This window comes from Lactobacillus gallinarum DSM 10532 = JCM 2011 (genome assembly GCF_001434975.1).
Taxonomy (GTDB): domain Bacteria; phylum Bacillota; class Bacilli; order Lactobacillales; family Lactobacillaceae; genus Lactobacillus; species Lactobacillus gallinarum.
Genome location: NZ_AZEL01000003.1, coordinates 1 through 48,424, shown reverse-complemented (window position 1 = coordinate 48,424; position 48,424 = coordinate 1). Strand labels below are relative to the sequence as shown.

42 protein-coding genes and 4 pseudogenes are annotated in these 48,424 nt (G+C 36.2%); 36 read left to right on the top strand and 10 right to left on the bottom strand.

Features of this window, described 5'->3' with window-relative positions; translation table 11 throughout:
- The 6 genes and pseudogenes from tnpC to FC37_RS00560 all read right to left on the bottom strand — a co-directional run.
- Positions 1-710 (bottom strand): annotated as a pseudogene (tnpC, locus tag FC37_RS00575) (IS66 family transposase); the annotation flags it as partial.
- 6 nt (positions 711-716) lie between these two features.
- A pseudogene (tnpB, locus tag FC37_RS10630) lies at positions 717-896 on the bottom strand (IS66 family insertion sequence element accessory protein TnpB); the annotation flags it as partial.
- Positions 836-1,063 (bottom strand): hypothetical protein, encoded by a 228-nt coding sequence (locus tag FC37_RS10625; RefSeq protein ID WP_236697248.1) that lies wholly within the window; start codon positions 1,061-1,063, stop codon positions 836-838. The gene FC37_RS10625 and the pseudogene tnpB, both read right to left, overlap by 61 nt.
- Complete coding sequence (locus FC37_RS10450) at positions 1,060-1,236, bottom strand: hypothetical protein (RefSeq protein ID WP_164477378.1); 177 nt, start codon at positions 1,234-1,236, stop codon at positions 1,060-1,062. Before FC37_RS10450 ends, FC37_RS10625 begins: the two co-directional genes overlap by 4 nt.
- Before the next feature lie 103 nt (positions 1,237-1,339).
- Entirely contained in the window at positions 1,340-2,515 is a 1,176-nt protein-coding gene (locus FC37_RS00565) for an SAM-dependent methyltransferase (RefSeq protein WP_056945438.1), read from the bottom strand.
- A gap of 103 nt (positions 2,516-2,618) precedes the next feature.
- Complete coding sequence (locus FC37_RS00560) at positions 2,619-3,233, bottom strand: lysophospholipid acyltransferase family protein (RefSeq protein ID WP_025005927.1); 615 nt, start codon at positions 3,231-3,233, stop codon at positions 2,619-2,621.
- Between the two features lie 64 nt (positions 3,234-3,297).
- Between FC37_RS00560 and FC37_RS00555 the strand changes: the two genes are divergently transcribed.
- The 26 genes from FC37_RS00555 to FC37_RS00430 all read left to right on the top strand — a co-directional run bounded on the left by FC37_RS00555 (position 3,298) and on the right by FC37_RS00430 (position 34,508).
- On the top strand, positions 3,298-4,329 hold the full coding sequence (locus FC37_RS00555) for a GIY-YIG nuclease family protein (protein WP_025005928.1): 1,032 nt from the start codon (positions 3,298-3,300) through the stop codon (positions 4,327-4,329).
- A 162-nt stretch (positions 4,330-4,491) separates the two neighbouring features.
- The gene (rpsB, locus tag FC37_RS00550) at positions 4,492-5,265 is read left to right on the top strand and encodes a 30S ribosomal protein S2 (RefSeq protein ID WP_056945437.1); all 774 of its coding nucleotides are present in this window, start codon (positions 4,492-4,494) and stop codon (positions 5,263-5,265) included.
- A 33-nt stretch (positions 5,266-5,298) separates the two neighbouring features.
- A complete protein-coding gene (gene tsf / locus FC37_RS00545; RefSeq protein ID WP_056945436.1) occupies positions 5,299-6,324 on the top strand; it encodes a translation elongation factor Ts in 1,026 nt (341 codons plus the stop codon).
- A 139-nt stretch (positions 6,325-6,463) separates the two neighbouring features.
- Complete coding sequence (gene pyrH, locus FC37_RS00540) at positions 6,464-7,189, top strand: UMP kinase (RefSeq protein WP_025005930.1); 726 nt, start codon at positions 6,464-6,466, stop codon at positions 7,187-7,189.
- Entirely contained in the window at positions 7,189-7,746 is a 558-nt protein-coding gene (frr, locus tag FC37_RS00535; protein ID WP_025005931.1) for a ribosome recycling factor, read from the top strand. The genes pyrH and frr overlap by 1 nt, the downstream gene beginning before the upstream one ends.
- 2 nt (positions 7,747-7,748) lie before the next feature.
- Positions 7,749-8,483 carry an isoprenyl transferase gene (locus FC37_RS00530; RefSeq protein WP_025005932.1) on the top strand — a complete coding sequence of 245 codons (735 nt, stop codon included), beginning with the start codon at positions 7,749-7,751 and terminating at the stop codon, positions 8,481-8,483.
- Positions 8,484-8,485: 2 nt separating this feature from the next.
- Positions 8,486-9,301: a phosphatidate cytidylyltransferase gene (locus FC37_RS00525; protein ID WP_056945435.1), complete on the top strand. Its 816-nt coding sequence runs from the start codon at positions 8,486-8,488 to the stop codon at positions 9,299-9,301.
- Positions 9,302-9,311: 10 nt separating this feature from the next.
- Positions 9,312-10,568 carry an RIP metalloprotease RseP gene (gene rseP, locus FC37_RS00520; RefSeq protein ID WP_025005933.1) on the top strand — a complete coding sequence of 419 codons (1,257 nt, stop codon included), beginning with the start codon at positions 9,312-9,314 and terminating at the stop codon, positions 10,566-10,568.
- Between the two features lie 40 nt (positions 10,569-10,608).
- A complete protein-coding gene (locus FC37_RS00515; protein ID WP_025005934.1) occupies positions 10,609-12,306 on the top strand; it encodes a proline--tRNA ligase in 1,698 nt (565 codons plus the stop codon).
- A gap of 5 nt (positions 12,307-12,311) precedes the next feature.
- Complete coding sequence (locus FC37_RS00510; RefSeq protein WP_025005935.1) at positions 12,312-16,622, top strand: PolC-type DNA polymerase III; 4,311 nt, start codon at positions 12,312-12,314, stop codon at positions 16,620-16,622.
- Positions 16,623-16,731: 109 nt separating this feature from the next.
- A complete protein-coding gene (rimP, locus tag FC37_RS00505; protein WP_025005936.1) occupies positions 16,732-17,208 on the top strand; it encodes a ribosome maturation factor RimP in 477 nt (158 codons plus the stop codon).
- Positions 17,209-17,227: 19 nt separating this feature from the next.
- The gene (gene nusA / locus FC37_RS00500) at positions 17,228-18,397 is read left to right on the top strand and encodes a transcription termination factor NusA (RefSeq protein ID WP_025005937.1); all 1,170 of its coding nucleotides are present in this window, start codon (positions 17,228-17,230) and stop codon (positions 18,395-18,397) included.
- A gap of 8 nt (positions 18,398-18,405) precedes the next feature.
- Positions 18,406-18,702, top strand: a complete 297-nt coding sequence (gene rnpM, locus FC37_RS00495) for an RNase P modulator RnpM (protein ID WP_025005938.1) — start codon at positions 18,406-18,408, stop codon at positions 18,700-18,702.
- Positions 18,703-18,704: 2 nt separating this feature from the next.
- Positions 18,705-19,016: a L7Ae/L30e/S12e/Gadd45 family ribosomal protein gene (locus tag FC37_RS00490; RefSeq protein ID WP_025005939.1), complete on the top strand. Its 312-nt coding sequence runs from the start codon at positions 18,705-18,707 to the stop codon at positions 19,014-19,016.
- A gap of 4 nt (positions 19,017-19,020) precedes the next feature.
- Positions 19,021-21,624 carry a translation initiation factor IF-2 gene (gene infB / locus FC37_RS00485; protein ID WP_025005940.1) on the top strand — a complete coding sequence of 868 codons (2,604 nt, stop codon included), beginning with the start codon at positions 19,021-19,023 and terminating at the stop codon, positions 21,622-21,624.
- A gap of 19 nt (positions 21,625-21,643) precedes the next feature.
- Positions 21,644-22,009, top strand: coding sequence for a ribosome-binding factor A (locus FC37_RS00480; protein ID WP_025005941.1), 366 nt, complete (start codon positions 21,644-21,646; stop codon positions 22,007-22,009).
- Positions 22,010-22,059: 50 nt separating this feature from the next.
- Complete coding sequence (gene truB, locus FC37_RS00475; protein ID WP_025005942.1) at positions 22,060-22,953, top strand: tRNA pseudouridine(55) synthase TruB; 894 nt, start codon at positions 22,060-22,062, stop codon at positions 22,951-22,953.
- 5 nt (positions 22,954-22,958) lie between these two features.
- Entirely contained in the window at positions 22,959-23,921 is a 963-nt protein-coding gene (gene ribF, locus FC37_RS00470; RefSeq protein ID WP_035434398.1) for a riboflavin biosynthesis protein RibF, read from the top strand.
- A 166-nt stretch (positions 23,922-24,087) separates the two neighbouring features.
- Positions 24,088-25,137 carry a heat-inducible transcriptional repressor HrcA gene (gene hrcA, locus FC37_RS00465; RefSeq protein ID WP_025005944.1) on the top strand — a complete coding sequence of 350 codons (1,050 nt, stop codon included), beginning with the start codon at positions 24,088-24,090 and terminating at the stop codon, positions 25,135-25,137.
- Positions 25,138-25,152: 15 nt separating this feature from the next.
- On the top strand, positions 25,153-25,734 hold the full coding sequence (grpE, locus tag FC37_RS00460) for a nucleotide exchange factor GrpE (protein ID WP_025005945.1): 582 nt from the start codon (positions 25,153-25,155) through the stop codon (positions 25,732-25,734).
- A 16-nt stretch (positions 25,735-25,750) separates the two neighbouring features.
- The gene (gene dnaK, locus FC37_RS00455; protein WP_056945434.1) at positions 25,751-27,610 is read left to right on the top strand and encodes a molecular chaperone DnaK; all 1,860 of its coding nucleotides are present in this window, start codon (positions 25,751-25,753) and stop codon (positions 27,608-27,610) included.
- 81 nt (positions 27,611-27,691) lie between these two features.
- Positions 27,692-28,846, top strand: a complete 1,155-nt coding sequence (gene dnaJ, locus FC37_RS00450) for a molecular chaperone DnaJ (protein ID WP_025005946.1) — start codon at positions 27,692-27,694, stop codon at positions 28,844-28,846.
- Between the two features lie 106 nt (positions 28,847-28,952).
- On the top strand, positions 28,953-30,791 hold the full coding sequence (lepA, locus tag FC37_RS00445) for a translation elongation factor 4 (RefSeq protein ID WP_025005947.1): 1,839 nt from the start codon (positions 28,953-28,955) through the stop codon (positions 30,789-30,791).
- 2 nt (positions 30,792-30,793) lie between these two features.
- The gene (locus FC37_RS00440; RefSeq protein WP_025005948.1) at positions 30,794-31,483 is read left to right on the top strand and encodes a class A sortase; all 690 of its coding nucleotides are present in this window, start codon (positions 30,794-30,796) and stop codon (positions 31,481-31,483) included.
- A 119-nt stretch (positions 31,484-31,602) separates the two neighbouring features.
- Positions 31,603-33,876: a single-stranded-DNA-specific exonuclease RecJ gene (gene recJ / locus FC37_RS00435; RefSeq protein WP_025005949.1), complete on the top strand. Its 2,274-nt coding sequence runs from the start codon at positions 31,603-31,605 to the stop codon at positions 33,874-33,876.
- A 104-nt stretch (positions 33,877-33,980) separates the two neighbouring features.
- Positions 33,981-34,508, top strand: a complete 528-nt coding sequence (locus FC37_RS00430; RefSeq protein ID WP_025005950.1) for an adenine phosphoribosyltransferase — start codon at positions 33,981-33,983, stop codon at positions 34,506-34,508.
- A 99-nt stretch (positions 34,509-34,607) separates the two neighbouring features.
- Here FC37_RS00430 and cysK read toward each other — a convergent pair whose 3' ends face one another.
- From cysK to cls, 3 genes are all read right to left on the bottom strand, one after another.
- A complete protein-coding gene (gene cysK / locus FC37_RS00425; RefSeq protein WP_025005951.1) occupies positions 34,608-35,537 on the bottom strand; it encodes a cysteine synthase A in 930 nt (309 codons plus the stop codon).
- A gap of 14 nt (positions 35,538-35,551) precedes the next feature.
- A complete protein-coding gene (locus tag FC37_RS00420) occupies positions 35,552-36,343 on the bottom strand; it encodes a homoserine O-acetyltransferase/O-succinyltransferase family protein (protein WP_025005952.1) in 792 nt (263 codons plus the stop codon).
- Positions 36,344-36,472: 129 nt separating this feature from the next.
- Entirely contained in the window at positions 36,473-37,963 is a 1,491-nt protein-coding gene (cls, locus tag FC37_RS00415; RefSeq protein ID WP_082603673.1) for a cardiolipin synthase, read from the bottom strand.
- A gap of 150 nt (positions 37,964-38,113) precedes the next feature.
- Here cls and FC37_RS00410 point away from each other — a divergent pair, with 150 nt between their 5' ends.
- Entirely contained in the window at positions 38,114-38,614 is a 501-nt protein-coding gene (locus tag FC37_RS00410; protein ID WP_025005953.1) for an SLAP domain-containing protein, read from the top strand.
- 64 nt (positions 38,615-38,678) lie between these two features.
- On the opposite strand, the gene FC37_RS00405 is transcribed toward FC37_RS00410, so the two are convergent.
- A complete protein-coding gene (locus tag FC37_RS00405; protein WP_025005954.1) occupies positions 38,679-40,952 on the bottom strand; it encodes an HAD-IC family P-type ATPase in 2,274 nt (757 codons plus the stop codon).
- Positions 40,953-41,077: 125 nt separating this feature from the next.
- On the opposite strand from FC37_RS00405, the gene FC37_RS00400 reads away from it, so the two are divergent.
- The 9 genes and pseudogenes from FC37_RS00400 to FC37_RS00365 all read left to right on the top strand — a co-directional run bounded on the left by FC37_RS00400 (position 41,078) and on the right by FC37_RS00365 (position 48,374).
- Entirely contained in the window at positions 41,078-41,932 is an 855-nt protein-coding gene (locus FC37_RS00400) for a LysR family transcriptional regulator (protein WP_025005955.1), read from the top strand.
- A 68-nt stretch (positions 41,933-42,000) separates the two neighbouring features.
- Positions 42,001-43,160, top strand: a pseudogene (locus tag FC37_RS00395) (arginine deiminase).
- A gap of 11 nt (positions 43,161-43,171) precedes the next feature.
- Positions 43,172-44,196, top strand: a pseudogene (gene argF / locus FC37_RS00390) (ornithine carbamoyltransferase).
- Between the two features lie 17 nt (positions 44,197-44,213).
- A complete protein-coding gene (arcC, locus tag FC37_RS00385; RefSeq protein WP_025005956.1) occupies positions 44,214-45,146 on the top strand; it encodes a carbamate kinase in 933 nt (310 codons plus the stop codon).
- A 16-nt stretch (positions 45,147-45,162) separates the two neighbouring features.
- Complete coding sequence (gene citX, locus FC37_RS00380) at positions 45,163-45,699, top strand: citrate lyase holo-[acyl-carrier protein] synthase (protein ID WP_025005957.1); 537 nt, start codon at positions 45,163-45,165, stop codon at positions 45,697-45,699.
- Positions 45,700-45,826: 127 nt separating this feature from the next.
- Complete coding sequence (locus FC37_RS00375) at positions 45,827-46,993, top strand: GNAT family N-acetyltransferase (RefSeq protein WP_056945433.1); 1,167 nt, start codon at positions 45,827-45,829, stop codon at positions 46,991-46,993.
- Between the two features lie 18 nt (positions 46,994-47,011).
- Positions 47,012-47,173: a hypothetical protein gene (locus FC37_RS10445; RefSeq protein WP_087176048.1), complete on the top strand. Its 162-nt coding sequence runs from the start codon at positions 47,012-47,014 to the stop codon at positions 47,171-47,173.
- A gap of 2 nt (positions 47,174-47,175) precedes the next feature.
- Positions 47,176-47,781, top strand: coding sequence for a LysR family transcriptional regulator substrate-binding protein (locus tag FC37_RS00370; RefSeq protein WP_025005958.1), 606 nt, complete (start codon positions 47,176-47,178; stop codon positions 47,779-47,781).
- Between the two features lie 68 nt (positions 47,782-47,849).
- Positions 47,850-48,374: a hypothetical protein gene (locus FC37_RS00365; protein ID WP_056945432.1), complete on the top strand. Its 525-nt coding sequence runs from the start codon at positions 47,850-47,852 to the stop codon at positions 48,372-48,374.
- Positions 48,375-48,424 lie beyond the last annotated feature (50 nt).

The window sequence follows — 48,424 nt, the reverse complement described above, 5'->3', positions numbered from 1 at the left end:
TTAAGTTTTTCTTGTCTTAGCTGGTAACGCTCTTGTTTGCTTAAATTCTCCCAGGTCCGCTCTAAGTAAAACATGCGATTGCAGTAGTTAACTCCTTTTTGGGCAAGGGACTTTCCAAAAGCTGTTTGTGGTACGGCTTCATGAAACTTTCTACTAACATGGGCCCAGCAACCAACTAGAGTTGCTTTAGGTAATTGCTCATAAGCTTGTCACATATCACAGTGCAGATAACCAGGATAGTCTCCTAAAAAGTTTAGAGCGACTTTTCCACTACGGGAAGGATCATGATGATACAGCGTAATTTTGTATGGATCATGTTTACCTGAAAGAAAGACCCAATAGTAAGTCTTAACGGTCTCACTTTCTAAGACAGTATAGTAAGTTTCATCGGCATGTAAGATTGGACTAGTTAACAGCTTTTGTTTTAATAACTCGAACATCGGCTTAAAGTAGTATTCATTACTCTTTAAGCCCCAATAGTTTAACATCTGTCTTGAAACTTCCAGTCCCATCTTTTTCCAGTCACTTTCTTGGCGATAGTCGGGTAATTTCATTTCATACTTTTGATAAAGTGAATGAGCGATGAGTGAAGCTGAACCTAGACCATGGTTTAGGGGAGCTTTAGGTACTGCAGCTTTAATGATCTTGTCGCTAAGATTTCTTCGACTGCAGTACTTACATTTGTAAGCGTGTTGGATATGATCTAGCCTTTAGTGTTAGTAGAATTCGCGCGCTTTCGTGTTCTTTATTTTTGGACTAATTGCAAAGCCTTTCATTAACCAATCAACCTGCTTAGCAGAGAGAGCTTGAACTTCATTTTGATTCCTGGGCCAGTTCATTTTTCCATTTTCATATCTTTTATAGAGTAGCCAGAAACCTTGACCGCCCCAATAGAGGGCTTTGAAGCGATCCTTGCTTCCACCACAGAAAAGAAAAACTTTACCACTAAAAGGATCAGTTCAAACTGTTCTTTAATTAAGATTGCTAGGCCATCAATGCCTTTACGTAGGCCAGTCTTACCACAAACGATATAAACTTGCCCCAAGTCACTAAGCCTAATCATGGTAAGACTTTCTCAAGTAATTTATTCATTAACTCAGGATCCAAATTACTATAAAAGTTCAATTCTAAGTCATTCTTCTTTAAACTAAGCAACAGATTATTACGTGGTGGCCGCGTCTTCTTTGGTCTGACTGGATGATTTAGAGCCACAATTGGCCGTTGTTTTTCGAGCATAATTCTAACCTCCAATATTTTTGATGAGTTTAGAATAGCTGAAAAAAGACGACTAAGAAAGATACTCGGTTATCTGACGCTTACAGCAGATTTATTTAATGCATTATTTAAGCATGTAACCTCTAGTCATTGGCAAGTTCTTACCAGAAGGGCCCTTGGTAAGCAAGTATTGGATGACATCGATATTGCCTGATTCAAATGAAGCAGCACAAGCATTCAAGTACATGTTCCACATACGAGTGAAACGTTCGCCCATTTTATCTTCAACTTGATCACGAACAGCATTGAAGTTCTTGTCCCAAATTTCAAGAGTTCTTTGGTAGTGACGACGAAGAGCTTCCATATCAGTGATTTGCAAGCCACTGTCAACGATGTCGCCGACAATTTCTTGCAAACCTGGAATGTAACCACCTGGGAAGATGTATTTGTTGATCCAAGCGTTAGTAGCACCGCCTTGTTGACGAGTAATACCGTGGATTAAAGCGACACCATCTTTGTTTAAGTACTTGTATACATCTTGGAAGTATCTAGGCAAGTTTTCTGAACCAACGTGTTCAAACATACCAACTGAAGTTACGTAATCCCAGGTTTGATCACCAAGTTCACGGTAGTCTTCAAGTCTAACTTCAGCTACATCTTGCAAGTTTTCATCGTAGATACGCTTTTGTACTAATTTGTATTGTTCTTCACTCAATGTAACACCGGTAACCTTAAGACCATATTCCTTAGCAGCAGTGAGCATCAATGTACCCCAGCCACAACCGATGTCGAGTAAAGTCTTGCCTTTTTGTGGTTTTAATTTGTTTAAAATGTGGTGAACTTTAGCAATTTGAGCTTGTTCAAGATCATTTTCATTACCATCTTCAAAGTAAGCACAAGAGTAAGTCATAGTAGGATCAAGCCATAACTTGTAGAAGTCGTTACCGATATCGTAGTGGCTTTGTACGTCTTCTTCACTTTGCTTTTCAGTGTGCTTTTGCTTTGGTAAAAATTTGCGGAACTTTGAGGAACGCATGAAGCTGTCGGCACTTTCGTAAGCACCAAAAATTAATTTTTGAATATCCCCGTGGATTTCAATTTTCTTATCCATGTATCCTTCACCAAGTGCGAGTGAAGCATTTCTAGTAATGTCGCCCATAGGGATCTTTTCGTTAAAAACAATTTCGATTTCAGGAGTACCATTACCGTAGACTTCGCTTTTACCGTCCCAGTAGGTTACTTTAACGGGAAAAGGGAAGGACTTGCTAAGCATCATTTTGTAAAATGTTTTTTCTAACAATTGCTTTTTCCTCCAATATTTAAAACCTAAAAGTATTTTAACACTTCTTTCTTTTTATTTGCTAATGGGATGAGAGCAAAATAAAAAACAGCTAATAGCTGTTTTATTTGGCAATATAATGGAAATTAGGGTCTAATTCTTTGTCCAAGCTATTCCAGGCATCTTCAAGTTGCTTGAATAAAATTTGTTCATTTTCATGAGTTAATTTAGTTTTACGATCAATTGTAATTGGATCACCAAAGCTAACTTCTAGGGGTTTGCGCTTAAGCAGTCCTTTAAAGGTTAATGGACCTTGATAAACGACGGGTACCATTGGCTTTTTGGACATTTTAGAAATTAAAAGTACTCCACCTTTTAATTCAGCTGAATGACGGGTTCCTGAAGGAAAAATAATCAATGAGAGTTTTCCTTTTCTAAGACCTTTAACTGGAATTTTTAAAGCCGATGGTCCAGGATTTTTTCGATCAACTGGAAAAGCATGAGCATGATTAAGAATAAAACGTAAAACCGGATTTTTGAATAGTTCGATTTTAGCCATGAACATAAATTCCATTGGACTAGCACCTAAGGCAAACAAGATAGGTTCCCACCAGGTTCGGTGTGGTGCTACTAAGATATAGTTACCTTTAGGTAAACGATTCTTGTGATGAATATGTAAGTGTCCATTTAGTACCCATACGATAAAGCGGGCAATCGGACGAATTATTTTATAAAACATCTTTTTGTTCCTCCAATTGTTGTAATATTATAAAAATAGATAGACAAGAAAGGCAAATATTTTTATGGTAGAACTTAAAGATAATGAACGAATTGATTATATGTACAGTGATGATTTGCGGATTATCCAAGATAAAACTGCCTTTAGCTTTTCTATGGATACATTGCTTTTGGCTTATTGGGCTAAGAATCAAATTCGTGATCGCGATAAAGTAGCAGATTTATGTGCGGGAAATTGTGCTGCAACGATTTATATGGCTTACTTCAATCGTGCGCACTATGATGCAATTGAGATTCAAGACGAAATATATTCGCAAGCTAAGCGTTCTATTGAACTTAATCAAATGGAAAATCGTATAGCAGTGTATAAGGATAATGTACTGAATGCCGCAAAATTTTTGCGTAAGGATAGCTACGACGTAGTAACAGTTAACCCACCTTACTTTAAGGCCCCTGAAGGGCATGAGGTAAACCCAGATAGAAAAAAAGCAATTGCTCGTCATGAATTGTTAATTAATTTAGAGCAAATTATTGAAGTTGCCAGTGGCTTATTAAAAATGAAGGGGAAGATGTTTATGGTGCATCGACCTGAGCGATTAGGCGAGATTTGTTACTACTGCATGAAGCATGATTTGAGTGTAAAATTAGTGCAACCATTTGTGTCTCACCGCGGAGATGATGCAAATTTAATTATCGTTGAAGCCGTAAAGCACACTGGGACAGATGGAACTGAACTTAGGGATGCAATCGAAGTTCATGACAAAAATGATGAATTTAAGCCATTAATTCAAAGAATAGTTCGAGAGACCCCTGAAGATAAAGCTAAACATGACGCCCGAGGTAAATACTATTTTTACGTTTTGCTTTGTAATGATGGTAGTTTTTATGGTGGCTTTACTAATGATTTAGATCATCGCCTAAAAATGCATAATTCTGGCAAAGGCGCTAAATACACCAAATCTAGGCGACCAGTTCGTATGATTTACCATGAGCAATTTGACGATAAAAGATTAGCTTTAAAAAGAGAGTATTGGTTTAAGCACCATTCACGCGCTTGGAAAGAAAAATTTTTAAGAGAGCATAATATTAATTTTTAGCTTGAAAAATAAAATTATTTTTTGTAAAATAGGCGAGTATGCTGTGTTAGCATATAATTTTTAAAACACATCAAGAGCGATCATCATCGTGGTGCCCTAGGTAGTGGTTTGATGATGAAATGAACGCTTGAGAGGATATAAAACCATAGGAGGAATATAAATATGGCAGACGTTGTTACAATGAAGCAATTGCTTGAAGCTGGTGTCCACTTCGGTCACCAAACTAGAAGATGGAACCCAAAGATGGCTCCTTACATTTTCACTCAAAGAAATGGTATCTACATCATTGACTTGCAAAAGACTATCAAGATGTTAGATGATGCGTACAACTTTATGAAGGCTGTTGCCGAAGACGGTGGCGTATTCTTATTTGTAGGTACTAAGAAGCAAGCTCAAGACTCAATTGCTGAAGAAGCAACTCGTGCAGGTCAATACTACGTAAACCAACGTTGGTTAGGTGGTACTTTGACTAACTGGACTACTATCCAAAGCCGTGTTAAGAGATTAAAGCAATTAAAGGAAATGTCACAAGACGGTACCTTTGATGTTCTTCCAAAGAAGGAAGTTGCACTTTTAACTAAGGAAATGGACAAGCTTGAAAGATTCTTAGGTGGTATCGAAGATATGCCAAGAATCCCAGATGTATTGTTCGTAGTAGACCCTAAGAAGGAAAAGATCGCTGTTCACGAAGCAAACATTTTGGGTATCCCAGTTGTAGCTATGGTGGACACTAACACTGATCCAGATCCAATTGACGTAGTTATCCCATCAAACGATGACGCTATTCGTGCTATCCGCTTAATCGCTGGTGCTATGGCTGACGCTATCGTTGAAGGTAAGCAAGGTCAAGATGACGAATCTGTTGAGGTTGACTTTAAGGAAAATGCTGATGGTTCAGAAGAAATCGTTAGCGCTGAAGAAAATCCAGAAGACTAGTTTTTACTGTTAGTTCCGTAGGAGGATCTATTAATGGCACAAATTACTGCAAAATTAGTTAAAGAATTACGTGAACGTACTGGTGCTGGCGTTATGGACGCTAAGAAGGCATTGGTAGAAGTTGAAGGTGACATGGACAAGGCTATCCAATATCTTCGTGATAAGGGTATGGCTAAGGCTGCTAAGAAGGCTGACCGTGTTGCAGCTGAAGGCTTGACTGGTGTTTACGTTAATGGTAATGTAGCAGCTATTACCGAAGTTAACTCAGAAACTGACTTTGTTTCTTCAAATGATAAGTTTGTTAACTTAGTAAAGGACGCAACTAAGACCATTGCTGAAGGTCAACCTGCTGATATGGAAGCAGCTAAGGAATTAAAGATGGACGATGGTTCAACTTTAGATCAAGCATTCGTTAATGCAACTGCTACCATTGGTGAAAAGATTGTTTTACGTCGCTTCGCTTTGGAAAAGAAGAATGATGATCAAGAATTTGGTGCTTACCAACACAATGGTGGCCAAATCGGTGTTATTACCGTTTTAGAGGGTGCCGATGCAGCTACTGCTAAGCACTTGGCAATGCACATTGCAGCTATGAAGCCAAAGGTTATCTCACCTGACGAATTAGATGATCAATTTATTACTGATCAATTAGCTGTAATGAACCACAAGATTGATCAAGACAATGAAAGTCGTGCATTGGTACACAAGAAGCCATTGCCACACCTTGTTTATGGTTCAGAAAAGCAATTAACTGATGATGTTTTAGCTAAGGCTAAGGAAGACATTAAGGCTGAACTTAAAGAAGAAGGCAAGCCAGAAAAGATCTGGGACAGAATTATCCCTGGTAAGATGCAACGCTTTATCGATGATAACACTCAAGTAGATAAGCAATTTGCAGTCTTATCACAAGACTACATCATGGATGATAGCAAGACTGTTGGCGAATTCTTGAAGGATAAAGGCGCTAAGTTAGTTGCTTTCCAACGTTTCGAAGTTGGTGAAGGTATCGAAAAGAAGCAAGAAGACTTTGCTGCTGAAGTTCGCGAACAAATGAAGTAATTTAAAAATTACATTATGATAGAAAGGAGGAGTACATTAAGTGCTTCTCCTTTTTATTTTTTATTATGATTGTTTTTACTATCAAGACATTGTTGAGTTAGATATGGTAGAATAATTAAAGCTATTAGAGGAGGTCACTATGAGTCAAGTTAAATATAAACGTATCATTTTAAAAATATCAGGTGAAGCTTTAGCAGGTGATAAGGGAAATGGAATTAATCCAACTGTAATTGGTCATTTAGCTAAAGAAATTAAATCTGTTCATGATTTAGGTGTTGAAATCGGCATCGTATGTGGTGGCGGTAATATGTGGCGCGGTGAAACCGGTGCTAAGTTAGGCATGGAACGTGCACAAGCCGATTACATGGGTATGCTTGCTACCATTATGAATGGATTAGCATTACAAGATGGTCTTGAAAAAGTTGGTGTTCCTACTAGAATGCAAACTTCAATTGAAATGAGACAAATTGCTGAGCCTTATATTAGAAGAAGAGCACTCCGTCATCTTGAAAAGGGTCGCGTAGTTATTTTTGGTGGTGGTACAGGTAACCCATACTTCTCAACTGATACTACTGCTGCTCTTCGTGCTGCTGAAATTGGCGCTGATGTAATTTTGATGGCCAAGAATGGTGTAGATGGTGTTTACTCAGCTGATCCTAAGACTGATCCAACAGCTACTAAGTTTACTGAATTAACTCAACTTGATTTGATTTCAAAAGACTTGAAGGTTATGGATAGAACCGCAAGTTCACTTTCAATGGATACTGAAATTCCATTAATTGTATTTAACGTTAATACTCCAGGCAACATTAAGAAGGTTGTTATGGGTGAAAATATTGGTACTGTTATTAGAGGTGACAAATAATGAATAACGAAACTATTAAAAAAGCACAAGATAACATGGATAAATCTATTAAGGTTTATCAAAAGAGATTAGCTTCAATTCGTGCCGGTGTAGCCAATGCTGCTCTTCTTGACAATGTTCAAGTTGAATATTATGGTGCACCTACTCCATTGACTCAAATGTCAAGTATTACTATTCCAGAACCACGTGTTTTGCTTATTACTCCATACGATCAAAATAGTTTGGATGATATTGAACATGCTCTTTTAGCTTCTAATTTAGGCTTAACTCCAGCCAATGATGGTAAGGTTATTAGATTAGTTATTCCTCAACTTACTGGTGAAAGAAGAGAAGAAATCGCCAAAGAAGTTGGAAAATACGCTGAGGATGCTAAGATCGCCGTTAGAAATGTTCGTCGCGAAGCTATGGACGCTTTGAAGAAAGAACAAAAAGACGGCAATATTACTGAAGATGAACAACGCAATTTAGAAAAGCAAGTTCAAAAGGTAACTGATGATTCTACTAAAAAGATCGATCAACTTGCTGATGAAAAGCGTAAGGAAATTACTCAAGGTTAAGCATGAGCAAGACAGATAATGAATTAAATCATTTAGCCATTATCATGGATGGTAATGGACGCTGGGCTAAGAAAAGGCACAAGCCTCGTTTTGTAGGACATCGTGAAGGCATGGATAATGTTGAGCGAATTACCCTAGCAGCTAATAAGTTAGGAATTAAAGTGCTAACTTTATATGCTTTTTCTACTGAAAACTGGGCTAGACCTAAAGAAGAAGTAGCTTATTTAATGAATCTTCCCGTGCGCTTTTTCGACAAATACATGCCTACTTTGATGGAAAATAACGTTAAAGTAAACATTATGGGTTACTTAGACGAATTGCCAGAAAAGACTTATAAAATAGTACAACGAGCAATGTCAGAAACTGCTCATAATACTGGCTTAATTCTTAATTTTGCTTTTAATTATGGCTCTAGAAGAGAAATAACGACTGCAATGAAAGAATTAGGTGGTATGATCGAAGCTGGTGCACTAAAAAGTGAAGACATTACCGAGAAAATGATCTCCCAGCACTTGATGACCAAAAATTTTGGCAAGTATCAAGATCCTGACCTGTTAATTAGGACATCAGGAGAACAAAGAATATCTAATTTCTTATTGTGGCAATTAGCTTATTCAGAGTTGGCTTTTAGTGATAAAAATTGGCCAGATTTTGATGAAGATGATTTAAGAAAATTTGTAAATGATTTTAAGCACCGTAATCGGCGCTTTGGTAAGGTAGACGAATCGGATAGTTAAATATGAAACAACGTGTAATTACGGCAGTTATTGCCTTGATTTTATTTATTCCAATTGTGCTTGCAGGTGGCCTTTGGATGGATTGGTTGACTGTATTATTTGCTGCAGTCGGCATTAGCGAGATCTTTTTAATGAAAAAACAGATTTTGGTCTCATTTGATTTCTTGCTAGCATTGCTTGCAACTTTGACATGGACAGTGCCGGATGCATTTTTTAAGGCATTCCCACCTAATATAACCAAATTCGGAGTATTCTTTGGAATTGTTATGCTGTTCTTAACCTGGACAGTACTTTCTAAAAATAAGACTACTTTCGATGATGTTGGTGTTTACATCTTGGCATCACTTTATATAGGGATTGGCTTCCACTACATGGCAGCCATTAGAGCTTACCCGCAAAATGGTTTAGCTTTATTGGGTTACGTGTTTGTAGTTGTTTGGTCAACTGATATTGGTGCTTACATGATCGGTCGTAAGATTGGTAAACATAAGTTATGGCCAGTAATTAGCCCTAATAAAACTTGGGAAGGATCAATTGGTGCCGTTATTTGTGCATTGATTTGTAGTGCAATTTACCTAGCAATTTTGAGTCACTTTAACATTGTTTTTGGAGTTTCCGAATTAACTATGGTAATTTTGGCATTCTTCCTTTCAATCGTAGGTCAAATGGGTGACCTAGTTGAGTCAGCATATAAGCGTTTCTACGGTGTTAAAGACTCTGGTAAAATTTTACCAGGACATGGTGGTATTTTAGACCGATTTGATAGTATGTTATTTGTTTTACCTGTAGTAGCTGCTATCTTAGGTATTGTTCACTAGGAGAATTTTATTGAAAGGTATACTAATCTTTTTAATCGTTTTTGGCTTATTAGTTTTTGTCCATGAATTTGGACATTTTATTGTAGCCAAAAAATCAGGTATACTTGTGCGAGAATTCTCAATTGGTATGGGACCTAAGTTATTTCAGATTAGAAGAAATCCTACTACTTATACTATCAGGTGGCTACCACTTGGTGGTTATGTTCGATTAGCAGGATCTGATGATGAAAGCAAATTAGATCCGGGCATGACTGTAATTTTGCAGTTAAATGATCAGGATGAAGTGGTTAGAATAGATGCTTCTGAATCTGACATGCCAATAGAGGGTATTCCCGTTCAAGTTACTAAGGCAGATTTAGTAGATAATTTAGTAATTGAAGGCTATGAGAATGGCGATGAAAATAAACCGGTAACTTACCATGTTAATCATGATGCAACTATCATTGAAAAAAATGGTACCGAATTAATCATTGCACCTCGTGATACTCAATTTAATGAAGCAAAGGTCTGGCAAAAGTTAGCAACTAATTTTGCTGGTCCTTTTATGAATATTTTATTAGGTTTTGTTGTGTTCTTAATCTGGACATTTACGGTGCCAGGTCCAGCCACAACTACTATTCAATCTACTACGAATGGTTCACCTGCTCAGATTGCTAAAATTGCACCGGGTGATCGAATTGTAGCGGTTAATGGTCAAAAGATTAATAGCTTTGAACAGGTAACTGAAAAAGTTAATCAAAGCAAAGGTAAGAGTCTTAAATTTGAATTAAGTAAAGATGGCTCTACTAAAACTGTAATGGTTAAACCAAAGGCTCATCGAATTCAGAAGCAAAAAATTTATCAAATAGGTATTGTTGCTAAAAGTAATGAAAATGCTGGCGTAAAATTAAAAAGAGGTTGGGATACAGCTGTTTCTACAACCGGTTTGATTTTTAATGCAGTAGGTAACTTATTTAGACATTTTAGTCTTAATAAATTGTCTGGTCCTGTAGGAATTTACTCTCAAACTTTGCAAGTTTCACAAATGGGCTTTACATATGTATTAGCCTTTTTAGCAATGATCTCAATTAATTTGGGAATTGTTAATTTAATTCCAATTCCAGGTTTAGATGGTGGTAAACTTTTATTGAACTTAATTGAATTAGTTCGTGGTAAACCAATTTCAGAAGAACATGAGGCAATTGTTGAATTAATTGGCTTTGGTTTATTATTAGTATTAATTATTGCAGTTACAGGCAATGACATTTATCGCTATTTTATAAAATAATTAATAATAGTTAGTTTTGTTTTTACTTTAGGAGAAAGTAATGCGTCAATCAAAATTTTTTATGCCAACTTTAAAGGAAGCTCCATCAGATGCTGTGGCAGAAAGCCACAAGTTGATGATTAGAGGGGGATATATTCGTCAGGTTACTGCTGGTGTTTATGCTTATCTTCCATTAGGTTATCGTGTATTACGTAAGGCTGAAGGAATTATTGAAGATGAAATGGAAAAAATCAATGTTCCTGAAATGATCATGCCTCATTTATTACCAGCTACTTTATGGCAAGAATCAGGTCGTTACAAGAAGTACGGCGCTGAAATGTTCAAATTGAAGGATCGCCATGGCCGTGAAAGTTTGCTTGGACCTACCCATGAAGAGACTTTTACTGAAATTATTGCTAAGAACCTTAAGAGTTATAAGCAAATGCCATTAGCTTTGTACCAAATTCAAACTAAATTCCGTGATGAAAATCGTCCTCGTTTCGGTTTACTCCGTGGTCGTGAATTTGTCATGCTTGATGGTTATAGTTTTGCCGCAACTCGTGATCAATTAGATGAGCAATTTGATGATCAAAAGAGTGCATATAAGCGAATCTTTAAGCGTGCCGGTGTTACTGTACACCCAGTAATTGCTGACTCAGGTACAATGGGTGGTAAAAACTCAACTGAATTCCAAGCACCAGCTGCTATTGGTGAAGATACTATTGCTACTAATGAAAAGGGAACATATGCTGCTAACCTTGAAATGGCTAAGAGTATTGATACCTTTAAACAAGAACCAGAAGATGCCAAGGAACTTACTAAAGTAGCAACTCCAGATTGTGATACAATCGAAAAATTAGCTAAGTTCTTGAATGTTCCAGCAACTAGAATTGTTAAGAGTATTCTTTATATTGCGGATGATCAAAAAGTTTTGGTTTTAATTCGTGGCGATAAGCAAATTAATGAAGTAAAACTTGGACATGTTCTTGACGCTGATGAAGTTCATGAAGCAGACACTGCTGATTTGAAAGAAATTACTGGTAGTGAAAAAGGAGGCGTTGGTCCTGTTAATGCTGATTGGGCTGACAAGATTATTGCAGACGAAACTGTTAAGAATCTTTACAACGTAGTCGTTGGCGCTGGTGAAACTGATTACCAATTTGAAAATGCTAACTTGGATCGTGATTTTAAGGTTGATGAATTTGCTGACATTAGAACAGCAAACGAAGGCGAACCAGATCCTGTTGATCATTTGCCACTTAAGTTCACAACATCAATCGAAGTTGGTCATATTTTCAAGCTTGGAACTTATTACACTAAGACTATGGGTGCTGATTTCTTGGATCAAAATGGTAAGGCTAAGCCTGTTATCATGGGTTCATATGGTATTGGTGTTACCAGAATGCTTTCAGCAGCTGTAGAACAACACTTGACTGAACACGGTGTTGCTTGGCCAAAAGAAATTGCACCATTTGCAATTCACATTGTTCAAATGAAAATGAATAAAGAAGATCAAACCGAATTAGCTGAAAAACTTGAAAAGAAGTTCAGTGAAAAGTATGATGTTTTATACGATGACCGTAAGGAACGTGCTGGTGTTAAGTTCGCAGATGCAGATTTAGTCGGTGCACCTATTAGAATTACGGTTGGTAAGAAGGCTGTTGATGGTATCGTTGAGGTTAAGAGACCTACTGATGATAAGGCAACCGAAATGTCAATTGATGAATTAGATAAGTTTGTAAATCAAGAGTTAGGATAATTTTTGTGGCAAATAAAAATGATCTTTTCTTAAAATTGCTCAAACAAGTTCATTTCCCTGATAGTTTTGAAGATAATTATCTTCTTCAAAAGGGAAAGGTTGAAAACGTGGATGTTTACGCTAAAGAACATAGGTGGGATATCCATGTTTTTTTTGATACCCCTTTGAAATATGACACTTATGTAGCATTAAGAAAAGCAATAGAAGAAACTTTTTCAGCATTTGTAAATGTAAGATTTTTTGTTGGTACAGGTGATGGTTCTGACCAATACTTGCCAGATTACTGGCATTATGCGGTACAGAATTCAAATATTTTATCTCCCGTCGCTAGAGAATTTTTAGCTGGACAAAAACCTAAAAAAGAAAATGGTCGTTGGGTTATTCCAGTAGATAACAATGTAATTGATGGATTAATCGAACAAAAGGCTTTAGATGATTTGGCTGAAGAGATGCGTGACTTTGGTTTCTTTAATTTAAAATTTATAACCGAAGTCGATCAAACTAATTTACAAAACAGTTTAGAAAGTTTGCAAGAGCTTCAGCATGAACATGAAAAAAGTATGCAGGAGGCTTTTAACAATACTCCGGAAAAGCCGAAGCCTAAACCAAAGCAGCAGTACCAAACCAAGCGTACTAGTTATGGCAATCGAAAACTAGATGAAAATGCTCCGATTACGCAAATTCAAGATGTTGAAGATGGTACTCGAAATGTTGTAATTGAAGGTAATATTTTCAATATTGAAAGTAGAGAATTGAAAAACGGTTCAGTAATTTTTACAGGTGAAATTACTGACTATAGTGATTCAATTGCGTTTAAGAAATTTGCTTCAAATAAGGAACAAATTGAGCAAATGGCTGCAATTAAGCCTGGTACTTGGGCTAAAATGCAAGGTTCAGCAATCGATGATCAATGGGTACATGATGTAGTATTCAACATTAGCAGCTTTGAAACAGTTGAACATATCGGACGAACGGAAAAATATGAGGGTGAGCAAAAGAGAGTAGAACTTCATTTGCACACTAATATGAGTCAATTAGATGCAACTAATGCACCAAGTGATTTTATTAAAACTGCTAAAAAATTTGGTCAGAAGGCTATCGCTATTACAGATCATGGTGATGTTCAGTCCTTCCCAGAAGCTTATAGTACAGGTAAAGCTACAGGCACAAAAATCTTATATGGTGTTGAAGCGAATATGATAGATGACCATGCATTATTGGTTATCAATCCAGCTCCAATGACTTATGAAGATCGTGAATTTGTTATTTTCGACGTTGAAACTACTGGTCTTTCATCTGTTTATGACACTATTATTGAAATTGGTGCTGTTAAGATGAAAAACGGCGAAGTTATTGAACGTTTTGATAAATTCATTAACCCACACCATCCTTTGAGTGAACAAACCATTAATTTAACTTCAATTACGGATGAGATGGTTAGTGCTGCTGATGATGAAGATGTAGTTATTAAGCAATTCCAAGACTTTTATGGTGATCGTCCTTTATGTGGACACAATGTTCAATTTGATGTCGGCTTTGTTAATGCCGCTTTAAGAAGAGCTGGTCTTAGTGAAATCACACAACCAGTTGTCGATACGCTAGAAGTTTCTCGTTTGCTTCACCCTGAACAGAACCGTCATACTTTGGATTCATTAGCCAAAAAATATAATGTTTCCTTGGAACATCACCATAGAGCTAATCAAGATGCGGAAGCAACTGGTTACTTAATGTATAAGCTGCTAGATGCATTTAAGAAAAAATATAATGAAGATAATTTGAATAACTTAAATGGTTATGCTGCACATGGTGAGGTTTATAAGCGAGCTCGACCATCCCACATGACGGTTTTGGCTAAAGATCAAAAGGGATTAAAGAATTTATACAAACTAGTTTCAATAGCAAGTACGAAAGACTTTTATCGAATTCCGCGTACTCCTAAATCAGATTTAGCTCGTTTGCATGAAGGTCTGTTTTATGGCTCAGGTTGTTGGCAAGGTGATGTCTTTGTAGCAATGATGCAGAAAGGTTATGACGAGGCTAGAGAAAAAGCTAAGTTTTATGACTTTTTGGAAGTACAACCTCCTGCAAATTATTCTCAATTAATCGAGGATGGATTAATTAAAGATGAAGCACAACTTGAAGAAATTATTGGGAATATTTATAAGTTAGGTAAAGAATTGAATAAGCCTGTTGTTGCAACAGGAGATGCACACTATGTTGAACCACATGATGCTATTTACCGAACTATTTTAATTTCAGCGCAACGATCTAATCCAAATAGAAATAAACCGCAACCTGATTTGCACTTTTATTCAACTCAGGAAATGCTTGATGCATTTAGTTTCTTAGGTGAAGATGTAGCCAAAGAAATCGTTATTGATAATACAAATAAGATTGCTGATGAAATTTCTGAGATTCAGCCAATTAAGGATGGATTATATCCACCTCATATTGAACACGCTGATGAAGAAATGAAAAAGTTAACTTATGATAAGGCGTATGAACTTTATGGCAAGCCGTTGCCTAAAATCGTAAAAGACAGAATTGATCTAGAATTAAATTCTATTATTTCTAATGGATATGCGGTTATTTACTTGATTTCTCAACGTCTGGTGGCCAAGTCAAATAAAGATGGTTACTTGGTAGGTTCTCGTGGTTCTGTAGGTTCCAGTCTGGTAGCTACTATGTCAGGAATTACGGAAGTTAATCCACTTGCACCACATTATCGTTGTCCTAAGTGTAAATATTCGCAATTCTTTGAAAATGGTGAATATGGTTCTGGATTTGACTTACCTGATAAGGATTGTCCAAAATGTGGAACGCCTTTAGTTAAAGATGGACAGGATATTCCGTTTGCGACTTTCCTAGGCTTCCATGGGGATAAAGTTCCTGATATCGATTTGAACTTCTCAGGAGACTATCAACCAGTTGCGCATAACTTTATTCGAGTAATGTTCGGTCCAGATAATTCTTATCGTGCCGGAACTATTGCGACGGTTGCAGATAAGACTGCATATGGTTATGCAAAACACTTTGATGAAGAGCGTGATTTGAAAGCTAGAAATGCGGAATTGGATCGCCTGGCTAGTGGTATTCGTGGAGTAAAAAGAACTACAGGTCAGCACCCTGCTGGTATTGTTGTAGTTCCTGATGACATGGATATTTATGATTTTACTCCTGTATCTTATCCAGCTGATGATGTTAATGCAGCATGGTTAATTACACACTACGACTTCCACTCAATTCACGATAATATTTTGAAGTTCGATATTCTGGGACACGATGACCCAACGATGATTCGTCACTTGCAGGATCTGTCAGGAATCGATCCACTGACTATTCCACCGGATGATCCTGGTGTTATGTCTCTTTTCTCAAGTCCTAAAATTCTAGGAGTAACACCAGAACAAATCCAATCAGAAACAGGTACTTTGGGAGTACCAGAATTTGGTACGCGTTTCGTTAGAGGGATGCTTGAAGAAACTAAACCAACAACTTTTGCGGAATTATTGCAGATTTCTGGTTTGTCACATGGTACCGATGTATGGTTAGGAAATGCAGAAGATTTAGTCAATAACGGTACTTGCAAATTAAAGGATGTTATTGGTTGTCGTGATAACATTATGATGGACTTGATTCACTGGGGAGTTAAACCAGAAGTTGCCTTTTCAACTATGGAGTCTGTTCGTCACGGACGTGGTATTAGTGATGAAAATATGGCAATTTTGAAGAAGAATAAAAATATTCCTGATTGGTATATTCCTTCTTGTTTAAAGATTAAGTACATGTTTCCTAAAGCTCACGCCACTGCTTATATTTTAATGGCTTTACGTATCGCCTGGTTTAAAGTATATTATCCAGAAATTTATTACACTGCTTATTTCTCAGTGCGTGCTGATTTATTTGATTTAGTTGCAATGAGTCATGGTAAAAACACTGTTAAAGCTGCAATGAAAGAAATTCAAGATAAAGGAAACGATGCTTCAGCCAAAGATAAAAGTTTATTGACAGTTTTGGAAATTGCTAACGAATGTCTTGAACGCGGCATTAAAATTAAAATGGTTGATATTGATCAATCAGAAGCTACGGATTTTAAGATTTTAGATAAGCATACTATTTTGGCACCATTTAATGCGGTTCCTGGTTTAGGTGACAATGCGGCTAAGCAAATTGTCGCTGCGCGTGCTGAAAAGAAATTCTTATCTAAAGAAGATTTAGCAAAACGCGGCAAAGTTTCACAAACAATCATGAATTATTTCGAAGACAATGGCGTACTGGAAGGTATGCCCGATGAAAATCAATTATCACTTTTCTAGGAGTTATTATTACATTGTTATGTAAAACATGGTATACTAATAAAGAAGTTCGAATAGGTAAATTCGAGTGAGCAGTAATGCTCACTCTTTTTATTACGGAGGAAATTTTTTGTCTAAAGTTATAGATCTTGTTCGTCCAGTTGTCGAAACAATTATTGACGAGCATGGCGACATGTTAGTTGATATGGAATACGTTAAGGAAAAAGGTCAAAACTATTTACGAATTTATGTTGATCGTCAGCCCAATGGTATCGATATCGATGAAATTGCGGCTTTAAGTGAATTGGTTTCTGAAAAACTTGATACAATTGATCCTGATCCGCTTCCTGATCCATATGTTTTAGAGTTATCATCTCCAGGTGCTGAACGCCCTATTAAGACTGAAGCTGATTGGGAGAGAGCACTGAATGATTATGTTCATATTGGTCTTTATCAAAAAATTGAGGACAGAAAAGTGTATGAAGGTACGCTTAAATCCTATAATAATGATGAGATTGTATTAGAAGTAAAAGATAAAACAAGACGAAAGAAATTAACTATCCCTCGTAAGTTAATTGCAAAGATTCGTTTTGCAATTGAATTTTAGAAAGGTTGATCAAAAACTTATGTCTAAAGAAATGCTAGAAGCGTTTGCTACCTTGGAAAAGACCAAGGGCATTAAACAAGATGTTATTGTTGATGCAATCAAGGCCGCTTTGGTAGCTGCATACAAGAAAAATTATAATCAAGCCCAAAACGTTGAAGTTGACTTCGATGAAAGAAGAGGTAACTTCAAGGTAATGGCTGTTAAGACAGTCGTTGATGAAGTACAAGATGACCGTCTTGAAGTTAGTTTGAAAGACGCCTTGGCAATTAATCGTGCTTATGAAGTTGGGGATGAAATTCGATTTGAAGTTACACCAAAGAACTTTGGTCGAATTGCTGCTCAAACTGCTAAGCAAGTTATTATGCAACGTCTTCGTGAAGCAGAAAGAAGTCATATTATTGACGAATATTCTCAATATGAAGATGAATTAGTTACAGGTACTGTTGAACGACGTGATAATCGTTTTGTATATGTTAATATTGGCAATGTTGAAGCTGTGATGCCTCAACGTGACCAAATGCCAAATGAAGTTTACAACCCACAAGATCAAATTCGTGTACTTGTAACTCATGTTGGCTCAGATTCTAAGGGTGCACAAATCGTTGTTTCAAGAACTGCACCTGATGTTGTCAAGCGATTATTTGAACAAGAAGTTCCTGAAATTTATGATGGAACTGTTGAAATTGTATCAATTGCCCGTGAAGCTGGCGACCGTACTAAGATGGCTGTTAAGTCAAATGACCCTAACATTGATCCAGTTGGTACTTGTGTAGGTCAAAAGGGTGCTCGTGTTCAAAATGTTGTTAATGAACTTGGTGGCGAAAATATTGATGTCGTTAAGTACGAAGAAGATCCTTCTGACTTTATTGCTAATGCATTGAATCCAGCAGAAGTAATTGCTGTTCAATTTGGTGATAATGAAGAAGAAAAGAGTGCGTTAGTAATTGTTCCAGATTACCAATTGTCACTTGCTATTGGTAAGAAGGGACAAAATGTACGTCTTGCTGCTCGCTTAACAGGCTATAAGATTGATATTCGTCCAGAATCTGAAGTAGAATTTGTTGATGAAGAGTCAGACACTGCAGCCAAATCTGCTGATACTGAATCTGATGAGGATAGTTCAGTTGATACAGATGAAGCAGCTACACAGGTAGAAGAAAGTTCAAGCGAAGATAATACTGAAGAATAGGTGATTTTTTGAAAAAAAGAAAAATCCCAATGCGGAAGGATTTATTAACCGACACTATGCAACCTAAAAAAGAGTTGGTACGTGTCGTAATCGATAAAGAAAAGAATATTGCTGTTGATCCTACTGGCAAAAAAGCAGGACGCGGCGCATATGTTTCACTTGATCCAACCAAGATTAAAGCCGCTAAAGAAAAGCATATTTTAGATCGTAGCTTAGGGGCTAAGGTTCCAGATAGTTTTTATGACGAGCTTTATTCATATGTTGATCATCAAAAAGCAAGAAAAGAATTGTTTGGTGATAAATAAGTTTGCAAAATAGACAAAAAGCGATTAATTTGTTAGGTTTAGCACAGCGAGCTGGTAAATTAATTACTGGGACAGAAACTGTGATTGCCAAGCTTAACAAAGGAAAAATCACCGCGGTCATCATGGCGTGTGACGTTCAAGACAACACCGCTGAAAAAGTTGATCGTGCTGCCAGAAAAGTTAATGTTCCTATAATAAACTTATTTTCAGCTGATGAGATTTCCAAAGCTATCAGCAAAAAACGTAAAGTTTTAGGATTAACCGATGTCGGTTTTACCAAGGCATTGATTAAAAAAATAAATGAAGGAGTGTGATTGGATGGCAAAGAAAAGAATTTATGAAGTCGCAAAAGAAGTGGGCGTCGATAATAAAGTTGTAGTCCAAAAAGCAAAGGAATTGGGCTTCGATATAAAGAACCATATGTCATCAATAGATGATGCACAAGTTGCAAAATTAAAAGGTAGTTTCCAAAACTCCGCTCCCGCTGAGAAAAGCAATAAAATAAAGATCTCTGTTTCTTCTATTCGTAAGAACGAAAAGAAACAAGAAGATAATGCAGGTTCAAAGAAGCCTAGAAGACGTAACAATAAGCGTCGTCAAAATAATAATGATCGCAATCGCAAAAATAGAAATGATCGCGATCATAACTCAAATTCAGGTAAGCCAAAAGCAGCTGCTTTGTTGCAACAATTTAAGCAAAAGCAACGTGCAGAGGAAGGCCTGCTTAATCGAGAAGCACAAAAAGCTAAAAAAGAATATCACGAACAATTGAGACATCCGAAAAAAGAACAACCAGTGAATAATAAGAAGAAAACTAACAAAGAAAACAATACTAAGAAGTCAGAATCAGTAGAGAAAAAAGTTATTGGTCCAAAGATTTTGAAACCATCTCCAGCACGTTTGAAGAAGAATCAACCTTCAACAAATGATAAGCCTGCAGTGAAGGTTTCTATTCCTGAGCCTCCTAAAGATGAAAAACGTGGCAATGGTCGTGGTAAGAATATGGGTAAGCCAGGACGTAAAGGTAAGAACCAATTCTTTAATAATCATAATGAACATTCTGATCGTTCAGAAAGAAAACGTCGTAAGAATAAGAAACGTCAACAAGAACAAAAGCCAAAGAAGCAACCTACTAAGCGTAAGGAACGTCCATTACCAGAAACTTTAATATATGAAGAAGGTATGAACGCTCAAGACATTGGTAAGTTGATTCACCGTGAACCAGCTGAAATTGTTAAGAAATTATTCATGCTTGGTGTGATGACTAACCAAAACCAATCTTTGGATAAGGATACCATCGAATTATTAGCAGCTGAATACGGTATTAATGCTAAGCAAAAGGTTCATGAAGATATTTCTGATATTGATACTCTTTATGACAAGAGAATGGAAGCTTCTAAGAAATCTAAGAATCAAGTTAAGCGTCCACCTGTAGTTACTATTATGGGGCACGTTGACCATGGTAAAACTACTTTGCTTGACCGTTTGCGTCATACCCATGTTTCAGCTCATGAAGCTGGTGGTATTACCCAGAAGATCGGTGCTTACCAAGTTCGTCTTGATGACCGCTTGATTACTTTCCTAGATACTCCTGGACACGCAGCCTTCTCAAACATGCGTGCACGTGGTGCTGAAATTACTGATATTGTTGTCTTAGTTGTTGCAGCCGATGATGGTGTTATGCCACAGACTGTTGAAGCTATTGACCACGCTAAGAGCGCCAATGTTCCAATTATTGTAGCAATTAACAAGATGGACAAGCCAGGTGCTAACCCACAACACGTAACTGAAGAATTGATGAAATATAATTTAATTCCTGAAGATTACGGTGGTGACACCATCTTTGTAAATATCTCAGCTAAGACTGGTCAAAATGTTGATGATTTATTACAAATGATCTTGCTTCAAGCTGATGTGATGGAACTTAAGGCTAACCCAACAGAAATGGCAATTGGTACTGTAATTGAAGCTCGCTTATCACGTGGTCGTGGACCAGTAGCCGACGTTTTGATTCAACAAGGTACTTTAAATGTTGGTGATCCAATTGTTGTTGGTGATACTTTTGGCCGTGTTCGTACTATGACTAACGATCGTGGTCGTCAAGTTAAAAAGGCTACTCCATCTGAACCAGTTGAAATTACTGGTTTGAATGACGTTCCAGAATCAGCTGATAAATTAGTTGAATTTAAGGATGAAAAGACAGCACGTTCAGTTGGTGAAGCTAGAGCACAACAAGCTTTGCAAAAGTCTCGTGAAAATGTTCAACATGTCACTCTCGATAACCTCTTCGATACTATGAAGAAGGAGAATATGAAGGAAGTTGACATTGTCTTGAAGGCTGATGTTCAAGGTTCTGTTGAAGCTTTGCAACAATCTCTTGAAAAGATTGAAGTTGAAGGCGTTCGTGTTAACATCATTCACTCAGGTGTAGGTGCTATTAATGAGTCAGACGTAACCTTAGCCGGTGCTTCTAATGCATTTATCATTGGATTTAATGTTCGTCCAACTGCAACTGCTAAGAGTCAAGCTGAAACTGAAGGCGTCGACATTCGTTTGTACAGTATCATCTACAAGGCAATTGATGATGTGACTGCAGCCATGAAGGGTATGCTTGAACCAACTTACGAAGAAAAGGTTATCGGTAACCTTACTGTTCGTGAAACTTGGAAAGTATCTAAGGTTGGTACTATTGCTGGTTCCTTTGTTGATAAGGGATTGGTTAAGAATAACGCCAAAATTAGAGTTATTCGTGATGGTATTGTTAAATACGATGGTGAAATTGCTTCACTTAAGAGATTTAAAGATGATGCCAAAGAAGTTAAGCAAGGTAACGATTGTGGTTTAACTATCAAAGACTACAACGATATTAAAGTCGGCGACGAATTCGAAGTTTACGAAATGCAACAAGTTGAACCTAAGTAATAATTTTTAGGAGGCAAACATGAAGCATAGAATTGGTCGTGTTGAAGGAGAAATTCTTCGTGAATTAACCAAAATTTTACAAAAGAATATTCGTGATCCTCGTTTGAGTGAAGTAACTATCACTGCAGTGGAATGTACGAATGATCTTTCATATGCAACTGTTTACTATAGTCTTTTAACTGAAAATGCCGATAAGGAAAAAGAAGTTCAAGAAGGACTAGAAAAGGCTAAAGGTATGATGCGTCACTTATTAGGACAAACTTTAACCGTTTATAAAGTCCCTGAATTAATTTTTAAACGAGACAATTCAGTAAAATATGGTAGTAAAATTGACCGTTTAATTGCAGAAGTTAAAAAGCAAGATGCTGAACGGGCAAGTAAATAAAAAAAGCGCCGTTTAGGCGCTTTTTTCGTTTAGATAGAAAAGGATTATTTATGTTAAATGGAATTTTAGTTATCGATAAAGATAAAGGGATGACTAGTGCTGATGTAGTTTATCATTTACGCAAAGCTCTGCATATCCGAAAAATTGGACATGCGGGTACACTTGACCCCGAAGTAACAGGCGTATTACCTATTGCAATTGGACAAGCAACTAAACTGATTGAACTTATGCATACTAGACCTAAAGAATATATTGGTAGTGGTCTTTTTGGATATGCCACTGACAGTTATGATTCAACTGGCACAGTTTTGAAAAAGACCAAGTTAACCAAGGCATTTACTTCTGAAGATATTCAGAATCATATGAATGAGTTTTTAGGGGAAATAGAACAAGTACCACCAATTTACTCAGCCGTAAAGGTAAATGGTAAGCATTTATATGAGTATGCTAGAGAAGGTATTGAGGTAGAGCGACCAAAACGTAAAGTTGATATTTTACAATATGATTTAACCAATAAACCTACATTCAATGAAAAAGATGGACAAGAAGAATTTGATTTTAAAATTAAATGTAGTAAAGGTACATATGTTAGATCCTTAGTAAATGATTTGGGCGAGAAAATGAATTGCCCAGCAGTTATGACTTACTTAAGAAGAGTAGCTAGCTCAGGTTTTGATATTTCTCAGGCCGTTAAGTTAAGTGAAATTGAAGAGAATCTTGAAAAAGCTGCAGAATTGATTCAACCAATTGACGCTTTCTTTAAAGACTATCCTCAAGTTGATCTAAGTGAAGGAAAATGGCTTAAAGTGAAAAATGGAGCAGGTATTTCGTTAGAAATAGATGCTAAAAAAGTCGCATTAAGGTACAATAAAAAAGTCAAGGCGATTTATGAGAATAAGGGAAAATTATATCGCCCAAGTTTAATGTTACTTCAAAATGAATAACTGAAATGAAGGGATTAGTTGTGAAAATCATTCATTTAACTTATCCAGTTAGCGAAAATACCATATCTTCAAAAACTATTCTAGCCTTAGGTTTTTTTGACGGCGTTCATTTAGGTCATCAACGCTTAATCAATAAAGCCAAAAAAATAGCTGATCAAAAGAAATTACCATTAGTAGTATTAACTTTTGATCGTCATCCGAAGGAAATTTATGCTGCCAAAAAAGACTTTAAGTATTTAGAAACTTTAGATGAAAAGGCAGATAAAATGGCAGAACTAGGTGTAGATTATCTAGCCGTAATGCCATTTACTAAAAAGTTTAGCGAGATAGATGCACAGAGTTTTGTAGATAATGTAATAATTAAACTCAATGCAGATACAGTAGTAGCTGGATTTGATTATACATATGGTTCTAAAGAGACTGCTAATATGAAGAATTTACCAAAATTTGCGAAGGATAGATTTGAAATTTTCGTTATGCCTAAGCAGATTTTTAATGGTAAAAAAATAGGTTCAACTGAAATTAGACAGGCAATTAGGGAAGGTAAGATGGAATTAGCTTTTCAATTAATGGGTCACCATTATGTGATGAGCGGGATCGTTGGTCATGGTAAAAGAAATGGCCATAAATTAGGCTTCCCAACAGCTAATTTACTTTGGGCTAGTCATAAGGTAATTCCCAAAATAGGAGTATATGCCACTAAAACGCAGGTAGCTGGAAAGTGGTATGAATCTATGACTAGTGTCGGTTATAATGTAACGATTGGCCAACCTGAACAAATTTTTATTGAATCACATATATTTAATTTTAAACGGGATATTTATGATCAGCCAATAAAAATTAAATGGTATAAATATACTAGAGGTGAAATTAAATTTAGCGGCCTTGAAGAATTGAAAAAACAATTAGAGAAAGACCAAATAGAAATTGAACATTATTTTGCACAAGAAGCACGAAGTAATGCGTAACGAGAAGCTGAAGAACTTAGCAATTTTGAACTAAGTTCTTCAGTTTTTATTTTTTGAAATAATTTGAAGAAATTTTAGCACTCCTCTTGTTTTTCTGCTAATTTATAGTATCATATTAATTGTTAGCACCTGAGAATTACGAGTGCTAAAAGTGAGGGCGATTATTATGTTGACCGAGCGTCAAGAGCTTATTTTAAAAACAATTATTACAGACTTCACACAAACGCATGAGCCTGTTGGCTCTAAAACGGTGATGAAGCAGTTACCAATTAAAGTATCAAGCGCTACTATTCGAAATGAAATGGCGGTCCTAGAAGATCAAGGCTTAATTGAGAAGACACACTCTTCTAGCGGAAGAATTCCGTCAAGTGATGGATATCGTTATTATCTTGATAATTTAGTTGAACCGCTTCAGTTGCCAGAGTCTGTTTATAACACGATTGGGACACAATTAGATCGACCTTTTCATCAGGTGAATGAAATCGTACAAGAAGCAGCACGCATTTTATCTGATTTAACTAATTACACTGCTTTTGCTGAAGGACCTGAGAGTAGGGATGTTAAAATTACAGGTTTTAGGATTGTTCCCCTGTCTTCTAGACAAGTGATGGCAATTCTAGTGACGAGTGATGGCAATGTCCAAAATCAAGTTTATGCTTTACCACATAATATTCATGGTGAAGAAATTGAAAAAGCGGTTCGAATGATTAATGATCAATTAGTTGGCAAGAGTTTAAAGGAAATTAATGTTTCATTGCTAAGTGAACTTGCTAAAAACGAATTAGGTAGTGATCATGCTAACGAATTATTTAGCTTAGTTGAAGACGTGTTAAAAGATGCGGCTAGTGAGCAGATGTATGTTGATGGACAAATTAATCTATTGAACAATACAACTGAGAATAATGTAAATGATATACGTTCACTCTATGAATTAATTGATCGAGATAATTTGTTTTCTAATTTGATGAATATTAAGGCTGATCCTAAGACTGAAAAATACCCAGTTAAGGTAAAGTTAGGATCTGAATTGCCGAATGATTTATTAAAAAATTATAGTTTGCTGACAGCTGAATATAGTGTCGGCTCCCATGGTAAAGGAACAATAGCTTTACTTGGGCCAACAAATATGCCGTATTCTCAAATGATAGGGCTTCTAGAATACTTCAGAAATGAATTAGCCAAGAAGTTACTTGATTATTACGGTAAATTTCAATAATAGAGGAGGTTAGCCGTGAGTAAAGAAGAGTTTCCTAGTGAAAAGAATTTAGATGAAAAAGAAAATGCTTCAACACCTAAGGATGTTAAGAAAAAGGCAACTGAAGGTAAGGAAGCAAAAAATGATAAACATGATGAAAAATTAGCTAAAGAATTGGCTGATTTAAAAGATAAAAATAAGGAGCTTGAAGATAAGTATCTTCGTAGCGAAGCAGAAATTCAAAATATGCAAAATCGCTATTCAAAAGAAAGAGCTCAACTTATTAAGTATGAATCTCAAAGCTTAGCTAAAGATATTTTGCCTGCTGTAGACAATTTGGAGAGAGCTTTAAGCGTAGAAGCCGATGATGATGTTTCCAAGCAACTGAAGAAGGGCGTTAAGATGACGCTTGATTCATTAACTAAAGCATTGAAAGAACATGGCATCGTTGAGATTGAAGCTGAAGACGTAAAATTTGATCCGACATTGCATCAAGCTGTTCAAACCGTAGCAGCCGAAAATGATGATCAAAAAGATCACGTTGTTCAGGTTTTACAAAAAGGATATCAATATAAAGATCGGACACTAAGACCAGCAATGGTTGTAGTTGCTCAATAGGAGAGGAAGTTTATACATGTCAAAAGTTATTGGTATTGACCTCGGAACTACTAACTCAGCAGTTGCAGTTCTTGAAGGTAAAGAACCAAAGATTATTACTAACCCAGAAGGTAACCGTACTACTCCATCTGTAGTAGCTTTTAAAGATGGTGAAATTCAAGTTGGTGAAGTAGCTAAGCGTCAAGCTATTACTAACCCTAACACTATTGTTTCAATTAAGCGTCACATGGGTGAAGCAGATTACAAGGTTAAGGTTGGTGACAAGGAATACACACCACAAGAAATTTCTGCATTTATTTTACAATACATCAAGAAGTTCTCAGAAGATTACTTAGGTGAAAAGGTAACTGATGCAGTTATCACTGTTCCTGCTTACTTTAACGATGCACAACGTCAAGCTACTAAGGATGCTGGTAAGATCGCTGGGTTGAATGTACAAAGAATTATCAACGAACCTACTGCTTCAGCATTAGCCTTCGGTTTAAACAAAGACCAAGATGAAAAGGTCTTAGTTTACGACCTTGGTGGTGGTACTTTCGATGTTTCCGTTCTTCAATTAGGTGACGGTGTCTTCCAAGTATTATCAACTAACGGTGATACTCACCTTGGTGGTGATGACTTTGATAACCGTATCATGGATTGGTTGATCAAGAACTTTAAGGATGAAAATGGCGTTGACTTGTCTAAGGACAAGATGGCTATGCAACGTTTGAAGGATGCTGCTGAAAAGGCTAAGAAAGACTTGTCAGGTGTTTCTTCAACTCACATTTCACTTCCATTCATTTCTGCTGGTGAAGCTGGTCCATTACACCTTGAAGCTGACCTCACCCGTGCTAAGTTTGATGAATTGACTAGTGACTTAGTTGAAAAGACTAAGGTACCATTTGACAATGCATTAAAGGATGCTAGTTTAACTGTAAACGATATCGATAAGGTTATCTTAAACGGTGGTTCAACCCGTATTCCTGCAGTTCAAAAGGCCGTTAAGGAATGGGCTGGTAAAGAACCTGACCACTCAATCAACCCTGATGAAGCTGTTGCTTTAGGTGCAGCTATCCAAGGTGGTGTTATTTCAGGTGACGTTAAGGACATCGTTTTGCTTGATGTTACTCCATTGTCACTTGGTATTGAAACCATGGGTGGTGTCTTCACTAAGTTAATTGACAGAAACACTACTATCCCAACTTCAAAGAGTCAAATCTTCTCAACTGCTGCAGATAACCAACCAGCAGTAGATGTCCACGTATTGCAAGGTGAACGTCCAATGGCTGCAGATGATAAGACCCTTGGTCGCTTTGAATTAACTGATATTCCACCAGCACCACGTGGTGTTCCACAAATTCAAGTTACCTTCGATATCGATAAGAACGGTATCGTAAATGTATCTGCTAAGGATATGGGTACTGGTAAGGAACAAAAGATTACTATTAAGAGTTCATCCGGTTTGTCAGATGAAGAAATCAAGCGTATGCAAAAAGACGCTGAAGAACATGCTGAAGAAGACAAGAAGCGTAAAGAAGAAGTTGATCTTAGAAATGAAGTTGATCAATTAATCTTTACTACTGATAAGACTTTGAAGGACACTAAGGATAAGCTTTCTGATAGTGACCGTAAGCCAGTTGAAGATGCTCTTGAAGCTTTGAAGAAGGCTCAAAAGGACAACAACTTGGACGAAATGAAGGAAAAGAAGGATGCTTTATCAAAGGCTGCACAAGATTTAGCAGTTAAGCTTTACCAACAAAACGGTGGAGCACAAGGTGCTGCAGGTCAAGCTGGCCCACAAGCCGGTCCTCAAGGTCCACAAAATGGCCCACAAGGTGGTAACAATGGTGGTGCCCAAGATGGTGAATTCCATAAGGTAGATCCAAACAAGTAATGGGTTTATAATTAAACAAAAGGAGAAAAGAACTACCCATTGAGTAGTTCTTTTCTTTTGAAAATATAAGGAGTTCAATTAATGGCACAAGAAGATTATTATAAAGTGCTTGGCGTAGATCGTAACGCCAGTGACCAAGAAATTAGTAAAGCATATAGAAAGTTAGCTAAAAAATATCACCCAGATTTGAACCATGAACCTGGTGCTGAAGAAAAATATAAACAAGTTAATGAAGCTTATGAAGTTTTGCATGATAAGCAAAAGCGTGCACAATATGATCAATTTGGCTCCGCTGGTGTAAATGGCCAAGGTGGTTTTGGTGGCGCTGGCCAAGGCTTTGGCGGTGCTGGATTTGATACTTCTGGATTTGGTGATTTTGGCGACATTTTTGGTGATATCTTTGGTCAAGGAAGACAACAAAGAGTAGATCCGACTGCTCCACAACGTGGTCAAGATTTAGACTATACTTTGACTATTGACTTTATGGATGCGATTAAAGGCAAGAAGACGCAAGTTAGCTATACTCGTAGTGAAACCTGTGGTACTTGTGGCGGCAATGGTTGTGAAAAAGGCACTCACCCAATTACCTGTGATAAATGTCACGGTACAGGTTATATGACTGTTACTCAGCAATCTATGTTAGGGATGATTCGTCGTCAAACCATCTGTGATAAATGTCATGGTCGCGGTGTAATCATTGAACACCCATGTAAGACTTGTGGTGGTAAAGGTACTGTTCAAGGAAAGAATACTATTGAAGTTGATATTCCAGCAGGTATTGATAATGGCCAACAACTTCGCTATCAAGGCCAAGGTGAGGCTGGTATAAACGGCGGACCTTACGGTGATTTGTATATTAATTACCGTATTAAACCATCTAAGATCTTCCAACGTCGTGGTCAAAACATTTATACTGATGTTCCAATTTCATTTGCTCAAGCTACATTAGGTGATGAAATTACTGTTAAAACTGTCCATGGTGATCAAAAATTAACTATTCCAGCTGGTACTCAACCAAATAAGAAGTTTACTCTTCGCGGACAGGGTGTACCATATCTTCGCGGAAATGGTAATGGTGATCAAATTATTACAATTAATATCGTGATTCCAAAGCATATCAATGAAAAGCAAAAGCAAGATTTGACTGACTTTGTTCATGATGGTGGCGGAGATATTACACCAAAAGAAAAAGGATTTTTTGAACGACTTAAAGACAAATTAAGTGGTGAAGATTAAGAAAAATGACATTGCATCAGGCAATGTCATTTTTGTATATCTATTCGTTTTATAAGATTAAGGACCTTTGCTATAATATTAAGGATAGTAAAGGGTGAATAAATTTATGGATTTAGAAAAATTAAAAGATTATCAAAAGCATATTCGTAATTTTGCCATAGTTGCCCATATTGACCATGGTAAATCTACGATCGCTGATAGAATTCTGGAATTAACTGATACAGTAAGTCAGCGCCAACTTAAAAATCAAATGCTTGATGACATGCCACTTGAACGTCAACGTGGTATTACTATTAAGATGAACTCCGTTGAAGTTAAATATCATGCTAAGGATGGAGAAGATTATATTTTCCACTTAATTGATACACCTGGGCACGTAGACTTCTCTTACGAAGTCTCAAGATCACTTGCAGCCTGTGAAGGTGCTTTAATGGTTGTTGATGCTTCTCAAGGTGTGCAAGCGCAGACTTTAGCCAATACTTATTTGGCTATTGATGATGACTTGGAAATTTTGCCTGTCATTAATAAGATTGACTTACCTTCAGCAGATATTCCTAAAACTAAGGAAGAAATAGAAGAAATGTTAGGCTTGGATGCTTCAGAAGCTGCCGAAGTTTCAGGTAAAACAGGCCAAGGCATCGAAGATATGCTGGAAAAGGTAGTAAAGGATATTCCTGCTCCATCTGGTGATATTACAGCACCACTTAAAGCCTTGATTTTTGACTCCAAGTACGATGATTATCGCGGTGTTGTTATGTCTGTCAAAATTGAAGACGGTGTAGTTAAGCCTGGCGATAAAATTAAGATTATGAACACCGGAAAGGAATATGAAGTAACCGAAGTAGGTGTTTCAAGTCCTCATCCAGTTAAGAAAGATCTTTTAATTGCCGGGGATGTAGGTTATATCACTGCCAATATTAAATCAGTTCGTGAAACTCGTGTTGGTGATACCATTACTGATGCAACTAATCAAACTGAGGAACCATTAGAAGGTTATCGTCAGATTCCACCGATGGTTTATTCCGGTATGTATCCAGTTGACAACCGAGATTACGATGATTTAAAGGAAGCTTTGCAAAAGTTGCAGTTAAATGATGCTGCTTTGGAATTTGAACCTGAAACTTCAACTGCCTTAGGTTTTGGATTCCGTTGTGGTTTCTTAGGTTTGCTTCATATGGATGTTGTGCAAGAACGACTTGAGCAAGAATTTGATCTAGGGTTAATCATGACTGCTCCAAGTGTTGACTACCACGCAATTATGAATGATGGATCTACTAAGGTAATTGATAATCCATCTGATTTACCAGATGCCGGTGAATATCAAGAAGTACAAGAACCTTATGTTAAAGCAGAAATCATGGTACCGAATGATTTCGTTGGCCCAGTAATGGAATTGTGCCAACGCAAACGTGGTGAATTTGTTACTATGGACTACCTTGATAAGTATCGGGTTAATGTAATTTACAATATGCCATTAGCTGAAATTATCTTTGACTTCTTTGATGATTTGAAGTCTTCAACTAAGGGGTATGCTTCTCTTGACTATGAAATTACCGGATATCGTTCAACTGATTTGGTTAAGATTGATATCTTGCTTAATAAAGAGCCAATCGATGCTTTGAGTTTCATTGCTCATAGATCTGAAGCACAAGACCGTGCACGTCAAATGACTTCTATGCTTAAGAAGTTAATTCCACGTCAAAACTTTGAAGTTGATATTCAAGGTGCGATTGGTGCTAAGATTATTTCGCGTGCAACCATTAAGCCATATCGTAAAGATGTTACTTGGAAGATCCATACCGGTGACCCAGACCGTCGTGCCAAGCTTTTGGAAAAACAGAAGCGTGGTAAGAAACGAATGAAGGCAGTTGGTAGGGTAGAAGTGCCACAAGACGCCTTTATGGCAGTACTTAAGATGAATGACGATGATATCAAAGGCAAGTAATTATGGCAAAAAATAAACATAAAACAAGTATTAGCACGATCGTCATTAGAATTCTAGCGATCATTTTGTTAATTGTTGGTCTTGTTCTCATCTTTAACAAGCAGATTAGCAATCACATGATTAGTCATAATCAGCAGTCGACTTTAACCGGCTTGACTAAAAAAGAAGTTGAAAAAAATCAACGTAAAAAAGGAATGTATGATTTTAGTAAAGTAAAATCGATGGATATGGCTCGAGCTACGAGATCGCAGATAAAAAAGACTTCAGGTGCAATTGGTGCTTTAGCTATTCCTGATGTAAATATGCATTTACCAATAATGCTAGGGATGTCAGACGATGCTATGTCCACCGGTGGCGGTACAATGCGTGCTGACCAAAAAATGGGTGAAGGTAACTATCCATTAGCTGGTCACTATATGACTGCTAAAGGTATTCTTTTCTCACCACTAGAGGATGTCAAGAAAGGTGAATTGATTTACCTTACTAATTTAAAGAAGGTTTATGTTTACCGAATTTATATGAAAAAAGTTGTTGATCCATCAGCCGTTTGGCTAGTTAATAATACTAAGAAAAAGATAGTGACCTTAATTACTTGTGCTGATGGTGGTGCAAATCGTTGGGCTATTCGTGGTAATTTGATTAAAACGGAAAAGGCTAACGCAGAGAATCTTCGAGTCTTCAAAATGAAGTAAAATCTTCGAACTTTTATGCAAACAAAATTTGCGTTAGAATAAGAATTAGATTTTTCAATAAAGACACTCAATTATGAGTGCCTTTTAATTTTTATGAAATGTAAGGTGTTTTGAAAGTAATGAAGTGGCAACAAAGAACAGCTGAAGAATTAGCGCCAGATTTAATAGAAAAATATCAACTTAGCCCAATCTCAGCACGGCTTTTTGCATTACGTGGTATTAATACAGATGAAAAATTAGATTTTTGGTTTAACGCAACCGAAGAAAACTTAGCCGATCCAACTTTGATGCATGATATGGATAAAGCGGTCGATCGAATTAATCAAGCAATTGATAATGGCGAAAAGATTACCATTTATGGTGATTATGATGCTGATGGTATCACGGCCACTACAATTATGACTGAGACGCTGAGTATTTTAGGTGCAGATGTTCATTACTTTATACCAGACCGTTTTAAAGATGGATATGGCCCAAATCTTGATCGCTATAAGGATATCGTGGCTGATGGTACTAAGTTAATCATTACTGTAGACAACGGCGTAACTGGAATTGAAGAAGTTGAATATGCTAAAAATAATGGCGTTGATACGATTGTTACCGATCACCATACTTTTCAAGAATCTAAACCCGATGCCTATGCAACAGTTCATTGTAATTACCCCGGACAAAAATATCCTTTCGATGACTATTGTGGTGCAGGCGTGGCTTACACAATTTGCCGTGAACTTATGCAGGATCCTGTACCAGAATTGCTAGATTTAGCAATGATTGGCACCATTGGTGATATGGTTAAAGTGACGGGTGAGGGTCACATTATTGTGAAGCGCGGTTTAGATGTGCTTAATCAAACCGAGCGACCTGGTTTAAGAGCTCTGATCAAAAATGCTGGATTAACGCTAGGAACGATTAATGAAACAGATGTTGGCTTTAATATTGCTCCTCGGCTTAATGCAGTGGGGCGCTTAGCTAATGCAAATTTAGCGGTACAACTTTTGCTTAGTGATGATGATCTTGAGGCTCAGAAAATTGCTGATCAGATTGAAGATTTAAATAATAAGCGCAAAGAGCTAACTACTGAAGTTTATGATCGCTGTATGGAATTAATTCGTGAAAATAGTTGGCAGAAGCAAAATACTTTGGTCTTATATGATCCTGATTTTCATGAGGGCGTTTTGGGTCTGGTCGCTAATAAAATAGTGGAAAAATTACATAAGCCAACTATCGTTTTAACTAAAAATGATGAAGGGGAGATTAAAGGTTCAGGTCGTTCATTTACTGGCTTCAATCTTTTTGATGCCCTTAATCCTTTAAAAGAGAGTTTGCTGACTAAATTTGGTGGTCATGATTTTGCTTGTGGTTTATCCATGGAAGAAGATAAAGTAAGTGCTCTGCGAGAAAAGTTTGAGGCTGATTTTCACGTTGAAGGTGGATTAGAGACTAAAGAGTATGATATGGAATTGCCTATGCATGGTTTATCGCCTCAAACTTTAGCTCAGATTAATCAAGTTGGACCATTTGGCACTGAAGATCAGCAACCAATTTTCAGTATTTCGGATCCAACTATTACTAATTTTTTCAAAATAGGGAAAGATAAGAATCACGTTAAATTAACGGCTAATAAAAAAGACGGTAGTTTAGCAATTGTGGGCTTTAATAAAGACTATTTAAATAATAATCTATTGCCGTTTATTGCTAAAATTTTCGTTACTTTGTCTTTAAATACCTATCGTAAGCAGGTATCTTTGCAAGGCATTATAGAAGGGATAGCATTCGCATCCCCAAAGTTAGCAGTTCCAACGTCAGTGATCGACTTAAGACAGGAAAAATTTGTCATGGGCTTTGCAGATCGCTATTTGCTGTTTGATAAAAAGAATATTCCGATCGTTAAAAATCGACTTCAAATTGATGATGATAAGATTAGCTTGGTCCAAGATTATGATCAATCTGGTGAAACAGTTGCTTTACTTGATGTACCACGCAATCAAGTAGAATTGAATACTGCTTTAGAAAAAGATTATCAACAAATCTATTTACGCTTTTTATTGGATCAATTACCTGTAGAGCATATTCCTGCAAAAAGTTATTTTGGCAAGGTATTAAAGTATATATATGCCCATCCTGCATTGAAGCCTGACGACTATCGAACTGTAGCACCTTATTTAGGCTTGGATTATGATAGTGTGTTGTTTATTTTACGAGTATTCTTTGAATTAGGCTTTGTTAAATTGGATGATCAAAAATTGGTCGGTGAATCTAATCCAAAAAAGCAACCCTTGACTGCTTCTAAATATTTAATGGCGACGGAATCTCAAATTAAGTTTATTAATCAACTGAGGACGATGCCTACTCAAAAATTGATTACATATGTTAATAATTTTGTAAAAAAGTAGATAAATATCAAGATTTCAGTGCTTTTATAACAAATCTTTGGTAAAATATACAAGTCAAAAGTGTTTGAATACAAACACAGATAATTATGGAGGTTTTTCTTCTTATGGCGATTGATTTTAGTAAGTATATTGCAAGTGTTAAGGACTTTCCTAATAAGGGAATTGTCTTTCGCGATATTACACCTATTTTGCAAGATGGTGATTTATATCGTGCTGCTACTCATGAATTGGCAGAATATGCAAAGAGTAGAAAGGCAGATGTGATCGTAGGTCCTGAAGCACGTGGCTTTATTGTAGGCTGTCCTGTTGCAACTGAGTTAGGCTTAGGCTTTGTCCCAGCAAGAAAGCCACACAAGTTGCCAAGAGAAGTTGAACGTGCTTCATATGACTTGGAATACGGTTCAAATAGCCTTGAAATGCATAAGGATGCAATTAAGCCTGGTCAAAGAGTTGTTATCTGTGACGATTTAATGGCCACAGCAGGTACTTTAAGAGCTTCTAAGGAATTAATTGAAAATCTTGGTGGTAAGCTTGTAGGTGCCGCATTTTATATTGAATTACCTGATTTAAAGGGTAGAGAAAAGTTGCCTGATGTTGATATTTACTCACTTGTTCAATATCACGGTGCATAAAATAATCATGCATCATTAATTATTGATGCAAAATCAACAGAAATTAAAAAATACTCCTAGGGGAAATTCCCTTAGGAGTATTTTTCATAATATTAAGATTTAATCATTAAATAATGCAGTTGAAAGGTAACGATCGCCGCCATCTGGAACTACGGTAATGACAGTATGTCCTTTACCTAATTTTTTAGCAATTTCAATTGCACCATGAATATTTGCACCGGCTGAAATACCAGGTAAGAATCCTTCATTTTTAGCGACTTCACGAGCAGTAGCCATTGCTTCATCAGTAGAAACAGTGACAACATCGTCGTAAATATTCTTATCTAAATTCTTAGGGATGAAACCAGCGGCAATTCCTTGAATACCATGTTTCCCAGTCTTACCATCTTTTAATAATGGAGATTCAGTTGGTTCTAATGCAAATACCTTAGTAGCTGAATTTTCACGTTTAAGAGCATGTCCAATTCCTGATAAAGTACCACCAGTACCAACACCAGCTACAAATGCGTCAATTGATTTACCAATTCCGTTCATTGCAGCAATAATTTCCGGTCCTGTAGTTAATTCATGAATATTAGGGTTTTCAGCATTATTAAATTGCATTGGCATGAAGTAACCTTTTTCTTTAACGAGTTCTTCAGCCTTGGCAATTGAGCCCTTCATACCGTCTGCACCTGGTGTCAAAATGAGTTCAGCACCGTAGCCCTTCATCAATTTACGACGCTCAACGCTCATAGTTTCCGGCATCACAATGATAATATGATAACCTTTAGCTGCGGCAACCATAGCCAAACCAATACCAGTATTGCCTGAAGTTGGTTCTACGATTGTACCGCCTGGCTTTAAAATACCATCTCGTTCTGCTTTTTCAATCATGGCTAAAGCAATTCTATCTTTAATTGAACCAGCTGGATTTTCAAATTCCAACTTTACGTAAACATCTGCCGCATCGTCAGGGACAACACGGTTTAGCTTAAGTAATGGGGTGTTTCCGATAAGTTCTGTAACTGAATTAAAAATTGTAGACATAATGTATACCTCTCTTATTTATCTAACACTAATTTGCTTTTTTTGACCTGGGTTAACCAATTATCAAAGAATATTTTTTGAGTATCTTTCCACTGAAAAAGTGGAGCAGATAATGAATAATTTTCAGGCCTTTTGTAATGTCGCTCTGGATGTGCGGCAATTTCTCTTTCATATTCTTTCTTTAAACCTTCACGATCATATTCAATGTGAGAGAAAACGAAATTTTGCTCTGGTTTTGTTAAAGAAGATACCATAAATAGATGGTCGTTGTCGTCTACTGAATTAATAGTTAAGCGTGGATCTTGCATAGTCTGTGCTTTGTCCATTTCAGCGTAACGAGCATGTGGAGCAATAAATCCTTGGCTAAGACCATTTAATAAGGAATTTGGTTCGATTATTAAGTGAGGAAAAGTACCAAAGATTTTTTCCGCCAAAATTCTTTTTTGAATATCGTAAAAGTAATCTAAAGCTACCATTGCGCCCCAGCAAAAATATAATTGCTGTAATTTGTATTTATCTAATAACTGAAGCAAACATCGGACTTCCTCGATATAGGTGACTTGCTCAAAATCCAGGTGATCTAACGGAGCACCAGTAATAATAAAGCCATCGAAATCTTGGATATGATTAAGATCTAATGGTTGAGAAATTTTAGCAACTTCGGGTGGAACAGGACGATTTTGATAATGCATACGTGGGTAAAAGAAAGTCAGGTCTGCGTCTGGTAAAACATGTGCAAATCTTTGTTGAGTATCTAACTTATCATGCATTAAATTCAAAACGCCTAGTTTTACTCTATTAGCCAAGTTTTATCCTCCTTACTTTTTAATAGTTAATATCATTATACAGCTTATAAAAAATAAGTAAAGAAATAAAACTGCATTATTTAGAAAACAAAATCCCTTATCAGATATACTGATAAAGGGTTTTTCGTTTTAAAAAATAGGTGATAATAATCTTGAAAAGTATTGTTTGAATTTTAACCATGAAGACTGTTTGGCGAAGTATTCATTAGTTAAAAGAGTACATTTATCTAAGTCTTTTTCAAAAATTTCTTTTAATTCTTGAGTTAGGGCAGGATTATAATTGAATGAATTTACTTCGAAGTTTAATGTATAACTCCGGAAGTCTTGATTGGCAGAACCAACTGAAGAAATATTAGAGCCACTCACCATCGTTTTAGCATGAATAAAGCCATCATTATATTTATAAACTTTAACATTGTGAGCTACTAAGTATTTAGCATAATATTCCGTAGCTCGGTAAACAAATGGGTGATCAGGCATACATGGGATCATAATTCGCACATCAATTCCACTATTAGCAGCAATAATTAAAGCTTCAAGAATTGATTCTTCAGGAATTAAATAAGGCGTTTGAATATAGATATATTTTTTGGCTCCTGCAATGATTCCCTGGTAGCCTCGCCTAATTCCATAGTGTTGGTTGTCGGGACCTGAGGAAACAATCTGCATTGCTACATTCTTACTATCATTAATGTCCTTGCGGTTAACTCTAAATGATTTGAGTTCTTTTAATTCAAATTTAGGTAAATTAGTTCTTCTGATTGAAGTGTTCCAATCCATTGCAAAACGGACTTCCATTAAAACAGGTGATTGTCCAATTACGCGCAAGTGAGTGTCGCGCCAATGACCAAATTTGGGTGATTTATTAACATATTGATCTCCAATATTAAATCCGCCAATATAACCAATGTGGTGATCAATAATGACCAATTTTCTATGCAAATGATAATTAAGTCGAGGTGTAGTAAACCAGTGCTTTTTGGAAGTAGAAATGAATGGTTGAACCTCACCACCTAATTCACGCAGATGGTCAAAAAAAGCAGGCTTAGTGCCACGTGATCCAGAAGTATCATAAATTACCCGTACTTTAGCACCATTAGCTGCAGCCGCTTCTAGAGCCTTTAAAACTCGCGTGCCCAATTGATCAGAATAAAAAGTATAAAATTCCAAACTAATAGATTTTTTAGCATTTTTAATATCAAGGATCATTTGATCAAAAAGCTCTGGCCCAGAGGTAAAAACCTTAACTTGATTGTCAAAAGTTAAAATTGCATCATCATTGTTAAGATTTAATTCTGAAAGCATTCTTACCCGTGGAAGTCGTTCTTTTTCAGGCAAAAGATCATGTTCTTTAAGCATATTGCGCTGTTCAGCTAAATAATGTCTTTGCACCTTTTTCTGCTCTTCTTGAATAGCAAAAATTTCATCATGTGAAAGCTGACGTCCAAAGAAGAGATAGAGAATAAAGCCAATACCTGGCAAAACAGTTAATACCAGCATCCATGCCCAAGTTGCAACAACACTGCGACGACTTCTAAAAACTGTCCAAACAGCGAATGCAATGTTAATAATCCATAGTACTTCAATAGTTCTACGAATTATATCCCAAGTTAAAATCATAAGTAATTACTCCCTTGTAAGTAGTGTTATAGATAATTTTAGCAGAATTAAAGAAATAGTTATAAAACAGTTGAGTAAAAAATGCTTCTAATTGAATTATTTTTGATAAAATAAAGGTGAAGAATGGTATAAACACTACGGGGGTGGATCATGATGAGAAAGCAAATTATTTCTGCTGCAGGTATAATGTTGGCAGTTATTGGATTGGGCGTAGCAACTACACAAAGTGTTGACGCAGCGATTACCAATCCAGTTAGACAAGGTAAAAGATTAAATCTAACTAGAAATGCTACTGTTTATAATAAGCATGGTGTTAAAGTTGGACATCTGAGAAAGGGAAAACTTTACAAAGTACGTGCTATAAAGATAATTAATGGTGATACTTATGTAAAGATTCGTAAGAATAGATTTGTTAAAGAAGAAGCATTCTTGCCATATATGAAGTCCACTATAAAGGTAGTTAATAGAATTAAGAAGCCTTCCTTTATTTATGATGAGAAGGGCGAAAAAATTCCAGGCAAGTTTTTGAAGCGTGGCGCTAAGGTTAATTACTTAGGTCATAAAGAAATTAATGAAAAGCCATTTATTAAAATTGCCGATGGCGAATATGTTAAAGCTTTAAACGTCTTGACTACAGTTTCTAATTATTAGTCAAAATAAAAAGCACTCTGAAACTACAATGTAGTAATCAGAGTGCTTTTTTTATATTTTATAATTATCTATTTTTCATTACAGGTTGGTAAATCAAATCAATAATGACTGCAGCAACCAATGCCACTACAACCGTAATTAATAAGTTTTGCCAACTAATTTGAGCCATTGCCAAGCCACACAAGGCTAAAATAAATGTTAATGCGACGTCAGCAATTTGGACGATACCAACTAATTTAGATGGATAATCTTGCCAGAAGTATTTACGAGTTCTAGTAATCAATACAATTAGCATTGCACTAAGAACTAAGTAAACATAAACCATGGTAGAAATTGAATTATGACTCCAGCCATGTAAGTTTAGGTAGCTGACAAATGTGAAACCGATAATTGTCCAACCTGAAGCAAGTGAAAATGCAATTTTAGCTAATCTTGCCATATTCCAGTTTTCAGGCTTGTAAGTAATATGAGTCCGATCAGTACCGATCATCATAGTTACCATATTATTCATAACTGTATAAATAACCATTGCGTTTAATGCCATTGGAATATAGTTGAAGAAGAGGTAACCAAAGGTTAAAAGCATAGTTAATTCGGCAGTTCTAGCGAGTTTAGTAAGTGACCAAGTAGTCATTCTTTGGTATACACGGTGACCCGCATCAAGAATCTTAACAATAGAACTTAAGCCGTCATCCAGAAGTACCATCTTACTTGAACGCTTAGCAACATCGGCAGCGTTAGAAACAGCAATACCAACTTCAGCTTGCTTTAAAGCAGGAGAATCGTTAACACCATCACCAGTCATACCAACGATGTAGCCTTTTTCTTGGAAGAATTTAACCATTTTAAGTTTGTCTTCAGGCAAAACATCGGCGATACCAGCTAATTCATCAACATCAGTGCTTTCATCGAAGTCATGAATAGAGATAACATTCCCAGTTAAATCAACTTGTTCAGCGACAGCTGCAGCCGTTCTTTGGTTATCACCAGTTAACATAATTGGACGTACGTCACGCTTTTTAAGTTCTGCCAAAGCAGCCTTGGAATCTTTTCTTACCTTATCTTGTAAGATAAAGACTCCTGCAAGCTTATCATCGATCAACACAGCAACTGAACGTCCAGCCTTAAAGTTAATACCTTCGACCACTTCATTAGCATTTTTATCGATTAAGGAAAGTTGCTTAAATGAACCTAACTTAACGTTATGACCATCAACTTCTGCCATAGAATAACCGGTGTCAGAAGTAAATGGGGTGAAGTGATCAACGTCCATGACAGGGATGCCATTTTCTTTTAAGTATTTATCAATAGCAATATCAATAATACCTGCATTACGTTTGTCGGTTGCACTACCAGCTAAAACTAAAACGTCTTGATCAGGTAAATCACTTAAATCGCTCCAGCTAGCAACGGCTGTTTTATTTTCAGTGATTGTACCGGTCTTATCAAGCAAAAGTAAGTTTAAGTTAGCCGCATCTTGAATACCGGTTAAATCGGCAGTTAAGACGCCTTCCTTACTTAAGCGAGTTGCTTCAAATGAGTTGGATAATGCAAAAGTTGATGGCATGGCAACAGGAATTGAAGCAATAAACATCATAGCCAAGAATGGCAACATATTAATAAAGGTATCGAAATTGCCGCCCTTAAAGAATGAAGCAATGATGATAACTAAGGTAAGTACACCATCGAGTAAGCAAAGGTAGTAGATAATCTTTGTTAAAAGTTGTTGCAAGTGACCAGGTGCAGCTGAGTTGTTAATCAAATTAATGGTTTTACCACTTCTAGAATCCTTACCAGTTGCAGTAACGATTGCTAAGCCGTCGCCCTCAACTACAGTGGTACCAGCATAAGCTGTATCATCGATATTCTTTTTAACAGCTTTAGATTCACCAGTAATTGAACTTTCGTCACAGGCAATGTTGCCACTAACTATTTTTACGTCAGCAGCTAAAACATCCCCACGTTGAAGTGAAATTAAATCGCCTTTAACCAATTGCTTAGAGTCAATTTTAATCCACTTACCATCACGCTTTACAGCAACTTTAGGCGTTAATTCGTGTGAGATGGTATTTAATACCCGTCGTGATTGCTTCTTCTTTGATGCACCGTTAAAAGCTGCAAAAAGAAGCATGAATAAAACAAATAATGATTGAATCCACTTGCCGAGGATACATTCAAGGATTAATGCACCTTCAAGAATCCAAGCAGAGAGATTCCATAATTTTGATAAAAATTCCTTAAAGAAGTTGTATTCAGGTTCAGGAACTTCGTTTAGACCATCTTCTTTAAGTCGTTTTTCTGCTTCGGCTTGAGTTAAGCCGTGAAATTTTTCAGACATTTTATTCCCTCCAAATCTACCTTAATAAAGTAGCACATATGTTGTGGAGATGAAAATACTAAATTAAAATATAAGATATAAAAAATTTTAATAAGACCTGTAACCAAAATAAAAAGGATAGATCAATGAATATTAAACAATTACGTTACTTTTTAGTAGTAGCCGAAGAAAAACAAATCACGTCTGCGGCTAAAAGACTTTATATTGCGCAACCACCGTTAAGTTATCAATTAAAGCAATTGGAAAAAGAATTGGGAGCACAATTATTCAAGCGGACTGCTCATGGTATCGAATTAACGGATGCGGGACAAATTTTACAGAGCTATGCTAGTGAAATCTTATCGCTATCTGAAAATGCTAAGAATCAGGTCCACAAGACCATTTCTGGCGAATTAGGCACAGTTGCAATTGGAATGGCTTCTTCATCAACTGGTCTTATTCCTATGAAGAATTTTCAAGCCTTAACTGAATTTTATCCTGAAATTAACTTTGATATTTATGAGGACAATACTTTTGGTATTATCGATAAATTGGAAAAGAAAACAATCGATTTAGGTATTGTTCGTACTCCCTATAATCGTAACGGTTTAAAGGCGAAAACTTTAACTACAGAAAGAATGATGGCAGTTACTGTTGATCCTAAATTTAAGGATAAAACGGAATTAAGAATTAAAGATTTAAATGAGCAGCCTCTTATTATCTACCGGCGATTTGAAGAGATTTTTAATCAAACTTTTGCTCATCATGGAATTAAACCGTTTTATGCTGTTAAATGTGATGATTCCAGAACAGCGATCACCTGGGCTAAACGAAAAATGGGAGTGGCTCTTGTTCCGGAATCCATTGCCTCTACATATGCTCCTGGTGATCTTATTCCGATTAAGCATAGTAACTGGATAACACATTTACAATTAGTATGGCGTAAAGATCAAAAGGTTACGCCATTAATGAAAAGAATAATTGATGCTTTAAGCCTTTAAAATTGTAACTTGTAACTAATTGATCCTTAATTATTGTAAGCGGATACATAATTTTAGGAGACGATATAATGACTGACTTAATTCATGTTTATTCCGAAATTGGCAAATTGAAAACAGTTATGTTACATCGACCAGGAAAAGAATTAGAAAATCTTTCACCGGATATTTTAAATCGGATGTTAATTGCTGATATTCCGTATTTGAAAATTGCACAAAAAGAACATGATTATTTTGCCCATACTTTGGAAAAACAGGGAGTTCATGTCGTTTATTTAGAAGATTTATTAGCACAATCTTTGACTAATAAAGATGTCCGCACGAAATTTGTAGATCAATTATTAGAAGAATCTAACATCAAAAAAGAAGATCCATTACATCAACTGTTAATGGATTATTTAATGGCCTTGCCAGTAAATGACATGGTTAAACAGATAATTGCTGGAATTAGAAAAAATGAAATACAAAATATAACACCTTCATTAGCCGATCTAGCTGAAGATCCAGATTATCCATTTTACTTAGATCCGATGCCAAATGTATATTTTACCCGTGATCAACAAGCGGCAATTGCTAATGGCATAACTATTAATAGGATGACATTTAGAGCTAGAAGACGTGAATCTTTATTTATGGAAGCTATATTGAAGCATCATCCCAAATTTAAAGATGCCAATATTCCTGTCTGGCGAGATCGTTATACTCATGGGCGCTTAGAGGGCGGCGATGAATTAGTTTTGAACAATCATGTTTTAGCGATTGGTATTTCTCAAAGAACTTCAGCAGCTGCCATTACCGATCTTGCTCATAGTCTTTTTGGTCATTCTAGTTATGACACAATTTTAGCAATCAAAATACCGCACAATCATGCTATGATGCACTTAGACACGGTCTTTACAATGATTAATTATGATCAATTCACCGTTCATCCTTTTATTTTAGATAAAGCAGGGAAAATTGATATTTATGTTTTAGAGCAAGACGATCATGGTGAGGTTAAAATTACGCCAGAAAATGATTTGGTTAAAGTTTTAAAGAAATACTTACACGTATCAGAGATTGACTTAATTCCGACTGGCAATGGTGATTCGATTGCGGCTGCTCGTGAACAATGGAATGACGGCTAAGAAAACATGGCATTTTAGTTCATAAGATTCATTCAAGTGAGCTTTCTCGTGGTCGCGGAGGACCAAGATGCATGTCATGTCCACTTGTTCGTGAAGATTTGTAAGAGGCAGAAAAATGAAATATTTACAAAACGTTTTTCAAGGTAGAAGTTTATTAAAATGCAAGGATTATACTCCAGCAGAGATTAATTACTTAATTGATTTTGCACTTCATTTAAAAGAACTAAAGAAAATATCCCTCACGAATATTTAAAGGGCAAGAATATAGCTCTTTTATTTGAAAAATCTTCAACAAGAACGCGCTCAGCCTTTGTTGTTGCTTGCAATGACTTAGGCGCAAATCCTGAATATATGGGTGCTGGTGAAATTCACCTAGGTAAAAAAGAAAGCATTGAAGATACTGCAAAAGTTTTGGGCAGCATGTTTGATGGTATTGAATATCGTGGCTTTGCTCAAAAGGATGTAGAAGACCTGGCCAAGTATTCTGGTGTACCTGTCTGGAACGGATTGACCGATAAATGGCACCCAACGCAAATGTTAGCCGACTTTATGACCATTAAAGAAAAGTTTGGTCACCTAAAGGGGCTTACTTTAGCTTATGTAGGAGATGGCCGCGATAACGTTGCCGACAGTCTTTTAGTAGCTGGAAGTATGTTGGGAGTTAACGTCCACATAGTTACGCCAAAGCCTTTGTTTACTCATCCAGATGTACAAAAGATTGCGCAGGATTTTGCCCAAGATTCTGGTTCTAAGAATTTGATTACTGATGACATTGAAAAAGGCGTTAAAGGAGCCAATATTATTTACACTGATGTCTGGGTATCAATGGGTGAAAATGACTGGAGCGAGAGAATTAAGTTATTAAAGCCTTATACGGTCACAATGAAAATGATGCAAATGACGGGAACTCCAGATGATCAATTGATCTTTATGCACTGTTTACCAGCATTTTACGATCGCACTACTAAAGTTGGCGAAGAAATTTATGAAAAGTATGGTTTAAGTGAAATGGAAGTTACTGATGAAGTCTTTAACTCTCAATACGCTTGGCAATTTACTGAAGCGGAAAATAGATTGCATTCTATCAAAGCAATAATGGCCGCTACTTTAGGCAATTTATTTATTTATTCCATCAGTTAATGAAGGAAGTAAATAAAATGAAAAGAATAGTTGTAGCTTTGGGTGGCAATGCTATTCAAGCAGGTGATAATAGTGCAGCTGCTCAAGAAAAGCAAGTGGAAAAGGCAATGAAAGTCGTTGCTAAAATGATTGAAAAGGGAGATCAAGTAGCGATTGTTCATGGTAATGGACCACAAGTTGGTAATTTGCTTTTGCAGCAATATAAAGGCTCTAGCAAAGATAATCCTGCAATGCCACTTGATACCGTAGTCGCAATGACTCAAGGCAGTATTGGTTATTGGATGCAAAAGGCTTTAGATGATCAATTTAAGCATACCGACTATCCACATCAAGCCGTTGCCCTAATCACTCAGATAATAGTTGATGCTAATGATCCGGCTTTCAAGAATTCTACTAAGCCAATTGGCCCGTTTTATACTTTTAATGAAATGCAGAAACAAAAAATCTATCATCCTGAATATAGTTATAAGCAAGATGCAGGTCGAGGTTACCGGCAAGTAGTTTCATCCCCAAAGCCCGTCAAGATTATTAATGCACCAGTTATTGATACTTTACTGAAGAGTAAATTTGTCCCAATTGCTGCGGGAGGTGGCGGCATCCCTGTAGTAATAAAGGATAATAATTTGCAAGGGGTAGCAGGAGTAATTGATAAAGATTTTAGTGCCGCAAAATTAGCTGAAGATATTCAAGCAGATGAGTTAGTTATTTTGACTACTGTTGATAATGCTTATGTGAACTATAATCAGCCTGATCAAGCTCCTATTGGAAAAGTAAAAGTAGATCAACTAAAGAAGTATCTAGAAGCTGGTCAATTTGCAGCAGGTAGCATAAAACCTAAAATTGAAGCTGTCATTAATTTCGTAGAGAAAACAGGAAATACTGCAATCATTACTTCTTTAAGAAATGCAAGTAAACTTGATGATGGAGTAGGTACAATCGTTTATAATTAATTGCGGTGAGATAATAATGAATATTTTTCAAGAAGGAAATCCGCAAGATATTGCTCAAGTGTTAGCTGCAAAGGATTATCGTGTAGCTTTACAACAAAAGATTTTTCAAAAATATCCCGATACTACGTTAGTTGATATTAATTTAAATATTCCGGGTCCAATTAAGAATAATCAATATTTGATTGAACTGTTTAATTATGGAATCAAGCAATTAGAAAAAGAGTGGCAGGATAAAAATTATAATTATCGATTGGTAAAAGCATTGAATATTGATGCTGGATGTGAAAATTTTTATATTTTGCAGGAATCTAGCAAGAAGGTTAAATTATCGACTATTTCATTTGAAGAGAATAGTTCGGTTGGTCGATTATTCGATGCCGACGTACTAGTTAAAGGCAGACCTGCGATTTCACGTAAAGAATTAAATTATGCAAGTCGCCGTTGCTACTTATGTGATCGTCCTGCTAAAGAATGTGCACGATCACGTCGACATTCAGTACAGGAAATGCAAAAGTATATTTCTAGTTTATATACAAAGTATGTAAATAAGTAAAACGGGATGACAGGTATATTCATCCCGTTTTTTCATCTAAATCTTAAGAAAAGCTAACGAAAAACACATAAAATGATCTAAAATATAAGTAAGATTATTAAGACAGTATATTTTTATAAGGAAAATTATGAAATTAAAGAAAAACCAAGACAATTTAAAACAAATTGCTTCATTGATTGAATACGCTTTTTTAAAAGATTCTGATTTAACTACAGATGCCAATTTTATGAGTCGGTATGATCATAGTGATGGATATGGATATTTTGATCAAGGAAAATTGACTAGTTATATGATGGTAAATCAATTTAAGGGTGAAATATTTGGTCATCATGTTCCAATAGCTGGGATTGGCTATGTATCATCCTATCCTGAATGTAGAGGACGGGGCCATATTTCTAAATTAATGGAAGAAGTTATTCATGATTTGCATGAAAATAAAATTCCGGTGGCAAATTTAGCTCCTTTTTCAGAAGATTTTTATCGTCATTATGGCTTTAGCAATAGTATTTATCAAAAAGAATATCGCTTTTCTGGGGATGCTTTAGCTTCCTTTAAATTACCTCGTAAGGGTAAGGTGATTCGCGGAAAATGGGGTGATTTGATTGTTCAAAATGGCGTAATTCAGTTATATGAACGTCAATTACATACTGATGACGAGAGAAATACTATTATTAGAGAAGCTTGGTGGTGGAATAGATTAGATAGTTACTACCATCATCGAGATATTGCGGTTTATTTTGATAATGCCGGTCGTCCAATGAGTTACTTGATTTATCGGATAGTTGATAATTGCTTTATGGCAGATGAATTATATTCAATTACCCCTCAAGGATTATCAAGCATATTAGGCTTTATGGCATCTCATATAGGTTCAGTTAAAGAGTTTTGTATGATGCTACCTGAGAAATCATTATTGGCCGAGCTTTTCCCAGAACAGAATGAATTAGACATTCAACTTCATCCATATATGATGAGTAGAATTATTGATTTTCAAAAAGTTTTGTCATGCATGCGGCCACTGCAAGAAGGTACTTTTAACATTGAAGTTAATTATGATGATCAATGTCCTTGGAATATTGGCGTTTGGCAATTGAATAATCACAATCGTGAAGTTACGTGTGAGCGTAAAAAAGATGAATTAGTTGATTTTTCTGGGCCAATCACCGCATGGACCCAAGTTCTTTTAGGCCGTTTAACTTTAAAGGCTGCTATTGAATTGGGTCTAATAACAAATTATCGTATTAAAAAGTTAGATTTTGTAAAAGGCAAAGTTTCATTTTATGATTATTTTTAAGGAAAGAAGGCATTAAAAATGAGTAAGCAAAAGAAAGTTAGATTACTAAAATTTTTAAGCGTAGTGATTAGTGGGATAAATGTGGTTATTTCGCTGCTGATCATGCTCAATAAGTACCAAATTAGAAAAGATAAAAAGCAGATAGCTGACGAAGGTCATGCTCCCTTGGATGAAGATTAACTATGAAAACATTAAAAATAGCATATTTTAACCAGCTTGGTAGAAAAGATTTAGATCGAGTTGTAGACCAGTTTACGCAAAAATATCCTGATATAAAAATTAGTCTAATTGGTATGGGACATGATGAAGTCTTTGATAAACTAGCTGAGCAAGATGTTGATTTAGCAATTAATGATCTGCGGGATGAACAGGTTGATTTTAATTCACAAATCTTAGGTCAAAAAGCTGTCATGGCTATTCTACAAAAGGGTAGTTATCCTAGCGGTATCCAGATGATTAATAAAGATGATTTAGTCGATTTAACTTGTTTTATTGTCGCTAAACCAGAAGAAGAGGTCGCAGAACTTCATTTATTTAAGGATATTTATCAGATTCAAAGTCCATTTATTGCTTCAAATTCTGTAGAAGAAGCAGCATTATTAGTAGCCTCTGGATCAGGATATTTCTTGATGAATGAAGCGACTGCTGGTTTGATCAGTAATGATACTTTGCAGCAATTATTTTTATTATCTAATGGACAACAAATGTGGCAAAAAATCGCAGCCTTCTATACAAATGAAGATGCCAAAATTAAAGATTTCATTTCATTAGTTCAAAAAGTATATTAATCTATCTTTAAGTAACAAAATACTGTAGAATTAATAATGAAAGCGAATCCATAATTTTACAACTGGAGATGATTTTTATGCTAACAAGAAAGTTATTGCCTTTATCTGCAATGGTATTGGCTTTAGGCTTGAGTGGATTAACAACTCATGTAAATGCCACTGATAATACTTATGGTAATGGAGCAATTATTACAGTGCCTAAAAAGATGCAAGGTACATGGTATTCATATGACCGTAACGCTCATAATGGTAGAAAAATTACTTTTACTGCACATACGGTTAATGGAAAAATTATTTACACTCAAGATAAATCGATTATTAGTGATTACTTTAATGGTAATATCCAAAATCAAACCGATTTTGATCATGTAACTAAAAATTGGATGTCGGGCCAAACGACTAAGATGAAAAATCATCTATTTTATGAAATTAATCCATGGATTAGTTTTGAAAATTGGAGCCTTTATAGAGTAATGCCGCAAAAAATTAATGGTAAAAAACATAATGTTTTGCTATATTCAAGCAGATATGATGGTGGTAATTACTACAGAAGCAAAAAATTAGCTAAACAAATGAAAAATTATAAGTCGTAAATTGCAATAATAAATTGAACACTTAAGCTGCTTGATAGATATGATCCAAT

What these genes read in the sequence shown, in the direction of transcription:
- FC37_RS10625 (WP_236697248.1), bottom strand. Translation starts at nt 1,063, where the DNA reads ATGATTAGGCTTAGTGACTTGGGGCAAGTTTATATCGTTTGTGGTAAG.
- citX (WP_025005957.1), top strand. Translation starts at nt 45,163, where the DNA reads ATGAATATTTTTCAAGAAGGAAATCCGCAAGATATTGCTCAAGTGTTA.
- tsf (WP_056945436.1), top strand. Translation starts at nt 5,299, where the DNA reads ATGGCACAAATTACTGCAAAATTAGTTAAAGAATTACGTGAACGTACT.
- FC37_RS00530 (WP_025005932.1), top strand. Translation starts at nt 7,749, where the DNA reads ATGAGCAAGACAGATAATGAATTAAATCATTTAGCCATTATCATGGAT.
- FC37_RS00515 (WP_025005934.1), top strand. Translation starts at nt 10,609, where the DNA reads ATGCGTCAATCAAAATTTTTTATGCCAACTTTAAAGGAAGCTCCATCA.
- cls (WP_082603673.1), bottom strand. Translation starts at nt 37,963, where the DNA reads ATGATTTTAACTTGGGATATAATTCGTAGAACTATTGAAGTACTATGG.
- FC37_RS00410 (WP_025005953.1), top strand. Translation starts at nt 38,114, where the DNA reads ATGATGAGAAAGCAAATTATTTCTGCTGCAGGTATAATGTTGGCAGTT.
- FC37_RS00560 (WP_025005927.1), bottom strand. Translation starts at nt 3,233, where the DNA reads ATGTTTTATAAAATAATTCGTCCGATTGCCCGCTTTATCGTATGGGTA.
- FC37_RS00405 (WP_025005954.1), bottom strand. Translation starts at nt 40,952, where the DNA reads ATGTCTGAAAAATTTCACGGCTTAACTCAAGCCGAAGCAGAAAAACGA.
- FC37_RS00370 (WP_025005958.1), top strand. Translation starts at nt 47,176, where the DNA reads ATGAAAACATTAAAAATAGCATATTTTAACCAGCTTGGTAGAAAAGAT.
- nusA (WP_025005937.1), top strand. Translation starts at nt 17,228, where the DNA reads ATGTCTAAAGAAATGCTAGAAGCGTTTGCTACCTTGGAAAAGACCAAG.
- FC37_RS00440 (WP_025005948.1), top strand. Translation starts at nt 30,794, where the DNA reads ATGGCAAAAAATAAACATAAAACAAGTATTAGCACGATCGTCATTAGA.
- cysK (WP_025005951.1), bottom strand. Translation starts at nt 35,537, where the DNA reads ATGTCTACAATTTTTAATTCAGTTACAGAACTTATCGGAAACACCCCA.
- arcC (WP_025005956.1), top strand. Translation starts at nt 44,214, where the DNA reads ATGAAAAGAATAGTTGTAGCTTTGGGTGGCAATGCTATTCAAGCAGGT.
- pyrH (WP_025005930.1), top strand. Translation starts at nt 6,464, where the DNA reads ATGAGTCAAGTTAAATATAAACGTATCATTTTAAAAATATCAGGTGAA.
- FC37_RS10450 (WP_164477378.1), bottom strand. Translation starts at nt 1,236, where the DNA reads ATGCTCGAAAAACAACGGCCAATTGTGGCTCTAAATCATCCAGTCAGA.
- FC37_RS00480 (WP_025005941.1), top strand. Translation starts at nt 21,644, where the DNA reads ATGAAGCATAGAATTGGTCGTGTTGAAGGAGAAATTCTTCGTGAATTA.
- frr (WP_025005931.1), top strand. Translation starts at nt 7,189, where the DNA reads ATGAATAACGAAACTATTAAAAAAGCACAAGATAACATGGATAAATCT.
- hrcA (WP_025005944.1), top strand. Translation starts at nt 24,088, where the DNA reads ATGTTGACCGAGCGTCAAGAGCTTATTTTAAAAACAATTATTACAGAC.
- dnaJ (WP_025005946.1), top strand. Translation starts at nt 27,692, where the DNA reads ATGGCACAAGAAGATTATTATAAAGTGCTTGGCGTAGATCGTAACGCC.
- FC37_RS00430 (WP_025005950.1), top strand. Translation starts at nt 33,981, where the DNA reads ATGGCGATTGATTTTAGTAAGTATATTGCAAGTGTTAAGGACTTTCCT.
- FC37_RS00375 (WP_056945433.1), top strand. Translation starts at nt 45,827, where the DNA reads ATGAAATTAAAGAAAAACCAAGACAATTTAAAACAAATTGCTTCATTG.
- recJ (WP_025005949.1), top strand. Translation starts at nt 31,603, where the DNA reads ATGAAGTGGCAACAAAGAACAGCTGAAGAATTAGCGCCAGATTTAATA.
- FC37_RS00365 (WP_056945432.1), top strand. Translation starts at nt 47,850, where the DNA reads ATGATTTTTATGCTAACAAGAAAGTTATTGCCTTTATCTGCAATGGTA.
- ribF (WP_035434398.1), top strand. Translation starts at nt 22,959, where the DNA reads ATGAAGGGATTAGTTGTGAAAATCATTCATTTAACTTATCCAGTTAGC.
- truB (WP_025005942.1), top strand. Translation starts at nt 22,060, where the DNA reads ATGTTAAATGGAATTTTAGTTATCGATAAAGATAAAGGGATGACTAGT.
- FC37_RS00525 (WP_056945435.1), top strand. Translation starts at nt 8,486, where the DNA reads ATGAAACAACGTGTAATTACGGCAGTTATTGCCTTGATTTTATTTATT.
- lepA (WP_025005947.1), top strand. Translation starts at nt 28,953, where the DNA reads ATGGATTTAGAAAAATTAAAAGATTATCAAAAGCATATTCGTAATTTT.
- FC37_RS10445 (WP_087176048.1), top strand. Translation starts at nt 47,012, where the DNA reads ATGAGTAAGCAAAAGAAAGTTAGATTACTAAAATTTTTAAGCGTAGTG.
- rpsB (WP_056945437.1), top strand. Translation starts at nt 4,492, where the DNA reads ATGGCAGACGTTGTTACAATGAAGCAATTGCTTGAAGCTGGTGTCCAC.
- infB (WP_025005940.1), top strand. Translation starts at nt 19,021, where the DNA reads ATGGCAAAGAAAAGAATTTATGAAGTCGCAAAAGAAGTGGGCGTCGAT.
- FC37_RS00555 (WP_025005928.1), top strand. Translation starts at nt 3,298, where the DNA reads ATGGTAGAACTTAAAGATAATGAACGAATTGATTATATGTACAGTGAT.
- FC37_RS00400 (WP_025005955.1), top strand. Translation starts at nt 41,078, where the DNA reads ATGAATATTAAACAATTACGTTACTTTTTAGTAGTAGCCGAAGAAAAA.
- dnaK (WP_056945434.1), top strand. Translation starts at nt 25,751, where the DNA reads ATGTCAAAAGTTATTGGTATTGACCTCGGAACTACTAACTCAGCAGTT.